55 protein-coding genes (2 of these 55 only partly in view) are annotated in these 55,009 nt (G+C 70.3%); 23 read left to right on the plus strand and 32 right to left on the minus strand.

Annotated elements, in window-relative coordinates:
• Positions 1-737: the 5' portion of a DUF6270 domain-containing protein gene (locus EPO51_RS08840; RefSeq protein WP_293348903.1), read on the minus strand. It extends 73 nt beyond the left edge of the window; 737 of the gene's 810 nt are visible here — the first part of the coding sequence; its start codon is at positions 735-737; its stop codon lies off the left edge, out of view.
• Positions 738-952: 215 nt separating this feature from the next.
• On the opposite strand from EPO51_RS08840, the gene EPO51_RS08845 reads away from it, so the two are divergent.
• The 4 genes from EPO51_RS08845 (at position 953) to EPO51_RS08860 (ending at position 7,852) form a co-directional block, all read left to right on the plus strand.
• On the plus strand, positions 953-2,689 hold the full coding sequence (locus EPO51_RS08845; RefSeq protein ID WP_293348906.1) for a type I secretion system permease/ATPase: 1,737 nt from the start codon (positions 953-955) through the stop codon (positions 2,687-2,689).
• Entirely contained in the window at positions 2,686-4,059 is a 1,374-nt protein-coding gene (locus tag EPO51_RS08850; RefSeq protein ID WP_293348909.1) for an HlyD family type I secretion periplasmic adaptor subunit, read from the plus strand. Before EPO51_RS08845 ends, EPO51_RS08850 begins: the two co-directional genes overlap by 4 nt.
• Positions 4,060-4,270: 211 nt before the next feature.
• A complete protein-coding gene (locus EPO51_RS08855) occupies positions 4,271-6,106 on the plus strand; it encodes a calcium-binding protein (protein ID WP_293348912.1) in 1,836 nt (611 codons plus the stop codon).
• Positions 6,107-6,199: 93 nt separating this feature from the next.
• Positions 6,200-7,852, plus strand: a complete 1,653-nt coding sequence (locus tag EPO51_RS08860) for a glycosyltransferase family 4 protein (RefSeq protein WP_293348915.1) — start codon at positions 6,200-6,202, stop codon at positions 7,850-7,852.
• Positions 7,853-7,996: 144 nt separating this feature from the next.
• On the opposite strand, the gene EPO51_RS08865 is transcribed toward EPO51_RS08860, so the two are convergent.
• From EPO51_RS08865 to EPO51_RS08875, 3 genes are read right to left on the minus strand one after another with little or no spacing between them, the layout of a single operon-like run.
• Positions 7,997-9,061 (minus strand): tetratricopeptide repeat-containing glycosyltransferase family protein, encoded by a 1,065-nt coding sequence (locus tag EPO51_RS08865; protein ID WP_293348918.1) that lies wholly within the window; start codon positions 9,059-9,061, stop codon positions 7,997-7,999.
• Between the two features lie 53 nt (positions 9,062-9,114).
• A complete protein-coding gene (locus EPO51_RS08870; RefSeq protein WP_293348921.1) occupies positions 9,115-10,113 on the minus strand; it encodes a M23 family metallopeptidase in 999 nt (332 codons plus the stop codon).
• 39 nt (positions 10,114-10,152) lie between these two features.
• The gene (locus EPO51_RS08875; protein WP_293348924.1) at positions 10,153-10,896 is read right to left on the minus strand and encodes a sulfotransferase domain-containing protein; all 744 of its coding nucleotides are present in this window, start codon (positions 10,894-10,896) and stop codon (positions 10,153-10,155) included.
• Between the two features lie 104 nt (positions 10,897-11,000).
• Here EPO51_RS08875 and rfbF point away from each other — a divergent pair, with 104 nt between their 5' ends.
• From rfbF to EPO51_RS08905, 6 genes are read left to right on the plus strand one after another with little or no spacing between them, the layout of a single operon-like run.
• Complete coding sequence (gene rfbF, locus EPO51_RS08880; RefSeq protein WP_293348927.1) at positions 11,001-11,768, plus strand: glucose-1-phosphate cytidylyltransferase; 768 nt, start codon at positions 11,001-11,003, stop codon at positions 11,766-11,768.
• Entirely contained in the window at positions 11,756-12,826 is a 1,071-nt protein-coding gene (gene rfbG, locus EPO51_RS08885) for a CDP-glucose 4,6-dehydratase (protein WP_293348930.1), read from the plus strand. The genes rfbF and rfbG overlap by 13 nt, the downstream gene beginning before the upstream one ends.
• Positions 12,823-14,055 (plus strand): class I SAM-dependent methyltransferase, encoded by a 1,233-nt coding sequence (locus EPO51_RS08890; RefSeq protein WP_293348933.1) that lies wholly within the window; start codon positions 12,823-12,825, stop codon positions 14,053-14,055. The genes rfbG and EPO51_RS08890 overlap by 4 nt, the downstream gene beginning before the upstream one ends.
• Positions 14,055-14,582 carry a dTDP-4-dehydrorhamnose 3,5-epimerase gene (rfbC, locus tag EPO51_RS08895; RefSeq protein ID WP_293348936.1) on the plus strand — a complete coding sequence of 176 codons (528 nt, stop codon included), beginning with the start codon at positions 14,055-14,057 and terminating at the stop codon, positions 14,580-14,582. The genes EPO51_RS08890 and rfbC overlap by 1 nt, the downstream gene beginning before the upstream one ends.
• A 4-nt stretch (positions 14,583-14,586) precedes the next feature.
• Positions 14,587-15,537 carry an NAD-dependent epimerase/dehydratase family protein gene (locus tag EPO51_RS08900; protein ID WP_293348939.1) on the plus strand — a complete coding sequence of 317 codons (951 nt, stop codon included), beginning with the start codon at positions 14,587-14,589 and terminating at the stop codon, positions 15,535-15,537.
• A gap of 27 nt (positions 15,538-15,564) precedes the next feature.
• Entirely contained in the window at positions 15,565-16,143 is a 579-nt protein-coding gene (locus tag EPO51_RS08905; RefSeq protein WP_293348942.1) for a CatB-related O-acetyltransferase, read from the plus strand.
• Here the strand turns inward: EPO51_RS08905 and EPO51_RS08910 are convergent.
• Genes EPO51_RS08910 through EPO51_RS08920 form a run of 3 tightly spaced genes read right to left on the minus strand, consistent with a single transcriptional unit; the run spans position 16,140 to position 19,408 of the window.
• Positions 16,140-18,425 carry a tetratricopeptide repeat protein gene (locus EPO51_RS08910; RefSeq protein ID WP_293348945.1) on the minus strand — a complete coding sequence of 762 codons (2,286 nt, stop codon included), beginning with the start codon at positions 18,423-18,425 and terminating at the stop codon, positions 16,140-16,142. The two genes, EPO51_RS08905 and EPO51_RS08910, sit on opposite strands and share 4 nt — an antisense overlap.
• A gap of 33 nt (positions 18,426-18,458) precedes the next feature.
• Positions 18,459-18,758, minus strand: coding sequence for a SemiSWEET family sugar transporter (locus EPO51_RS08915; RefSeq protein ID WP_293348948.1), 300 nt, complete (start codon positions 18,756-18,758; stop codon positions 18,459-18,461).
• A complete protein-coding gene (locus EPO51_RS08920) occupies positions 18,758-19,408 on the minus strand; it encodes a sensor histidine kinase (RefSeq protein ID WP_293348950.1) in 651 nt (216 codons plus the stop codon). Before EPO51_RS08920 ends, EPO51_RS08915 begins: the two co-directional genes overlap by 1 nt.
• Positions 19,409-19,642: 234 nt before the next feature.
• Here EPO51_RS08920 and purD point away from each other — a divergent pair, with 234 nt between their 5' ends.
• The gene (gene purD, locus EPO51_RS08925) at positions 19,643-20,911 is read left to right on the plus strand and encodes a phosphoribosylamine--glycine ligase (protein WP_293348952.1); all 1,269 of its coding nucleotides are present in this window, start codon (positions 19,643-19,645) and stop codon (positions 20,909-20,911) included.
• On the opposite strand, the gene EPO51_RS08930 is transcribed toward purD, so the two are convergent.
• Positions 20,912-21,343, minus strand: a complete 432-nt coding sequence (locus EPO51_RS08930; protein ID WP_293348954.1) for an SRPBCC family protein — start codon at positions 21,341-21,343, stop codon at positions 20,912-20,914.
• A gap of 113 nt (positions 21,344-21,456) precedes the next feature.
• On the opposite strand from EPO51_RS08930, the gene EPO51_RS08935 reads away from it, so the two are divergent.
• A complete protein-coding gene (locus EPO51_RS08935) occupies positions 21,457-22,539 on the plus strand; it encodes a phosphotransferase family protein (RefSeq protein ID WP_293348956.1) in 1,083 nt (360 codons plus the stop codon).
• On the opposite strand, the gene lpxK is transcribed toward EPO51_RS08935, so the two are convergent.
• The 8 genes from lpxK to EPO51_RS08975 form a co-directional block, all read right to left on the minus strand.
• Complete coding sequence (gene lpxK, locus EPO51_RS08940; protein WP_293348958.1) at positions 22,536-23,522, minus strand: tetraacyldisaccharide 4'-kinase; 987 nt, start codon at positions 23,520-23,522, stop codon at positions 22,536-22,538. The genes EPO51_RS08935 and lpxK overlap by 4 nt on opposite strands.
• Positions 23,519-24,763 carry a 3-deoxy-D-manno-octulosonic acid transferase gene (locus EPO51_RS08945; RefSeq protein WP_293348961.1) on the minus strand — a complete coding sequence of 415 codons (1,245 nt, stop codon included), beginning with the start codon at positions 24,761-24,763 and terminating at the stop codon, positions 23,519-23,521. The genes lpxK and EPO51_RS08945 overlap by 4 nt, the downstream gene beginning before the upstream one ends.
• Positions 24,760-25,734 carry a cation diffusion facilitator family transporter gene (locus tag EPO51_RS08950; protein WP_293348964.1) on the minus strand — a complete coding sequence of 325 codons (975 nt, stop codon included), beginning with the start codon at positions 25,732-25,734 and terminating at the stop codon, positions 24,760-24,762. Before EPO51_RS08950 ends, EPO51_RS08945 begins: the two co-directional genes overlap by 4 nt.
• A gap of 198 nt (positions 25,735-25,932) precedes the next feature.
• Positions 25,933-26,664: a lysophospholipid acyltransferase family protein gene (locus EPO51_RS08955; RefSeq protein WP_293348967.1), complete on the minus strand. Its 732-nt coding sequence runs from the start codon at positions 26,662-26,664 to the stop codon at positions 25,933-25,935.
• Positions 26,661-28,436, minus strand: coding sequence for an ABC transporter ATP-binding protein (locus EPO51_RS08960; RefSeq protein WP_293348970.1), 1,776 nt, complete (start codon positions 28,434-28,436; stop codon positions 26,661-26,663). The genes EPO51_RS08955 and EPO51_RS08960 overlap by 4 nt, the downstream gene beginning before the upstream one ends.
• A gap of 231 nt (positions 28,437-28,667) precedes the next feature.
• On the minus strand, positions 28,668-28,916 hold the full coding sequence (locus EPO51_RS08965) for a hypothetical protein (RefSeq protein WP_293348973.1): 249 nt from the start codon (positions 28,914-28,916) through the stop codon (positions 28,668-28,670).
• Between the two features lie 159 nt (positions 28,917-29,075).
• Positions 29,076-29,690, minus strand: a complete 615-nt coding sequence (locus tag EPO51_RS08970) for a hypothetical protein (RefSeq protein WP_293348975.1) — start codon at positions 29,688-29,690, stop codon at positions 29,076-29,078.
• Positions 29,691-29,923: 233 nt separating this feature from the next.
• Positions 29,924-30,553, minus strand: coding sequence for a glutathione S-transferase family protein (locus tag EPO51_RS08975; RefSeq protein WP_293348978.1), 630 nt, complete (start codon positions 30,551-30,553; stop codon positions 29,924-29,926).
• 97 nt (positions 30,554-30,650) lie between these two features.
• On the opposite strand from EPO51_RS08975, the gene EPO51_RS08980 reads away from it, so the two are divergent.
• Entirely contained in the window at positions 30,651-31,334 is a 684-nt protein-coding gene (locus EPO51_RS08980) for a protein tyrosine phosphatase family protein (protein WP_293348981.1), read from the plus strand.
• 56 nt (positions 31,335-31,390) lie between these two features.
• Here EPO51_RS08980 and EPO51_RS08985 read toward each other — a convergent pair whose 3' ends face one another.
• The 5 genes from EPO51_RS08985 to EPO51_RS09005 all read right to left on the minus strand — a co-directional run bounded on the left by EPO51_RS08985 (position 31,391) and on the right by EPO51_RS09005 (position 35,827).
• Positions 31,391-31,633: a DUF4170 domain-containing protein gene (locus tag EPO51_RS08985; protein ID WP_293348984.1), complete on the minus strand. Its 243-nt coding sequence runs from the start codon at positions 31,631-31,633 to the stop codon at positions 31,391-31,393.
• A gap of 23 nt (positions 31,634-31,656) precedes the next feature.
• The gene (locus EPO51_RS08990) at positions 31,657-32,463 is read right to left on the minus strand and encodes a 3'(2'),5'-bisphosphate nucleotidase CysQ (protein WP_293348987.1); all 807 of its coding nucleotides are present in this window, start codon (positions 32,461-32,463) and stop codon (positions 31,657-31,659) included.
• Positions 32,460-33,791, minus strand: a complete 1,332-nt coding sequence (locus EPO51_RS08995; protein WP_293348990.1) for a TldD/PmbA family protein — start codon at positions 33,789-33,791, stop codon at positions 32,460-32,462. The genes EPO51_RS08990 and EPO51_RS08995 overlap by 4 nt, the downstream gene beginning before the upstream one ends.
• 93 nt (positions 33,792-33,884) lie before the next feature.
• Positions 33,885-34,286 (minus strand): MAPEG family protein, encoded by a 402-nt coding sequence (locus EPO51_RS09000; protein WP_293348993.1) that lies wholly within the window; start codon positions 34,284-34,286, stop codon positions 33,885-33,887.
• A gap of 14 nt (positions 34,287-34,300) precedes the next feature.
• Positions 34,301-35,827 carry a UbiD family decarboxylase gene (locus tag EPO51_RS09005; protein WP_293348996.1) on the minus strand — a complete coding sequence of 509 codons (1,527 nt, stop codon included), beginning with the start codon at positions 35,825-35,827 and terminating at the stop codon, positions 34,301-34,303.
• Positions 35,828-35,884: 57 nt separating this feature from the next.
• On the opposite strand from EPO51_RS09005, the gene EPO51_RS09010 reads away from it, so the two are divergent.
• Together EPO51_RS09010 and EPO51_RS09015 are read left to right on the plus strand one after the other, a co-directional pair.
• Positions 35,885-36,106 (plus strand): hypothetical protein, encoded by a 222-nt coding sequence (locus EPO51_RS09010; protein ID WP_293348999.1) that lies wholly within the window; start codon positions 35,885-35,887, stop codon positions 36,104-36,106.
• Positions 36,107-36,109: 3 nt separating this feature from the next.
• Positions 36,110-36,706 carry an acyloxyacyl hydrolase gene (locus tag EPO51_RS09015; protein WP_293349002.1) on the plus strand — a complete coding sequence of 199 codons (597 nt, stop codon included), beginning with the start codon at positions 36,110-36,112 and terminating at the stop codon, positions 36,704-36,706.
• Here EPO51_RS09015 and EPO51_RS09020 read toward each other — a convergent pair.
• Positions 36,703-37,665: a calcium-binding protein gene (locus tag EPO51_RS09020; RefSeq protein WP_293349005.1), complete on the minus strand. Its 963-nt coding sequence runs from the start codon at positions 37,663-37,665 to the stop codon at positions 36,703-36,705. The genes EPO51_RS09015 and EPO51_RS09020 overlap by 4 nt on opposite strands.
• A gap of 226 nt (positions 37,666-37,891) precedes the next feature.
• On the opposite strand from EPO51_RS09020, the gene EPO51_RS09025 reads away from it, so the two are divergent.
• From EPO51_RS09025 to EPO51_RS09035, 3 genes are all read left to right on the plus strand, one after another.
• A complete protein-coding gene (locus tag EPO51_RS09025; RefSeq protein ID WP_293349008.1) occupies positions 37,892-39,526 on the plus strand; it encodes a DUF1800 domain-containing protein in 1,635 nt (544 codons plus the stop codon).
• An 8-nt stretch (positions 39,527-39,534) separates the two neighbouring features.
• Positions 39,535-41,070, plus strand: a complete 1,536-nt coding sequence (locus tag EPO51_RS09030; protein ID WP_293349011.1) for a DUF1501 domain-containing protein — start codon at positions 39,535-39,537, stop codon at positions 41,068-41,070.
• Between the two features lie 88 nt (positions 41,071-41,158).
• Positions 41,159-42,970, plus strand: coding sequence for a class I SAM-dependent methyltransferase (locus EPO51_RS09035; RefSeq protein WP_293349014.1), 1,812 nt, complete (start codon positions 41,159-41,161; stop codon positions 42,968-42,970).
• A gap of 4 nt (positions 42,971-42,974) precedes the next feature.
• Here EPO51_RS09035 and EPO51_RS09040 read toward each other — a convergent pair whose 3' ends face one another.
• The 4 genes from EPO51_RS09040 to EPO51_RS09055 are packed head-to-tail and all read right to left on the minus strand — an operon-like array spanning position 42,975 to position 46,003.
• Positions 42,975-43,319: an MmcQ/YjbR family DNA-binding protein gene (locus EPO51_RS09040; protein WP_293349017.1), complete on the minus strand. Its 345-nt coding sequence runs from the start codon at positions 43,317-43,319 to the stop codon at positions 42,975-42,977.
• The gene (locus tag EPO51_RS09045) at positions 43,316-43,663 is read right to left on the minus strand and encodes an MmcQ/YjbR family DNA-binding protein (RefSeq protein WP_293349020.1); all 348 of its coding nucleotides are present in this window, start codon (positions 43,661-43,663) and stop codon (positions 43,316-43,318) included. The genes EPO51_RS09040 and EPO51_RS09045 overlap by 4 nt, the downstream gene beginning before the upstream one ends.
• Entirely contained in the window at positions 43,660-44,247 is a 588-nt protein-coding gene (locus tag EPO51_RS09050) for a YdeI/OmpD-associated family protein (protein ID WP_293349023.1), read from the minus strand. Before EPO51_RS09050 ends, EPO51_RS09045 begins: the two co-directional genes overlap by 4 nt.
• On the minus strand, positions 44,237-46,003 hold the full coding sequence (locus EPO51_RS09055) for a gamma-glutamyltransferase family protein (RefSeq protein ID WP_293349026.1): 1,767 nt from the start codon (positions 46,001-46,003) through the stop codon (positions 44,237-44,239). Before EPO51_RS09055 ends, EPO51_RS09050 begins: the two co-directional genes overlap by 11 nt.
• Positions 46,004-46,153: 150 nt before the next feature.
• On the opposite strand from EPO51_RS09055, the gene EPO51_RS09060 reads away from it, so the two are divergent.
• Positions 46,154-46,609: a hypothetical protein gene (locus EPO51_RS09060; protein ID WP_293349029.1), complete on the plus strand. Its 456-nt coding sequence runs from the start codon at positions 46,154-46,156 to the stop codon at positions 46,607-46,609.
• 77 nt (positions 46,610-46,686) lie between these two features.
• Positions 46,687-47,424 carry an AcvB/VirJ family lysyl-phosphatidylglycerol hydrolase gene (locus tag EPO51_RS09065; RefSeq protein ID WP_293349032.1) on the plus strand — a complete coding sequence of 246 codons (738 nt, stop codon included), beginning with the start codon at positions 46,687-46,689 and terminating at the stop codon, positions 47,422-47,424.
• 3 nt (positions 47,425-47,427) lie between these two features.
• On the opposite strand, the gene EPO51_RS09070 is transcribed toward EPO51_RS09065, so the two are convergent.
• From EPO51_RS09070 to EPO51_RS09080, 3 genes are all read right to left on the minus strand, one after another.
• Positions 47,428-48,663, minus strand: coding sequence for a S1C family serine protease (locus tag EPO51_RS09070; protein WP_293349035.1), 1,236 nt, complete (start codon positions 48,661-48,663; stop codon positions 47,428-47,430).
• 93 nt (positions 48,664-48,756) lie between these two features.
• Entirely contained in the window at positions 48,757-49,098 is a 342-nt protein-coding gene (locus EPO51_RS09075; protein ID WP_293349038.1) for a VOC family protein, read from the minus strand.
• Positions 49,099-49,134: 36 nt separating this feature from the next.
• Positions 49,135-49,797, minus strand: a complete 663-nt coding sequence (locus EPO51_RS09080; RefSeq protein WP_293349041.1) for a class I SAM-dependent methyltransferase — start codon at positions 49,795-49,797, stop codon at positions 49,135-49,137.
• Between the two features lie 118 nt (positions 49,798-49,915).
• Here EPO51_RS09080 and EPO51_RS09085 point away from each other — a divergent pair, with 118 nt between their 5' ends.
• The gene (locus EPO51_RS09085; protein ID WP_293349044.1) at positions 49,916-51,811 is read left to right on the plus strand and encodes an ATP-binding response regulator; all 1,896 of its coding nucleotides are present in this window, start codon (positions 49,916-49,918) and stop codon (positions 51,809-51,811) included.
• A gap of 33 nt (positions 51,812-51,844) precedes the next feature.
• Positions 51,845-52,204 (plus strand): MmcQ/YjbR family DNA-binding protein, encoded by a 360-nt coding sequence (locus EPO51_RS09090; RefSeq protein ID WP_293349047.1) that lies wholly within the window; start codon positions 51,845-51,847, stop codon positions 52,202-52,204.
• Here the strand turns inward: EPO51_RS09090 and EPO51_RS09095 are convergent.
• On the minus strand, positions 52,194-53,186 hold the full coding sequence (locus EPO51_RS09095) for a fatty acid desaturase family protein (RefSeq protein WP_293349050.1): 993 nt from the start codon (positions 53,184-53,186) through the stop codon (positions 52,194-52,196). The two genes, EPO51_RS09090 and EPO51_RS09095, sit on opposite strands and share 11 nt — an antisense overlap.
• Positions 53,186-53,806, minus strand: coding sequence for a TetR/AcrR family transcriptional regulator C-terminal domain-containing protein (locus EPO51_RS09100; protein WP_293349053.1), 621 nt, complete (start codon positions 53,804-53,806; stop codon positions 53,186-53,188). The genes EPO51_RS09095 and EPO51_RS09100 overlap by 1 nt, the downstream gene beginning before the upstream one ends.
• 185 nt (positions 53,807-53,991) lie before the next feature.
• On the opposite strand from EPO51_RS09100, the gene EPO51_RS09105 reads away from it, so the two are divergent.
• Complete coding sequence (locus tag EPO51_RS09105) at positions 53,992-54,138, plus strand: hypothetical protein (RefSeq protein ID WP_293349056.1); 147 nt, start codon at positions 53,992-53,994, stop codon at positions 54,136-54,138.
• On the opposite strand, the gene ubiA is transcribed toward EPO51_RS09105, so the two are convergent.
• On the minus strand, positions 54,135-55,009 hold the 3' portion of the coding sequence (gene ubiA / locus EPO51_RS09110; protein WP_293349059.1) for a 4-hydroxybenzoate octaprenyltransferase. 43 nt of this gene lie beyond the right edge of the window; 875 of the gene's 918 nt are visible here — the last part of the coding sequence; its start codon lies off the right edge, out of view — the gene reads right to left on this strand; its stop codon occupies positions 54,135-54,137. The genes EPO51_RS09105 and ubiA overlap by 4 nt on opposite strands.

The raw sequence follows: 55,009 nt of genomic DNA on the forward strand, positions 1-55,009 counted from the left end.
CGGCGCACCTCGTCGTAGTATTCCGGAATGTAGTGGAAGGGGCTCAAGCCCCAGCGGTGCTCGGCCTCGGCCAGGCGGAACGGCCCGGCGTCGACCCGCGCCATGGGCGGCATCAGCGCCGCGAACGCCGCCTCCTGGCGATCCAGCAGGGCGTTGTAGTCGGCGATCACCGCCGGCTGCCCGCCGACGATCTCCACGTCGCGGATGGTGGCCAGCCGTCCATCGGGCGAGCGCTGCCGCTCGGCCCAACGGGCGCTGTGCAGGATGAGGCGGGCGCGGTGCAGCGGCGTCGCCCGCACGACGGCCGCGAACTCCGAGGCTGCCTCCAGCCACAGCCGCTCGCAGGCGTCCGACAGGCGCGGAATCGTCCGCGCGAGGCCCAGCGCCGGCTGCGTCCGATAGCCGCTGCGAACCATCCCGTCACTGCTCGACGCCAGCGCGCCGCCGATCGAAAGCAGGTCGAACCGCTCGTCGATGAAGTCGAAGATCACATGGGTCGGCCGATAGGCGATCAACCTGGTGAGGGCGGTCTTCCGGATGTCGGCGACCAGCGCGTTGTGCTCATGCTGGCGCAGGCCTGCCGGCGGATCCTCGTCGGGACGGAAGCCCTGCACCGGGGCCGAAAGCAGGCCTGGGAAACTGGTCCGTGAGATGTACAGCAACGCTTCCGCGCCGCCGCCACGGATTGGCCACAGATCGCGGGTTATGCAGCTGCCGACGATAGCGATCCGCGGCATCGGGGCTCCTGGAGCAGGCGTCCGGTCGATGGCTCTTAGCATGGACAGGGACTTGTGGGGCGCATTGACAAGGCTGGACCGCCTGCGCATCTACGCGCCCTTCCGGCGGGATGCCGCGGCGTTGGGCGCGAACGCGCTATCTTCGACCACGTTCACCCTTTTCGGCGCGGTTTGGTGTATCAGGCCGTAAGGTCTCGCGGCACGGCTCAGGCGACATGAAATTCCTCACGTTCCTTACGGACCTACCTGACAACGCGCTCGGGCGCGGGCTGCGCGCCGGCTACAAGCCCGCCGCCGTGGCCTTCGGCTTCAGCCTCGTCTCGAACCTGCTCTACATGGCCCTGCCGCTCTATACGTACCAGATCTATGGCCGGGTCATGACCAGTCAGAACCAGGCCACGCTCTGGATGCTGACGCTGGTCACGCTCTTCGTCTTTGTGGTCTCCAGCGCCATCGACGACTACCGCGCCCGCATCCTGATCAATTTCGGCGTCGCGCTGGACCAGCGGGTGTCGGGCCGGGTCTTCACCAGCCTGTTCGATGCCGCGGTTCGCGGCGAATGGAGCGCGCGGGCGCAGGCTCTGCGCGACCTCGATTCGTTCCGCCAGACCCTGACCGGCATCGGCGCCGCGGCGTTCATGGACGTGCCCTGGATCCCCGTGTTCCTGGGCGTGCTCTTCATCATCGATCCGCTGGTCGGCACGGTGACGCTGATCGGGGCCATCATCCTGATCGCTCTGGCCGTCGCCCAGACTCGCGCCACCCAGGGCGCCTTGAAGGAGGCCAACGAGGCCGCCCTGAAGAGCTACGGTTTCACCGACGCGGCGCTGCGCAACGGCGAGGTCGTCCGCGCCATGGGGATGCTGCCGACGCTGGGGCAGGCCTGGGCGCAGCACCGAGCCGTGACCATCGAGCGCGGCGCGTCGGCGGCTGAAGCGTCGAACATGTACACCGACATCATCAAGGCGGTGCGCATGGGGATCCAGGTGCTGATCATCGCGATCGGCGCCTGGCTGATCATGAAGGGCAAGATCCACTCCGGCATGCTGTTCGCGAACATGATCCTGGCGAGCCGGGCCCTGCAGCCGATCGAGAAGATCGTGGGCTCATGGGACGCCCTCAACGGCATGTACCGGGCCTACGAGCGGCTGAACAAGCTGCTCGCCAGCGCCGAGCCGTCGATCCGCGCCACCGCCCTTCCGCGGCCGCTGGGCAAGCTGTCGGTCGAGGGCGTGAACTTCGCGCCACCGGCCGTGCAGCGCCTGGTGCTGAACAACATCAACTTCGCGCTCGACCCCAACGAGGTGCTGGGTGTGATCGGCCCGTCCGGCGCTGGCAAGTCGACGCTCGCCCGCCTGCTGGTCGGCATCTGGAAACCGCTGAACGGCGTCGTGCGCCTGGATGGCGCGGACGTGTTCACCTGGGACCGCGCCGACTTCGGCAGGCATATCGGCTACCTGCCGCAGGACACCGAGCTCTTCGGCGGCACCGTGAGGGACAACATCGCCCGCTTCCGCGAGGGCGTGACCGACGAAGAGGTGGTGTCCGCCGCCCAGCTCGCGGGCGTGCACGAACTGATCCTGCGCATGCCCAAGGGCTATGACACCGACGTGGGCGAAAGCGGGGTCGTGCTGTCGGCCGGCCAGCGTCAGCGTGTGGGCCTGGCCCGGACCCTGCTCGGCAAACCGGCCTTCGTGGTCCTGGACGAACCGAACGCCAACCTCGACGCCGAGGGTGAAGAAGCGCTGATGCGTGCGATCGACGCCATGAAGGCCAATGGCGCGACGGTCGTGATCATCTCGCACAAGCCGGCGGTCTTCCGCGCCGCGGACAAGATGCTGGTCCTGCGCGAAGGGCGCGTCGAACTGTTCGGTCCGCGCGACCAGGTGATGTCGCGCCTCGTCAAGCCGGCGCAGCAGCCTGAGGTTCGCGCGGTGGAGGCTGGCCGATGAAGTTGGATCTGACCCCGGTCCGCCGCACCTACGTCGCCCCGACTTTCGGGAACGACGAGAAGGAGACGATGCCCACCGAGCTGCAGCAGCGGCTGCGCCGGCCGATGGTGGTGGGCGCGGGCATTATCGGCGCGCTGGTCCTGGGCTTGGGCCTGTGGGCTTCGGTCAGCCAGCTCGCCACCGGCATCACCGCCCCGGCCGAGGTGCGCGCCGACGCGCAGCGCAAGACCCTGCGGCACAAGGAAGTCGGGATCGTCAAGGCGATCCTGATCAAGGAGGGTCAGCATGTCCGCGCCGGCCAGCCGTTGCTCCTGTTCAACGACGTCGAGGCCCGCGCCGCCGTCACCGTATTCCAGAATCAGTACGACACTCTTCTGAGCCAGAACGCCCGGTTCACGGCCGAAGCGATGGGCAAGGCCACGCTGGAATTGCCGGCCGAGCTGAACGCGCGCATGGCCGACCCGGCGGTGGCCACTCTGGTCCGTGACCAGCAGTTCCTGTTCGCCACCCGCCAGCAGCTCTTCCAGAGCCAGTCGGCCGTCCTGATGCAGCGCATCCAGCAGATCGAGACCCAGGTCGTCGGCCAGCAGGCGCAGGTCGATTCGGTGCTTGAGCAGAAGCGCCTCACCGAAGAGGAGCTCGCCGGCTACCGCAAGCTGAACGAGCAGGGCTTCGCGCCCAAGACCCTGATCCTGCGCTACGAGCGCACGCTCGCCGAGCTGGCTGGTCGCCAAGGCCAGCTCACGGCGGACATCGCGAGGCTGAAGCAGCAGATGGGCGAAACCCGCTTGCAGCTGACCTCCATCCGCAACCAGCGCGAAAGCGAGGCGGCCGAGGGTCTGCGTGACAGCCAGGCGAAGCTGGCGGACATCGTTCCGCGTCTGACGACGGCGCGCCAGACCCTGGAAGGCACGGTGGTCCGGTCGCCAGTCGACGGCTATGTCTTCAACCTCACCCAGTTCACGGTCGGCGGCGTCGTCGGCGCCGGTGAGGTCATGATGGATGTCGTGCCGTCCGGCACGCCGCTCACCATCACCGCCCTGGTCAAGCCCGAGGACGTGGACGAGATCCACGAGGGCATGAAGGCGAAGATCAAGCTGACCGGCCTGAACCAGCGGTTCAACGATTCGCTGGACGCCACGGTCTCCGTCGTTTCGGCCGATCGGATGACGAACGACAAGACCGGGGCCGCATTCTACCGGGTCGATCTGCGCATCCCGCCGGCCGAACTCAAGAAGCTCAAGAAGGGCGTGAAGCTGACGCCCGGGATGCCGGCGATGGCCTTGATCGTGACGGGCGAGCGGTCCGTCATGGGCTTCCTGATTTCGCCAATTACGCAGACCCTCGAAGATGCGTTCCGCGAGGAGTAGAGGCGCCTGTGCAACACCCTTTCGCCTGAAGGTCCTTGGGGCTTTTTGGTGTTGCGTAATTGGCGGGCTTCCGATACCTCTGCCCTTGGGCTCGTCTAACCTACGCCGCAGCCATGCTATGGCGCTTGGGGTAATGGACCGCTGGGACTGCTCCATCGGGGATGGGGGTCAAGCGTTCTAGGGGTCCGTGTGACACAGACTGGAGAGATCTATGGCGACTTATTTCTTTGAGACTATTACGGACGCGCAAGCTGCGGGGTTCGGCACCACTACGAACGACACCCTCGTCTTCCAGACGACTGGCGAGCGCGCGAACCTGACCACCGTTCGCTACAACGCGGCGACGGCGACCAGCTCGGCGACGATCACGCTCGTCTCGGGCCTGACCGGCAAGGCCGTGACCTTCCCGGCCACCTTCGCTGGCGAACCGGACATTATCTTCCCGGACAGCTCCGTGCTGCACGTGGGGATCGCGACCCAGGACATCAAGCTCGGCAGTTCCGGTGGTGACGGCCTCTTCGGCGGCGCCGGCGACGACAGCCTCAACGGCGACGCTGGCAACGACCTGCTGCAAGGCAACTCGGGCGTCGACAGCCTCCTCGGCGGCGCCGGCAACGACACCATCTACGGCGGCCAAGACGGCGACACGATCGACGTCGGTACGGGCGTCAACTTCGCTCAGGGTAACCTCGGCAACGACACCGTCTCGGCGACCGTTTCCTCGACCAGCGCCAACACCCTGCTGGGCGGTCAAGGCGACGACAACATCGCTGGCGGTTCGGGCGCCGACTTCCTGAACGGCAACATCGGTGCTGACGTCATCACCACTGGTGACGGCGCCGACCTGGCCTTTGGCGAAAGCGAAGGCGACAACATCAGCTCGACGGGCGGCAACGACACCATCGACGGCGGCACCGGCAACGACACCCTCTCGGCGGCTGGCTCGGCGACGGGTTCGGTCTCGATCGTTGGCGGCGACGGCGGTGACAACATCTCCACCACCACGATCGGCGGTTTCCTCCAAGGCAACGCCGGCAACGACAGCATCTCGTCCGATGGTAAGGTGACGATCCTCGGCGGCTCCGGCAACGACACCATCACGGTGACGGGCCTGACCGGCGAACTGCTCAACGGCAACATCGGCAACGACGTGCTGACCAGCAACGCTGGTGACGCCACGACCGCGGCGGGTGCGGCCGACACCATTTCCGGTGAAGATGGCAACGACACCATCGTCGCTGGCTTTGGCGCCGACAGCATCTCGGGCGGCATTGGCACCGACAGCATCACCACTGGCGGTGGCAACGACACCACCGCGGGCGGTGACGGCAACGACACCATCACCAACGCGGCCGGCGGCAACGACAGCATCGACGCTGGCGCTGGCGACGACAACGTCACGGGCGGGGCCGGCAACGACCAGCTCACGCTGGGCGATGGCAACGACACCGCGGTGGGTGACGCTGGCAACGACGTCCTGATCGGCGGCGCGGGCGACGACAACCTGACCTCCGGCGATGGTTTGGACTCGGTGAACGGCGGCGAAGGCGCCGACACGATCGACGCTTCCGGCACCGGTGACGACAACGTCGACGCGGGCGGTGGTGACGACATCGTCACCGGCGGCGCGGGTGAGAACTCCCTCCTCGGCGGCGACGGCAACGACACCATCACGGGTGGCGCTGGCGAAGACGTCCTGAAGGGCGGCAACGGTGCGGACGTCTTCGTGTTCACCGCTGGTGACTCGGGCGTGACGGCGGGTTCCCTGGACCAGATCCAGGACTGGGAAGCCACCGACAGCCTCGACTTCGCCATCGCTGGCAGTGCTGTGAACTACCAAGAGGCTGGCACGGCGGCCGACTTCACCACCGCCCTGACCCAAGCCAACACGGTGTTCAACGGCTCGACCACGACCGAATACTACGTGGTTCAAGTCGGCGGCGACGTGGTCGTCTTTGTTGAAGGCGCGGGTAACACCGCCGCCGGTGACGCGGTGGTGCTGGTGGGCCGTACGCTCGCCGACATCAGCTCGTCGAACATCATCTAAGCTGGACTTAGAACTCGATCTGGAAGGGCCGCCCCTCGGGGCGGCCCTTTTTCTTTGCCTCGCGATCGAGCGCCGCGTTAAGACGCGCGATCCATGGCCAACGCTGCGATCTGCTTTCACCCCGACGCGTTCGATGCGTCGCAGACCCGGCTTCTGGGTCGGCATTCCGCGGGTGAGAGTTTCCTCCGTGGGTTCCTCCGTCACGCTGACGTGGAGCGCTTCGACTTCTGGAACCTGTCCGGCAAGCCCACCGCGGAACTCGACGTCTTGGTCGAGCGCATCGAGCCACCGGGCAAGCCTGTCCGCTGGATCCCCCGGCTGGGCCGCAACGCGCTCGGCGACCCCGGGGTCCTGCACCTGCCGGATCCCAAGCTCCCGCACGAAGCCTGGGCGCGCTTGCCGCTGGGCGCCCGGCGCTACGCGATCTGTGGCGTCACCCACACCACCGCGACCGACCGCGTCATGCGCCACCTCGCGGACTTCCTCATCGCGCCCCTCGACGACTACGACGCGCTGATCTGCACCTCGACCGCCGTGCGCGCCGCGGTCGACGCCCAACTCGACATGATGCGCGAACACATGCGGTCCGAGTACGGACGCCGTCGCAGGGCCGAGCCGCAGCGCGTGACCATCCCGCTCGGCGTCAACGTCGCCGATTTCGGTCCCTCTGCCGAGCACCGCCGCGCCTGGCGCGAACGCCTCGGCATTCCCGCCGACGGGGTCGTGGGGCTCTACGTCGGCCGCTTCAACGTGCGGGGCAAGATGAACCCCGCGCTGATGGCCATGGCCCTGGAGCGGGCGGCGAAGCGCACCGGTCGGACCATCTACTGGGTCAATTCAGGCTGGGCGGAGAGCGAGGCGGCGCAAGCCACGTACCACGCAGAGACCGCCAAGCTCTGCCCCTCCGTCGAATACCGGGCGGTCGACGGCCGGGCGCCGGACGCGCGCTTCTCGATCTGGTCGGTGGCCGACTTCTTCATCAGCTTCTCCGACAACATCCAGGAGACCTTCGGGCTGACCCCGGTCGAGGCCATGGCCGCAGGCCTGCCCTCGGTGGTGAGCGACTGGGACGGCTACAAGGACACCTTGCGCCACGGGATCGACGGCTTCCGGATCCCCACCCTGGCGCCGCGCCCCGGCTTCGGCGGCGACATCGCGCACTGGTACGCGAACAGCTGGATCACCTATGACAATTACGTCGGCGCGGTCGGCCAGTACACCGCCGTCGACCTCGGCGAGGCCGAGGCGGCGATCTCGGTCCTTGTCACCGATCCCGACCTCCGCCGCCGCCAGGGCGAGCAGGCCCGACTCCGCGCGCGCGAGGTCTTCGATTGGTCGGTGATCATCCCGCAGTACCAGGCGCTCTGGGCCGAGCAGAACGCCCGCCGCCGCGCCGCGCCCGAAACGCCCTCGCCGGGCACAAATCCCTACGCGCCCGATCCTTTCGCCCTGTTCGCCGCCTATCCGACGCGCCACCTGATGCGCGACGACATCGTCAGCCTCATTCCCGGCGTCACCGAGCAGGACGCTCGCGCACGCCTGGGCGCGCCGCTCGCCGTGTACAGTCCCATGAACCGTCCGACCGCTGCCGAGGTCGCCCAGGTTCTTGCAGCCCTCGCCGAACATGGCCCAGCGACCGTCGCCAGACTGCGCGAGCTGGTCGCGCCGAGCCGGGCGAACTTCCTGGAAAGGGGCCTGCTCTGGCTCGCCCGCCACGACATCGTGGCGATCAGCCGGCCGTCCTGACGCCCCAGAACGCAGACGGCCGGACGGCGGAATCTTGCGATCCGCCGCCCGGCCAAAGCGACACAGCCATGGAGAGCAAGGCTGACGAAAGGAGGCTAGCGCAAAGCTCCGCCGCGGAGAAGGGTCGCGCAGATCACGTCTCGTTCAACTGAAGCTTGATCCGGCCACGGCCGTCGAAGGGTCTTGCTCGGCCCCCGCGGCCGGCAGTTCGGAGGCGAGGGCCCCCAGCACGCCCGCCCAGTCGCCGGGCGTGCGCTGACGGACGATCCGCGCCGACGGGTACCAGGCCGATCGCTCGGTCTTCCAGTTCACGTACCAGTCGACGGCGGGACGCGACATCAGGATCCAGCACGGCTTACCCATCGACCCGGCGAGGTGGGCCACGGAAGTGTCGACCGTCACGACGCCTTCCAGTCCGCCGATGAGGTCGGCCGTATCGGCGAAGTCGCGTGCGCCGCTGCGTTCCGGCGCCAGTTCGGCGAACGGCCGCAGCCCCCGGACAGCCCTGGCGACGGCCGGCCCCGGCACACGCTCGGGGTGAGGATTGCGATCTCCGCCCTGCAGCATCAGCCCCATGCCGACAGGCGGATGGTCGGGCTTGCGGCCGCGCAGCGTCGGAGCCGGCGCATCGTCGGGTCCGGCGCCCAGCCAGCGTGGAACGGAACCGATCGACGCCCAGACGTCGACCTTCTCGTCCTCGAACGCCTGCTTGTTGAACACCTCGACCGGAAGCTGTTGCAGCAGGCGCACCAGCGGGCGGGCGACCGCAACCCGGACTTCGGCGGCCTGGGCCGCCAATAGCGGAATGAAGCGCGACCACAGGATCTGATCGCCTAGCCCCTGCTCACCCAGAACGAGGATGCGCTTTCCCCTCAGCGACTCTCCCTGCCACTCGGGGAACGGCGCGGTGGGTCGGGGCAGCAACTGGTGCCTCGCTTCGTACATGGCCCACCCCTCGGCGTACTGGCCGAGTTGCAGCAATGTCATGCCCAGGGTGTGACGGATATTCAGGCCATTCGGGTCAACGGCGTGCGCCTCCCGCAGCGCCGCCTCGGCCTCATCCAGGCGGCCCGTAATCCGCAGCACGACCCCGAGGTTGCCGAGCGCCCAGTCCCGCCGCCAGCCCACGGCGCGGCGATAGCAGGCCTCGGCCTCGTTGAGCCGCCCGGCCTTCTGGTGCGCCACGCCTTCGTAGAACGTCGACTCCATGCCGTAGTCCTAAGGTCTGGCCCCCTCGGCTGTCACGCCTGGAAGTGCGGGTGCTAGAGCCGGATCTCCACCCGCCGGCTCACGGCGACCTTGCCGGCGCGCCAGACCTTGTAGTCGGCGATATAGAGCCCGCGGGGCCAGCCCGTGGCCGGCCGGCGCTTGCCGACGTAGAGCAGGTCCTGCGCCCGCCAGCGCTGCAGCGGCTGGGCCCGGCTGCGCGCCAGGCTGACGCCGTCCGGCCCCTTCAGGTCCAGCTCGACCTCGTCGCCGGGCAGCAGCGCGATGGCGCGCCCGTAGGCGATCAGGAGCGGCGAAGCGGCGGTGAACGGGCGGAGCCCGCCCGCCTCAACATCGTCCATGGTGATCTGGGCGTCGGTGAAGCCTGCGTTGAGCACGGCGCCGGCCCGATAGGACATCCGCGCCAGGGCCTGCGGCGTCCAAAGTCCCGGCTGGGCCGCGCAGGCCTGCGGGTTGCTCATGTCGGGCGCGAAGGGATCGACCACCTGGCCTGCGTGGCGGACGGTCAGGTGCAGGTGCGGGAACTCCGTATTGCCGGACAGCCCCACCCGGGCGAGCGGGGCGCCGGCCGCGACGTTGTCGCCCTGCTTCACCAGGATGCTGCCGCGGGCCAGATGACAGTACTGGGTCTCCCAGCCGTTCCCGTGGTCGACCACGACGCCGTTGCCGCACTCCTGGTTGGCGACGGGCGGCGCGCCCGGCGCGCGAATCGAGATGTCCTGCACACCGTCGCGGAGCCGAGTCACCCGGCCTGCCGCCGCGGCCAGCACGTTCACGCCCCGGCGCTGGGCGGCCATGTCGGGCAGGCGGATATCGATCCCGGTGTGCTTGTCATAGGTCTTCAGGCCGCAGCGATAGTCGCGGGTCCCCGATCCGGGGTCGCGGTCGACGTAGTGCTGGATCTCGCAGGTCCGGCCCGGATCGCAGGCCAGGGGGAAGGACAGCGCCGGCCGCTCGGGCGCGCTCACGGCCGAGGGCGCCGAGACGGCGGCGACGGCGACCAGGCAGAGGGCGGGGAGGGTGAGGACCTTCATGCGTGGACCGTGTCCGTGCAGCGGGACGAAACTGTGGCTCTAGCCGAAACGGATCCCGGTCAGGGCCGCCAGCCGCTCGGCGTCGGCGGCGTAGACCTGGCGCAGGTGGTCGACGTCGTCGGCGGTGAGCTCCGACGGATAGGCCATCTCCCGGCCGACATGGACCTCGCGGGGAGCCGGCGCCGGCGCGGGCGGGAGATCGAGGAAGGCGCGCACCTGGGCGAGCGCAGCGCCGGGATCGGCGCGCAGGGCGTTGGACGTCAGGATCAGCACCTGGCGGCGCGGGAACAGGCCGTACAGCCGCTCCATCTGTTCGCCGTAGAAGCCCCGCTCGACGTAGGAGAAGGCGTGATGATGGCCCCAGGTCTGGCCCTCGAACAGACGCTGGCGGCCTTCGCGGATGCACCAGGCGAACGGGTGGGGCTCGACGCCCCGCGCGTATTCCATGCGCCAGTGCGACCAGGCGCGCTGGACCGGATCGCGCAGCACCAGCACCAGCTTCATGGCTGGGTTGTAGGCCGCGATCCGTTCCAGGCTGTTCGGCCAGTAGCTATAGATCGGCGTGGCCTCGCCGCAGGGCCGGCCGGGGCGGGCGGCGAACCGGGCGTGGTAGGCGCCGTAATCCGGGCGGCTCCAATCCCGATCCTCGTCGTCGAAGAAATGCAGCTCCTTGGCGTCCGGCAGGGCGATGTCGGGATAATCGGCCAGATAGTCGAACAGCGCCGTCGTGCCGCCCTTCTGGACGCCGGCGATGAGGAAGGTGACGAGAGGCGGTTCGGCCATGGCCTCCCTTCCCGCGCCCGGGCGCGGCGCGCAAGACTTCTGGATCGCCGACTTACCCGTTAAGACGGCCTCCGACGCGCGGGCATCGCGCCAGAAGGCAAGGCATGAAGACGGTAATCCTGGCGGGCGGGCTCGGCACGCGCATCTCGGAAGAGAGCCACCTGAAGCCCAAGCCGATGATCGAGATCGGCGGCCGGCCGATCCTCTGGCACATCATGAAGCTGTATTCGCACTATGGCTTCAACGAGTTCATCGTCTGCCTGGGGTACAAGGGCTATGTGGTGAAGGAGTACTTCGCCAACTACGTGCTTCACAACGCGGACCTGACCGTGGACCTGGCGAAGGGGGCGGTCGAATATCACGCGACCAACCACGAGCCCTGGCGCGTCACCCTGGTCGACACCGGCGAGGCGACGATGACGGGCGGGCGGCTGAAGCGCGTCGCGCCCTACCTCACCCCCGGCGAACCTTTCTTCCTGACCTACGGCGACGGCGTCTCGGACGTCGACCTGCGGGCGCTGGCCGACTTCCACAAGAGCCACGGCAAGGACGCCACGATCACGGCGGTGGCGCCGCCTGGCCGCTATGGCGCGCTGGAGATCAACGAGGGCCAGGTGCAGCGCTTCATCGAGAAGCCTCCGGGCGACAACGGCCTGATCAACGGCGGCTTCTTCGTGGTGAACCCGCAGGCCATCGACCGTGTCGAGGGCGACGCCACGGTGTGGGAGCAGCAGCCGCTGGAGGGCCTCGCCGCCGACGGACAGCTGATGGCCTATCGCCACGACGGCTTCTGGGCGGCGATGGACACCCTGCGCGACAAGAACCAGCTCGAGGCGCTGTGGGCGTCCGGCGAGGCGCCGTGGCGGCGGTGAATCCCGGCCCGGTGACCCAGGCCTTTTGGGCCGGCAAGCGGGTCCTGCTGACCGGCCACACGGGGTTCAAGGGATCCTGGGCCGCGATCTGGCTGAGCCGGATGGGCGCCGAGGTGACGGGCCTGGGCCTGCCGCCGGACCAGACGCCGGCGCTGTTCACGCTCGCCGGGGTCGAGCGCCGCGTGGTCTCACGCCTGGTCGACCTGCGCAGCCCGGAGGCGGTGTCCGCGACGGTGGGCGCGCGCGATTTCGACCTGGTCCTGCACATGGCCGCCCAGCCCATCGTGCGGACCTCGGTCGAGGATCCGATCGGGACGTTCGAGACCAACGTCATGGGCACGGCGCATCTGCTCCAGGCGCTGCGCGGCCAGACCGCGCTGCAGGCCGTGCTCGCGATCACCTCGGACAAGGTCTACGCCAACAACGAAACGGGCCGCGCCTTCGTCGAAGGCGACAACCTTGGGGGCAAGGATCCCTATTCGGCGTCGAAGGCGGCCGCCGAGATCGTCATCCAGAGCTTCGCGAAGAGCTTCTTCCCCTCCGTGCCGGTCGCCACGGCGCGGGGCGGCAACGTGATCGGGGGCGGCGATTTCTCCCGCGACCGCCTGGTGGCCGACATCGTGCGCGCGGCGCGGGGCGGCGAGCCGGTCGTGCTGCGCCATCCGGAGGCGACGCGGCCCTGGCAGCATGTGCTGGATTGCCTAGCTGGCTACTTCCGACACATCGAGGCGTTGGCGACCGATCCGGCCACCCCGCGGGCGCTGAACTTCGGCCCGAAGCCCGGCGGCGCCGAGGTCAGCGTGGGCGAACTCGCGACTCTCGGCGTCGAGGCCCTGGGCGGCCAACCCTGGCGCCACGAGCCCGATCCCCAGTCCCTGGAGGCCAAGAGCCTGGCGATCGACGCCAGCCTGGCCCGCCGGGTGCTGGGCTTCGAGAGCCGGCTGGAAGCGCCGGAGGCCGTGGCGCTGACCATGGACTGGTATCGCCGGCAGGCCGCGGGCGAGGACGCACTGTCCTTGTGCCTGGAGCAGATCGAAGGCTACGAGAGCCGGCCATGAGTCTTTGCCGTTTCTGCCGCTCGCCGCTCACCCGCACCTTCCTCGACCTCGGCCTCCAGCCGTTGGCCAACAGCTACCTGACGCCCGAGCAACTGGCGGCCGGGAACGAGCCCGTGTTTCCCCTGCACACGAAGGTCTGCGACGCCTGCTTCCTGGTGCAGGCCGACCATGAGGTGCCGGCCGAGGCGATCTTCGACGAGGGCTACGCCTATTTCTCGTCCTTCTCGCCGGGCTGGGTGGAGCATGCCCGCCGCTATGCCGAGGCGATGATCGCGCGGTTCGGCCTGGGGCCGGAGTCGCTGGTGGTCGAGATCGCCAGCAACGACGGCTACCTGCTGAAGCATTTCCTCGCCAGGGACGTGCCGGTGCTGGGGATCGAGCCCACCGCCAACACCGCCGAGGCCGCCCGCGCCATCGGGGTGCGCACCGACGTGGTCTTCTTCAACGCCGAGACCGGCCAGACGCTGGCGGCACGGGGAGACCGGGCCGACCTCATGGCGGCCAACAACGTCCTGGCCCATGTGCCGGACCTGAACGCCTTCGTCGGCGGCTTCCCCCATGTGCTGAAGCCGCAGGGCGTGCTGACCTTCGAGTTCCCGCACCTGCTGAACCTGATCGAGAAGGTGCAGTTCGATACGATCTACCATGAGCACTATTCCTACCTGTCGCTGCTGGCGGTCGAGCAGGTGCTGGCCGCCCATGGCCTGCGGGTGTTCGATGTCGAACAGCTTTCGACCCACGGCGGCTCGCTGCGGCTGTTCTGCTGCCACCAGGCCGCTGGCCACGCGGAGACCGAGGGCCTGCGCGCCGTCCGCGCCGCGGAGGCCGCGGCAGGCCTGGACCGGCCTGAGACCTATGACGGCTTCACGGCGCGGGTGGAGGCTGTCCGCGACAGCTTCCAGGCCTTCCTGCGCACGGCGAAGGATGACGGCAAGGCGATCGCGGCGTATGGCGCCGCGGCCAAGGGCAACACCTTCCTGAACTACTGCGGCACGACCGCGGACGACATCATCGAGGCCTACGACGCCAATCCGGCCAAGCAGGACCGCTACCTGCCGGGCAGCCATGTGCCGATCCGCGCGCCCGCCGCCGTGGCCAGTTCCCGGCCGGACTATGTGCTGATCCTGCCCTGGAACCTGAAGGACGAGATCACCCGCCAGCTGGCGTTCATCGCCGACTGGGGCGGCCGCTTCGTGATCGCCTCGCCCCGCACCGAGATCCTCGACTGATGCGCTTCACGCCCACGGAGATCGCCGGTGTCGTCCGTGTCGAGGCCGAGCCGCACCGCGACGACCGGGGCCTGTTCGCGCGGCTGCATTGCCCCGAGGAGTTCGCCGCCGCCGGCATCCCGTTCGAACCCGCCCAGACCAGCATCTCACGCAATCCGCACCGCCATACGCTGCGCGGCCTGCACTTCCAGCCGGCGCCGTACGCCGAGACCAAGCTGGTGCGCGTGACGCAGGGGCGGGTGTTCGATGTCGCCGTCGACCTGCGTCCCGAAAGCCCCACCTACCGGCGCTGGACCGCCGCGGAGCTGTCGGCCGAGAACCTCATGGCGCTGTTCATCCCCGAGGGGATCGCGCACGGGTTCCTGACCCTCGAGCCCGACACCGACGTCGTCTACCAGATCGCGCCCGCCTTCCGGCCGGGGCGCGAGGCCGGCGTGCGATGGGACGATCCCGCCTTCGGCATACAGTGGCCGGCCGCGCCCGCGCTGATCTCGCCACGCGATGCGGCCTATGCGGACCACGGCTAAGCCCATGGCGACGCGGATCCTGCTCACGGGCGGAAGCTCGTTCACGGGGGTCTGGATCGCCGAGGGTTTGGCGGCCGCGGGGTTCGAGGTGATCGCGCCGCTTCTGCGCGAACGCTCCGCCTATGAAGGCGTGCGGCTGGACCGTGTCCAGCGTCTGGAACGCTGCGCCCGGGTGACCTTCAATCGCCCCTTCGGCTCGGAAGCCCTGCTAGCCGATATCCGCGCCAGCGGCGGCCTCGACGTGCTGGCGCACCACGCCGCGCACATCACCGGCTACCGCGATCCCGGCTTCGATCCGGTGGACGCCCTGGCGCGCAACACCGCCGGCGCAGGCGCGGTGCTGGAGGCCGTGCGAGAAGCGGGCGCGCGACTGGTGGTCCTGACCGGCAGCGTGTTCGAAGCCGGCGAGGGGGGCGGCGACGAGCCCGGCGCGGTGACGCCCTATGGCCTGTCCAAGACCCTCACCAGCGCGGCCTTCGACTATTGGACGCGGGCCGCCGGCCTGCGCTTCGGCCGGTTCGTCATCCCCAGCCCCTATGGCGCGCTCGAGGAGCGGCGCTTCGGCTGGCACCTGTTCCGCAGCTGGTTCGCGGGTGAGACGCCCTTGGTTCGAACCCCGCTCTATGTTCGCGACCATCTGGCGGCGGCGCGGCTGGCCAAGGCCTATGCCGAGTACGTTGTCCAGGCGCTCGGCTCCGAGGCGCAAACCTCCGTGGCCCGGCCCTCCGGCTGGATCGCGCCTCAAGGCGAGTTCGCGCAACGGGTCGCCGCCCAGGCCGCACGGCGCCTTGGGCTGGACTGCCGGGTCGAACTCGCCGCGCAAGCCGTGTTCGAGGAACCGCTGGTGCGTGTGAACGATCAGTCGGGATGGGGCGCCAACTGGGACGAAGACGCTTTCTGGGACGACTATGTTGCATGGTACGCGGGCCTGCATCAGAGCGGCGCTCTGGACTGAGTCGCGCGTCGGAACCGGGTCAGAGACATGCCGCCCCCCGTCTTCACCAAGGACGCCGTAGCCCAGCACGTCGAGGCCGGTCGGCTCGTGGTCGGACCGCATACCTACGGCTCGCTGGCCCTAAGGTATTGGGGCGCGCCAGGAATCTATGTCTGCCGGATCGGCGACTACTGTTCGATCGCCGACAACGTCCAGGTGTTCCTGGGGGGCTACCATCGCCCGGAGTGGGTCTCGATGTATCCATTCTCGGCCTTCCCGGAGTGGCCCGAGGCCCGCGGCGCGAAACACACGGTCGGCCGTGGCGATGTAACGATCGGCAGCGACGTCTGGCTGGGCAGCCACGGTGTCATCATGTCCGGGATCACGGTCGGCCATGGCGCCGTCGTCGCCGCCCACGCGGTGGTGAGCCGCGACGTCCCGCCCTACGCGATCGTCGCCGGCAACCCGGCGCGCGTGGTGAAATATCGGTTCGATGAGGAAACCATCGCGGCGCTCCTCGCGATCGCCTGGTGGGATTGGCCGCCGGGGCGCGTCCGCGAAAACCTGCCCCTGCTGCTCAGCGGCGACATCCAGGCCTTCATCGAGCGCAATCGCGATCCTTCCTAGCCTTCGCGGACCGCCCGCTCCACGGCGTCGTAAAAGCCGGCCGCCCAGGCCGTGCTCTGGCCCAGCGGGCTTGCCCGCATGCGGTCGCGCATCGTCGCCCGCAGGTCCGAGATCCGCGCCGGATCGTTGCCGAGGGCGACGGCGGTCTCGACGTAGCCCTCCAGAGTGTCGGCGCACAGGTCGACCAGGCCCACGTTGCTCAGCACCGAATAGCTCAGCCGCTCGTAGGGCGCCGGCCCCTTGAGGCTGATGCAGGGGGCGCCCATCCACATCGACTCGCAGGTCGTGGTCCCGCCGGTCTGCGGGAAGGTGTCGAGGCTGATGTCCATGCGATTGTAGTGCGGCAGGTGTGCGCCGCGCACGGACTCGAACTCGATCCGGTCGCCCTCGATGCCCTCGGCCGCGAAGGCGCGGCGCAGGTTCGCCTGGAACGACGGCGAATTTCCTTCCGGCCGGACGAACAGGAAGTGCGAGCCGGGGCAGCGCGCCATGATCCGCGCCCAGGTCCGCAGACCCTCCGGGGTGTACTTGTAGGGCTGGTTGGCCGTGCCGAAGGTCACGTAGCCGTTGCGGGCGATGGGCGGCTCGACGTCGGCCGCGGGCTGTTCGCGGAACGCCGAGGCGCTGAGCGGGTACCAGGCGTGGGGCAGCATCAGCGGCTTCTCGATCAGCAGGCGCGGATCGGGCGGCGCGATGTAGGGGTCGCAGACGAAGTAGTCGATGGTCTCCAGCCCGGCGGAGTGGGGGTAGCCCAGCCAGCTGGCCTGCCGCGGCGCGGGCCGATAGGCCATCACCTCCAGCTTGTTCATGTGGGTCGAGCCGCCCAGTTCGATCAGCATGTCGAGCTGGTCGTCGGCGATCTTCTGGGCGGCCTCCGTCACGGTGAAGTGGGGCCACCAGCGGTAGGCGCTCACCTTGGACGTGATGAACTGCTGCGCGGCGTCGGCTTCGGGACCGGTGTAGTAGGAGTATACGAAGACCTCGAACCGCTCATTGTCGATGTGTTCGAACAGCGGGCGGGCGAAGTAGCCCACGGGGTGCAACCGCAGGTCCGAGGACATGAAGCCCAGGCGGATCTTGCCGCCCGGCGGGCGCGGCGGCGGGCGGTTGATCGGGCGCCGGGCCGCGCCTTCCTCGGTCAGGCGGCCCCACGTCCGGTGCTGCTCGACCAATTCCAGGCGATCCTCGTCGGAGCGCACCTGGGGCATCTGCTTCATCAGTGCGGTGTGGCGGCCGCTCGAGGCCCACGCCCGGCCGAGTGTCCGGAAGTCGCCAACTTCGGCCTGGGCCTCGAAATCGCACAGCCGTCCCAGGGTCTCCCAGACGATCTTCTTCGCCGAGTCGGTGAAGTCGAGCTTGCGGGACAGCAGCGACTTCGCGAGCTGGTAGGCCTTCTCGACGTTGGCGGCTTCGTCCCCCTTGCGGTTGCGCTCATAGCCTTCGATCAGCGCGATGGCGGACTCCAGGCGCTGCGGGTCAAGAGCGATAGCCTTCTCCAGATGTTGGTTGGCGCGGTCGCGGTCCTGGTCGGCGTAGTGGACGCCCAGCGCGTGGTGCAGCCAGGCGGCGTCGGGATTGGAGGGCAGCAAGCCCAGCAGGTAGGTCTCCGCCCGGACGGGATCGCCCGCGCGGCGCAGGATCGTGGCCTTGGCCTCGAGCAGACGCTGGGCGCCGGGATTGGCGGCGAGCGCCTTATCGACGGCCTCCTCGGCCTCGGCGCTGCGGAACTCGTCGTTGAGCGTGCCTATGATGTCCAGCCAAGCGTCGACGTTGTTGCGCTGCAGGCTGAGGGCCTGGCGGACACGCATGAGGCCCTGATCGATCCGCCCTTGCTTGATGATCGACCGGCCCAGCTGGCGCTGGTACTCGGCGTTGCGGGGCTCCAGCCGCACCAGCTTGCTGAACACGGCCTCGGCCCGTGCGGCGCTGTTCAGGTCCAGCAGGACATTGCCCAGGTTCTGCTGCGCCGCGAGCTTCTTGGGTTCCAGCTTCGCCGCCTGTTCGAGGACTGGAACGGCCTCGGGCTGGCGCTTGAGCTTGCGAAGCAGCACGCCGCGGGTGTTGAGCAGGTCGTAGTCGCGGGGATGGCGCTCGAGGCCGCGGGCGGCGAACGTCTCGCCTTCCGCATAGCGACCGGCGCCGTAAAGCTGGGCGGTCAAGATCCGGTACACCGAGGCCGGGCGGGCGGGGTCTTCGTTCACGGCCGCGACCAGGTGTTCGATCGCCTCGCCGTTGCGTCCTGCGCTCAACGCCGCCTGCGCCGCCGCCAACCGATCCGTCATTCCGCTACCTTAAGGCCCTTGCCGGCGAAGCACTTACGGCTCCGGCTGGCCGCTGGCTAGCCCAGGGCCCCCCGAGTAGCGCCATTTCAGGAGCAGGATCGTGGCCGAGAGGGCCAGGCAGACGACGTTCGAAGCCGCCACGGGCCAGCTGCCGATCATCAGGCCGTAGGCGATCCAGAGCGAGAAGCCGGTCACCGTCACCGCGTACATCTTGAGTGAGACCGAGGAGGCGTCGCGGTCGCGTCGCAGCTTGGCGATCTGCGGGATGAAGCTGGTCATGGAGCACAGGGCTGCGCCCGTGCCGATGATGTCGGCGATAAGGGACTGGGCCATCAGGCCGAGGGGGTTGCAGTGTCCATGGGCACGCTAACGGAGAGCCGCAGCCCAGGTTGCGCGGCGGCGGTCTCGAGGCGGCCGCGAAGCTGCTGGGTCATCAACTGGACGACGGTCAGGCCGAAGCCGGTCTTGGAGGCGTCCGCCTCCATGCCGACCCCGTCGTCGCACACCGTCAGGTCGAAGCCCGACTCCGTGCGTCGCACCGCCACCTGGATGCGGCCCTTGCGGCCGTCCGGGTAGGCGTGGCGGAGCGCGTTGCCTACCGCCTCGCTCACCAGCAGCGCCACCGGCGCGCCTTGCCGGCCGGGGATCGTCACCGCGTCCAGATCCAGGTCGATGTCCACGCCCTCGCGGCCGGCCGAGCCCGCCAGGTCGCCGACGATCTCGCGGACCAGGGCGGCGACCTCCACCGTTTCGGAGTCGTCGTTCCAGCCCACGTGGCGATGCGCGACGCTGACCGCGGCCACGCGCTGCTGAACGGCCTTCAGCGCCTGGCGCGCGCCCTCGTCGGCGGCGCGGCGGCCCTGGAGCAGCACGATGGAGGAGATGAGCTGCAGGGTGTTCTTCACCCGATGCTCCACCTCGCGCGCTCGCTCGGCGTGATGTTCGAGCGCCTGTTCGGCGCTTTCGATGATAGGATCGGCCATCCCGTCTCCCCGTCGTCTGGCCTTCAGTCACGCCATCCTATATCGGACGCCGACGTTCCTGAGGTTGCGACGTGGCGTCGCCGTTCGCGTAACATGGTATGGTAGAGCTGCAAGGACGCAAAGATGCTTGGGCTCGATCACATCGTCATGCCCGTTCGGCTGACGCTTGCCGCGGTGAGGCGCTGGGCCAAGGCGGCTTGACCTGAAGGGGCGGCCACGCCAAAGCCGCCCTTCATGAACATCCTGCTTGTGGGCTCCGGCGGGCGCGAGCACGCCCTGGCGTGGAAGATCGCGGCCTCGCCGCTGGTGACGCGCTTCGTGGCCGCCCCGGGCAATCCCGGCATGGCCGCGCAATGCGAGCTGCGCGACGTCGCGGCGACGGACGTCGAGGGCCTGGTGGCCCTGGCCCGCGAGATCGCCGCCGACCTCGTGGTGATCGGGCCGGAGTCGGCGGTGGACGCCGGCCTGGCCGACGCCCTGCAGGCAGCCGCCATCCCCTGCTTCGGGCCCAGCGCGCAGGCGGGCCAGCTCGAAAGCTCCAAGGCCTTCACCAAGGCGTTCTGCGACCGCTACGGCCTGCCGACCTCGGCCTATGCGGTATGCGAGAGCGCGTCCGAAGCCAAGGCGGCGCTGGACCGTTTCGAGCCGCCCTACGTGATCAAGGCCGACGGCCTGGCGGCGGGCAAGGGCGTGGTGATCGCCTCGGAACGGAGCGAGGCGGAGGCGGCCATCGACGACGCCTTCGGCGGCCGGTTCGGCGCGGCGGGCGCCCGGGTGGTGATCGAGGAGTTCCTGGAAGGCGAGATCGGATCGCTGTTCGCGCTCTGCGACGGCAAGACTTCGATGGTGTTCGGCTGGGCCCAGGACCACAAGCGCGCCTTCGACGGCGAGCAGGGGCCGAACACGGGCGGCATGGGGACCTATTCGCCGGCGCCGGTCTTCACGCGCGAACTGGTGGAGCAGGTGCGAGAGCGGCTGGTGGAGCCCGCCTTCGCGGGCATCGCCGCCGACGGGGCGCCCTATCGCGGCGTGCTGTTCGTCGAGCTGATGGCGACGAAGCACGGGCCGAAACTGGTGGAGTTCAACGTCCGCTTCGGGGATCCTGAGTGCCAGGTGCTGATGCTGCGCCTGGAAAGCGATCTCGTGCCCTATCTGGTGGCCTGCGCGAACGGGACGCTGGCCGACATGCCGGCGCCCACATGGCGCGACGAGTCCGCCGTCTGCGTGGTGCTGGCGGCCAAGGGCTATCCGGGCACACCGGCGGCCGGCGGCGAGATCCGCGGGACCGAGGCCGATCTCGGCGCGGACGCCGTGGTCTTCCACGCCGGGACGAGGCGCGACGTGGGGGGAACCCTGCGTGCGGCCGGCGGCCGGGTGCTGAACGTCTGCGCCCGGGGCCCCACCCTGCGAGAGGCGCGGGACCGGGCCTATGCGGCGGTGGACGCCATCGACTTCCCCGACGGCTTCTGCCGCCGCGACATCGGCTGGCGGGCGCTGGGCTAGTTAGCCCTCCACCACCGCCCGCAACCTCGGCAGGGCCACGGTGTGCCAAGCGTACCCGAGGCCGCCGCGCACCTCGTCCGTCTCGCGCTCCTCGAACTGGTCCCAGCCCGAGTGGACGAGCCGCACATGGGTGCCGCCGGCGATGTTGCGCAGGCGGATGTCGACGAAGGTGTCGGGGACGTCGGGAAAACCCCACGAGAAGCTCAGGCGTCGCGGCGGGTCCAGCACCTCGATCCGGCAGGCGATGGCGTCGGTGACGTCGTCGGCAGTCCGGCGGGCGCGATCAGGCTGCAGATAGAAGATGTGCCCCGCCTCCGGCCGGAAACGCAGGCAGCCCATCCACAGGGTCACCAGCGCGGGCTCGGTGAGCGCGCGCCATACGCGCTCCCGCGGCGCGGCGATCTCGATGATCGACTGTACGTCCTCGACCATGCCCCGCCTTGCGGCCCGCCGGCCTTCGCGTCAAGCGCGGGCGCTCGCGCCTTGCTCCCGTAGGGGACGCCTCGCTAAAAGGGTTCAAACAATTGTACGAAGCGAGGAACGCCATGTCCGTCACCGCCGACATCGCCGCGGAGCAGGCCCGCGAACAGGCCAACACGGGCACCAAGGACGTGGCGGAGAGCCATCGCTTCGACGAAGCCGCCCTCGAAAGCTGGATGAAGGCGAACGTGGAGGGCTACGCCGGTCCGCTGGAGGTGCGCCAGTTCAAGGGCGGCCAGTCCAACCCGACCTACCAGCTGATCACGCCGAACAAGAAGTACGTCCTGCGCCGCAAGCCGCCGGGCAAGCTGCTGCCGTCGGCTCACGCGGTGGATCGCGAATACAAGGTGATCTCGGCGCTCCATCCGACCGGCTTCCCGGTGGCCCGGCCCTACGGCCTTTGCACTGACGACGGCGTCATCGGCACCTGGTTCTACGTCATGGACATGGTCGAGGGCCGGATCCTCTGGGACCAGAGCCTGCCGGCCTATGAGCCCGCCGAGCGCAACGCCATCTTCAAGGCCAAGATCAAGACCCTCGCCGACCTGCACAACACCGATTACGAGAAGATCGGCCTCGGCGACTACGGCAAGCCCGGCAACTACATGGGCCGCCAGGTCGACCGCTGGACCAAACAGTACAAGGCCTCCGAGACGGTCTACATCCCCGAGGTCGAGAAGCTGATCGAATGGCTGCCGAGAAGCCTGCCGGCCCAGGAGCGGACCTCGATCGTCCACGGCGACTACCGCCTCGACAACATGATCTTCCATGCCACCGAGCCGCGGGTCGTGGCGGTGCTGGACTGGGAGCTCGGCACGCTGGGCGAACCGCTGGCCGACTTCACCTATGTGTTGATGAACTGGATCAACGGCACGATCTCGACGATCCCGGACCTCAAGGCCCACGGCATCCCGACCCTCGACGAGGCCGTGGAGTACTACTGCAGCCTGACCGGCCGCTCGGGCCTCCATGACCTGAATTGGTTCTTCGCCTACAACGCCTTCCGGCTGGTCGGCATCCTGCAGGGCATCCTGGGCCGGGTGCGAGATGGCACGGCCAACCATCCGGACGCCGCCAACATGGCGCCGCGCGTCACCAGCCTGGCCCAGATGAGCTGGGCCTACGCGCAGAAGGCCGGCGCCAGCTAGGCGCGGGCCAGGACCGCGTCCAGCGCCGCCTCGTCCTCGAACACCGCGCGGACGGGCCAGGGCCTGATGCGGTCGCGCCAGGCGGCGGGCAGGCGGGCCCAGTCCTTCTCGGTGGTGACCAGGCCGGCGCCGAACTGCGCGGCGCGCGCGGCCAGGCGTTGCAGCGTCGCCTCGTCGTAGGCGTGGTGGTCGGGGAAGGGCCAGAAGTCGCTGAGCTCGCAACCGGCGGCTTGTAGCGCGCGCTCCACCTTCCAGGGCTTGCCGACGCCGGCGAAACCCACCTGCGGGCCCGAGGGCGGCGGCGCGGCCGGAGCCAGGCGGGCGATGAGCACGGGCACGGCCGACAGGGCGCGGACCAGCTCGGGGTCGGGCGCGGCCAGGTCGGCGGGCAGCAGCAGCACGGCGGCGTCGGCGCGGGCGAGGCCGGCCTTCAGCGGCTCGCGCATCGGGCCGGCGGGGAAGACCCGGCCATCGCCGAACGGCCATTCGTCGTCGCGGGTCTCGCCGTCGACGACGACCAGCGACAGGGTCTTGCGCACCGAGGGGTTCTGGTGGCCGTCGTCCATGACGATGACCTTGGCGCCGGACTGGGCGGCGGCCCGGGCGCCGGCGGCGCGGTCGCGCGACACCCAGACCGGAAGGTCGGCGGCCAACATCAGCGGCTCGTCGCCGACCTCGGCGGCCGTATGGCGGGCCAGGTCGACCTGGACGGGGCCTGGCAGCGAGCCACCGTAGCCGCGGGACAGCACCGCGCCGCCCAGCCGGCGGGCGATCTCGCGCACCACCGGCGTCTTGCCCGTGCCGCCCAGGGTCAGGTTGCCCACGCAGATCACCGGTACGCCCGGGTCGACGGGATGGCCGCCCGCGATCCGCCGGGCGGTGGCCGCCGCCCAGATCCAGGAGGCCGGCGTCAGGAGGAGACGGGCGATCGCGCCGGTCTTGCCGTCGCGGCCGTACCACCAGCGGGGCGTCGAGAGCTTCATGCGGGCAGCAGGGGTTCGAGCAAGGCCATGGCCTCGTCGAGGGCCGCGCCCTGGCGATGGGCGAAGCCGAGCGCCGCCTCGCCCATCCGCCGCGCGATCAGCGGGTAGTCCCTGAGTCCGCGGAGGTGCCGCGCCAGCGTCTCGGCGTCGGCCGCCTCAAGTGCGGCGACCTCGGCGAACATGGCGGCGTAGACGTCGGCGGCGTTGAAGGCGTGCGGGCCGGTGATGATCGGCCGGCCGATCCGCGCCGGTTCCATCGGATTGTGGCCGCCGACGCCCGGAAGGAAGCCGCCGCCCATCACGACCACATCGGCGAGGCGGAAGAACAGGCCGAGCTCACCCAGGGTGTCGGCGACATGGATCGGCCCGTCCATGGTCTCGCCCGCCGCCCGTCGGGTGGCGCCGAGCTCGCGGGCGATCGCCGGTCCTCGCTCGGGATGACGCGGGGCGACGATCAGCAGGCCGTCGCCGCCGGCGGCGTGGAAGGCCTGGGCGACGATCGCCTCCTCGCCCGGATGGGTGCTGGCGGCCAGCACGACCCTGCGTCCAGCGACCGCGGCGCGGAGGCGCGCGAGCTCGGCCTCGTCGGCGGCCAGCGGCTCGCCCACGGTCTTCAGGTTCAGCAGGGGGCCAGGCGTCGCGCCCAGCCGCCGCAGCCGCGCCGCGGTGGCCTGGTCCTGCGGGAGGATGAGGTCGAAGGCCCCGACCAGCGTCCGCGCCGACGCCGGCCATCCGGCCCAGCGGTTGGCGCTGGCCTCGGTCATCCGCGCCGACAGCAGGGCCAGGCGCACGCCGCGGGCTCTGGCGGCGAGGATCAGGTTGGGCCAGAGCTCGCTCTCGACGAACACCGCCAACGAGGGGCGCCAGTGGTCCAGGAACCGTCGCACCGCGCCCGGGGCGTCGATGGGGGCGAACTGGTGGATCACGCCGTTCGGGAGGCGCTTCTGCAGCAGTTCCGCGGCGGTGACGGTGCCGGATGTCACCAGCAGGCCCAGGTCCGGCCGCCGCGCCCGCAGCGCCGTGACCAGCGGCAGCAGCGACATGGTCTCGCCGACGCTGACGCCGTGCAGCCAGACGAGTGGGCCATCGGGCCGCGGCGCGCCGGGGCGGCCCAGCCGTTCGCCGATCCGCGCGGGGTCTTCCTTCCCGCGACCGGCCCGGCCGCGCAGGATCGCCGGGGCGAAGGGCTCCAGCAGGCCCGTCGCCGCGCCGTACAGAGCCAGCGGGAGGGTGGAGCTCACACCACCTCGGCGGGGGCGAGGCGGCAGGCGTGGGCGGCGTCGGTCTCGACCTGGAGCGTGGCGTGGCCGATCCGGAACCGCGTCTCGAGGCCTTCGCAGGCGATATGCAGGAAGCTGTCGGAGTCGGCGTTGCGCGGCCGCAGGACATGGGCGGTCATGGCGGTCTCGGTGGTCGAGAGCGCCCAGATGTGCAGGTCGTGGACGCCCTCCACGCCGGGCAGGCCGGCGAGGTACCTGCGCACCGCCTCGACGTCGATGCCGCGCGGGGCGGCGTCCATGGCCAGGTCGGCCGAGTCCCGCAGCAAGCTCCACGTGCCCAGCACGATGACGCCGGCGATGACGAGGCTGAGGACCGGGTCGATCCAGAGGAGGCCGGTCCGGGCCATCATGAAGGCGCCGGCCACCACGGCCAGCGAGACGCCCGCGTCGGCGGCCATGTGCAGGAAGGCGCCGCGGACGTTGAGGTCGTCGTGGCTGCCGCGCATGAACAGCAGGGCCGTCGCGCCGTTGATCAGCACGCCAAGACCGGCGGTCAGCATGACGATGTCGGAGTCGATCGAGGCGGGCTCGGCGAAGCGGCGCACCGCCTCCGAGGCGATGGCGCCCACCGCCACCAGCAGCAGGATGGCGTTGGCCAGCGAGGCCAGGATCGTGGCCTTGCGCAGGCCGTAGGTGCGCCGGCCGGCGGGCGCGCGCCTGGCCAGGATGGTCGCGCCCCAGGCCAGCAGCAGCGACAGCACGTCCGAGAGGTTGTGGCCGGCGTCGGCCAGCAGGGCCAGCGATCCGGTCCAGAGCCCCGCCGCGACCTCGGCGGCCACGAAGGCCGTGTTGAGGATCACCCCGATGGCGAAGGCGCGGCCCATGTTGGCCGGGGCGTGGTGATGGTGGCCGCCGGCATGGCTGTGGCCGTGATCATGGCCGTGATCATGACTGGTGTGGTCGTCGTGATCGTGCGCGTCGTCGTGGGCCATGGCGCCTATGTCTCACCGACCGGCGGGGGGATCAATTCTCTCCTCTCTCCCGACGCGAAGCGCGAAGGGGAGAGGGTAGGGTGAGGGGCGGCGCAGGCCGCGGCGTGACCGCTCCCGGTCCAGCCATGGCCCAGCGTCGCTGCCGCTGATCCTCGTGGAACCATCGGGAGAGACGGATACGCCCAGCCGCCCCTCACCCTACCCTCTCCCCTCTCGCTGCGCGGGCGGAGAGGAGGTCACCAGCGCCTCCGCCCGGCGGGTGGCGGCGGAGAGGCGGGCCGACCAGTCTTCGATCAGTCCGGCGATGGCCGCGTCGTCGGCGTCGGCCGGGACCCGCAGCGGCCCTTCCCAGACGACGGCGCCCCGGCCGAAGGGGGCGGCGAACATCACCCGGTCCCAGGTGTTCGCGAGCTGCCAGGCGGGGCTGGCGGCGATGCCCATCAGGTACACGGGCTGGCCCGACCGCCGGGCGATCTGCAGGGAGCCGGCGGCGATGACCTCGTTCGGCCCACGCGGGCCGTCGGGGGTGACCACCAGGGCGCCGCCGTCCTTGACCCAGGCGGTGGCCTCGCGGATCGCGGCCACGGCCTGGCGCGCCTTGGCGGCGTCGCCCTTCTTGGCGGAGGAGACGCGGATGGCCGGGAAGCCCGACATGTCGAGGGCGCGGGCGATGAACTCGCCGTCCGCCGAGGGCGAGACCAGGCAGCGCGTCCGCTTGCGCCACCATTGCGGCGCGGTGGCCAGGCAGAGCGGGATGCGGCCGTGCCAGAAGAGGGCGATGGCGCCGGTGGTGTCGTCGGCCAGCACCGGCTCGACGCAGGCCAGGTTCTCGTGCCGCCAGCGGACGGTCCGCAGGACGAGCTTGAGGTAGGTCCCCAGCACCCAGCCGAGGAAGGCCTGGACGCCGTCGCTTCGCAGGAAGGCTTTCAAGCGGCGGGCTCCGCCTCCAGGTCCTGGCTTTGCGCCAGGCGAGCGTAGAGGCCGCGCTGCGCCATCAGGCCGGCATGGTCACCGGTCTCCACGATCCGGCCCTTGTCGACGACGTAGATCCGGTCCGCGCCGCGCACGGTCGACAGGCGGTGCGCGATCAGCAGCGTCGTGCGTCCGGCCATCAGCCGCTTCAGGGCCGCCTGGACCTGGGCCTCGCTCTCGGTGTCGAGCGCGCTGGTGGCCTCATCCAGCAGCAGGATGGGCGCGTCCTTCAGGAAGGCGCGGGCGATGGCGATCCGCTGGCGCTGGCCGCCCGAGAGCCGGGCTCCGGCCTCGCCGACCAGGCTGTCGTAGCCGCCGGGCAGGGCGGTGATGAACTCGTGCGCCGCGGCCGCCGTGGCGGCCGCCTCGACCTCGGCGGCGGTGGCGGTCGGGCGGGCGTAGGCGATGTTGGCGCGGATCGTGTCGTCGAACAGGAACGGCTCCTGGGTCACCAGGGCGATCTGGTCGCGCAGCGAGGCCAGGGCTACGTCGCGCAGGTCGCGGCCGTCCAGGGTCACCCGCCCGCCGCTGACGTCGTAGAAGCGCGGGATCAGGTTGAGGATGGTGCTCTTGCCGCCGCCGGAGGGGCCGACCAGGGCCACGGTCTCGCCGCGCGACGCCTCCAGGCTGACCCCCGCCAGGGCCGGCGGACCGTCGCCGCCGTAGGAGAAACTGACGTCCTCGAAGCGGATGGAGCCCTGGGCCCGCGACAGGCTGGGCGCGCCCGGCCGCTCGCGCACTTCCGGCTCGACGTCGAGGGCGGCGAACAGGCGCCGCGCCGCCGACATTCCCTCGGCGAACACGGTCTGCAGGTTGGCGAGTTGGCGCAGCGCCTGGCTGGCCATGGTCAGGGCGGCGACGAAGGAGAAGAAGGCCCCGGCGTTCATCTCGCCCTGGGTCGAGCGCCAGCCGGCGTAGGCGAACACGATGGCCACGATCAGGGTCATCAGAAGCTCGGTGGCCGGCGCGGCGCGGGCGCGGGCGTTGGCGCCCTTGGTGAGGTGCTTCTGTCGCCGCTTCACCACCTCGGCGACGCGGCCCTCCTCATAGGCCTCGCGGTTCTCGATCTTCACGACGCGGACGCCGTCCAGGCTCTCCATGATCGCCGAGGAGAGGGCGGAGGTCTCCTCCATGGCGCCCTTGGCGGCCTTGGTGGTGCGCCTGGAGAACCGGCGCATGATCCAGCCGGCGACCGGCACGGCGCCCAGCAGCACCAGCGACAGCATCCAGTCGTTGGCCACCATCACCAGGATCGCACCGACGAAGATCAGCAGGTTCTGGGTGTAGTTCACCACCCCCGCCGTCGCCGCCTCGCGGATCAGGCCGGCGTCGTAGAGCACCGAGGAGACATAGGCGCCGGAGTGCTGGCTGCGCAGGTGCGCCAGGTCGGCCCGCACCAGCTTGCCGAACAGCTGCACCTGGACGTCGCCGACCACGGCGTTACCGATGCGGTTGACGAGGGTGGCCTGGATCACCTGGGCGACCGTACGCGCCAGGGCCAGGGCGGCGATGGTCAGCGGCAGCCACAAGAGGGCGCCAGGCTTGTGGAACACCAAGAGGTCGTTGGTGGCCGGCTCGATGATCTGCACCAGCCGGGCGCTGCAATAGGCCACCACCACCGCGGCCAGCATGGCCACGGTCCAGCCCTTCCAGCGCGGGGCCATGTAGATCCGCGCCACCCGCGCGATCAGGGCGCGGGCGGACAGCTCCGGCTGGGGAGGCTCGCTCATGGGGTTGGGATCGGACGTTGCACGGGCGGCGTCAAGCGAAGCTGCCGAGGTGGCGCCTGTCGAGGCGCCGCCGTGACGCGTCAGCGCCGATGAGATTTCGTCCACGAACCACACGAACCACACGAACAAGCCGAGAGGCCAAAGCGCTTGATCCGGGCTGGACCCGTTCGTGTGGTTCGTGGACAAATTCGACAGCGCCTGCGGCGCGCAGAGCCGGATAGGAACGTAGTCCTAGCGGGGGGCCAGGGCCTGCTCGATCTCGGCGATCGCCTCGACGACGTCGTTGGCGTCGTCGGCGAAGATGCCGTCCCAGACCATCTTGAAGAACGGCCCCGGCTGGAGGGCGCGATCCGCGTCGTGCTGAGTCTTCCAAGCCTGGAGCTGGTCCAGGAGCGCGCGCAAGGCGGCGGGATCGGCGTCGGGAGAGCCGCGGGTCTCGCGCCACCAGGCCAGATCGCCGGAGAGACCTTTCACCCGCATCGCTGTCTCCATCGGGAAGGGCTTGGAGTTTGGCGGGCTGCGCGGGGAAGAGGAACCGCAGAAAACGCAGAAGACGCGGAAGCGCGCCGGGGAAGCGGGGCCGCCTCGGATCGTTCTGCGTCTTCTGCGTTTTCTGCGGTTCGGGCGCTACGCGCCGGGTCAGGCGGAGCTTCGCCAGGCGAGGGCTGGCGGGCGCGGCGGGGCCATCGCGGCGCCGCCCATGAGCAGGGATCGTCGGCCGCTGGGGCCAGGCAGGGTCGGCGGACCGACGGCGCGCACAGGGGCCGTCGCGGTCGCCGAGCCAGGAACGCCGGCGTCGACCAGGGGCCGGTCGGCGTCGAGGTCGTGGCGGATGCGGGCGATGCAGGTCTCGACCGCTTCGTGGACGTCGTCGAGGTCGACGTCGTCGCCTTCGAGCAACGCGTCGAGTTCGTCCAGGGCCTCGTTGGAGTCGTCGGATTCGTACTCGTTCCAGCCGGTCCGCTCGGTCGGCGAACGGGGCCCTGGGGCCCGGGGCGGGGGTGTCGGACGCGGGGAAGCGGCGGCCTCGCGCTCTTCGCGGCGCGCCGCCTGAGCCAGCCGGAACTCCAGCGCCATGGTCTGGCGCACGGCGCGCGACACCCGGTGGAAGGCCAGGCCCAGTTGCGCCTGGGTCTGGACATCCTTCGTCTGCAGCATGGCGTCGCTGAGGCGGCGCACCATGGCCATCCCGGCCTCGGCCAGCTCCGCCAGGACGCGGCCGTGCCGCTCGCGCATGTCGCCTTCGATGGACATGAACAAATAGAGAACATGAAGCGGACGCCGTGTCAAGCTTTACGGGCGTTTGGGTGTCCGTTTCGCGCTCCGAGCTGACGGCGCGCTTTCGATCCCGTCGAGGACGTTTGAAAGCGCGCGCCTCCTCTCCCCTCGGGCTGCGCCTCGGGGGAGAGGAGGCCGCCGCTTTCCACGCCTCTCCGCCGTTGGCGACGTCTCCTTATGTCTCCCGCCGCTTCGCCGGGAGGTAAGATTCAGGACGCGCCCACGCCCTCGTGCGATCGCTCAAAGGCTCGCCTGTAGGCGTCGCGGCCGGTGGTGCGGGCGAGGTAGGCCTGTTCGGCGTCGCTCAGGGTCACGCCGGCGTGGTTGCTTCCCAATTGCAGGGCGTAGGTCACCGAGATGTCGGCGGCCGTGAACCCCTCGCCGGCCAGGTAGGGCGACTGGGCGAGGCGCCGCCTCACCAGGTCCAACCGGCGCTCGGCGCACCCCAGGGCCCAGCGCGCGCCCCAGTTCTCCCGCTCGGCCTCGGGCGCGATGAAGCCGCTGACCAGGGGGACCATCAGCAGGGTCGCGAGGCCCGCTTCGCCCATGTGCAGGAACTGCTGATAGGCGGGGAAGGCCGGATCGTGCGGCGCGGGCTGAAGCGGCGTCGGCCCGTAGCGGCCCATCAGGTACTCCATGATGGCGATGGACTCGACCATGGTGACGTCGCCGTCCTGGATCGCGGGGAGGAAGTTGCCCGGATTGACCGCCAGCCACTCGGTGTCCGGGACCCCCGACAGCATGTCCACCTGCCGCACGCGGTAGGGGAGGCCCATCTCCTCCAGCACCCAGACGACCCGGATCGATCGGGAGGTCTGTCCGCCCCAAACGGTGATCATGCGCGCGGTCCTTTGCTGGCGTGGCTTTGGCCGATCATGCCACGGCGTCGGCGCGGCGCCACTTTCGCAAGTCGGCGGCGGGCTTTACCTAGACCCCATGACCACGAGCCCCGCGCAGGACCGGTTCGATCTGGCGACCCCCGTGGGCCGGGCGAAGACCTATCTGGACTACCTCTGGAACGACCACGCCTACCTGCGGCTGGGCTTCTCCAATGCGCATTGGATCAGCGACGAGCTGGTGCGGGCGAACCAGCCGTGGCCGCACCAGATCGCGGAATGGAAGGCGCGGGGGATCCGGACGATCATCAACCTGCGCGGCGGGTTCGACGCCAGTTTCCATGCGCTGGAGAAGGACGCCTGCCAGCGGCTGGGGATGAACCTGGTCGACTTCACCATCACCTCGCGCGAGGTCCCGTCCCGTGAGCGGGTGCTGGGGGCCAAGCGGCTGTTCGAGACGCTGGAATACCCGGCGCTGATGCACTGCAAGTCCGGGGCGGACCGGGCGGGCATCATGAGCGTGTTCTACATGCACTTCCGGCAGGGCAAGACGATCCGCGAGGCGCTGGAGCAGCTCTCGTTCAAGTACCTGCACATCCGGCACGGGAAGACGGGGGTGCTGGACTACACCTTCGCCCGCTACCTGACCGAGGGCGAACCGGCGGGCATGAGCTTCCTGGAATGGGTCGAGAGCCCGATGTACGATCCGGCCGGCATCAAGGCCGATTTCCGCACCAACATGTGGGGGAACTTGCTGACCGAGAGCGTGCTGCGGCGGGAGTAGGGGCGGCGCCTCACCTCCCGCCGTCGCTGCCGCGACGGGGGAGGTCGGATCATGCGCTAGTGCGTGTGGTCGTCGTCGCCGTGGGGGTCGAGGAGCTTGTGCGCGTGGATGATGAAGTAGCGCATGTGGGCGTTGTCGACGGTCTGCTGGGCCTTGGCCAGCCAGGCTCTACGGGCGTCCTGATAGGTCGGGAAGGCGCCCACCAGGTCGACCTTGGCGAGGTCCTTGAACTCGGGCGCGCCTTCGAGGGACTTCAGTTCGCCGCCGATGACGAGGTGGAGGAGCTGTTTGTCGGGCATGAGTGCGTTCGTTTCAGCTGAAATCAATTGCCCGCGCCCATATGCCGGACGCGCGCCAGGATCAATGGGGCCAGCGCCGGCGTGGCGCAGATCAGGCTGGCCTGCGACGGTCTGGCGCGATTGTAGCGGAAACCCTCGCCGGTGTGATCGCCGACGAAACACCCCGCCTCGCGGGCGATGAGGTCGCCGGCGGCCACGTCCCAGTCGGATTTCCGCAGCGGCGCGACAGCGGCGTCGAACTCTCCCGAGGCCACCAGGCACATCCGGTAGGCCGTGGAGCTGCGCTGCTCGACGCGCATCGGCGGCCAGGGTTCGGGCCAGGACCAGTGGGAGAAGACCACGGGATCGCCCACCATCCGGCAGTCTTCGATCGCGGTGGCCGAGCTGGGCCCGATGGCCACGCCGTTGCAGGTCGCCCCCAGGCCGGCGGCGGCGGCGTAGGTCTCTTCCACCTCGGGCGCATAGATGGCCGCGGCGACCGGCAGGCCGTCCTCGACCACCGCGATGGCCACGGACCACCAGGGGCGGCCGTTCAGGAAGGCCCGGGTGCCGTCGATGGGGTCGACCACGAAGATGCGGCGGCAGTCCAGGCGGTCGCGCGCGTCGGCGGTCTCCTCCGACAGCCAGCCATAGTCGGGGCGCGCGGCGCGCAGGCGGGTGGTCAGCAGTTCGTCGGCGGCGAGGTCGGCGTTGGTGACAGGCGAATTGTCGTCGGCCTTGTACTCGATCTCCAGCCCCTTCAGGCGGATCGCCCGGGCCAGGTCGCCGGCCTCCTGGGCCGCGTCGAGGATCAGCTTGAGGTCGTCTTCCAGGACGATGGAGGGTCTCATCGACCCGCTATGGCGAGGGCGTCGACCAGCAGCGAGGGCGCGTTGGCGGAGCCGCGGATCTCCAGGTCGGAGCCCGGGACGACGCGGCCGAAGATGTCGAGCAGGTTGCCCGCCACCGTGATCTCGTTGACCGGGTAGGCGATCTCGCCGTCCTCGAACCAGAAGCCGGAGCAGCCCACCGACCAGTCGCCGGTGTTGCCGTTCAGCGAGGGACCGAACATCGAGGTGATGAGGAGGCCCTTGCCCGCATCCTTCATCAGGGTCGCCTGGTCGCGGTCGCCGGGCTGGAAGGTCAGGTTCGAGGTGGAGACGCCGGGCGGTCCGGCGAGGCCGCGCGAGGCGTGGCCGGTGGTGACGAGGCCGAGCTGGCGGGCCGACGAGGTGTTGAGCAGCCAGGTGGTCAGGACGCCGTCGTCGATCAGGTGGCGCTTTTCGTTGGCCACGCCCTCGTCGTCGAAGGGCGAGGAGCCCAGGCCGCGCGGCTTGTGCGGGTCGTCGGTGAGGAAGATCCCCTTGGCGAAGATCTGCTGGCCCAGCCGGTCCTTCAGGAACGAGGTGCCCCGCGCGATGGACGGGCCGGAGATGGCGCCGATCAGAGGGCTCATCAGCGAGCCGGCCAGGCGGTTCTCGAAGATCACCGGGGCGGTGGTGGAGGCGATCTTCCGCGCCCCCAGCCGCGAGGCGGCCCGGCGGCCGGCCTCGGCGCCCAGGCTCTCCGGGGTCGGCAGGTCGGACTGCCAGCGGGTGGAGCGGCCGTCGTAGCCGGTCTCCATCCCCTCGTCGTCGCCGGCGATGGCCGAGGCGCCGATCGAGAAGCCCGAGGCGCGGTGGACGCCGGTGAAGCCGCCGCTGGTGACCATGGTCCATTGCGAGGCCGACCACGAGCCGCTGCCGCCGTCGGAGTTGGTGACCTTGGGCACGGCGCGGGCGGCGGCCTCGGCGACGCGGGCGCGATCCTCCAGGCTCTCGGGCGAGGGTTCGGCGGGATCGAACAGGTCGAGCTCCGGCAGCGGGCCGCGGGCCAGGCGGTCGGGATCGGCGAGGCCGGCGTAGGGATCCTCGGGCGCGAGCCGCGCCATGGCGACGGCGCGCTCGACCAGCTTGGTCCGGGCCTCGGCCGAGATGTCGGAGCCGGAGACCGTCGCCTGCCGCCGGCCGACGAAGACCCGCAGGCCCAGGTCGCGGGATTCCTCGCGCTCGACCTCTTCCAGCTCGCCCATGCGCACGGAGATCGAGAGGCTGCGGCGGTCCGCGCCGACGGCTTCGGCCGCGTCGGCGCCCGCCTTCAGGGCGGCGGCCACGACGTCGTTCAACAGGTTTTCGTCCATCGGGGGGATATGGCCGAGCGAGGGCGGCGCCACAAGCCTCGCGTCCCAGCGACACTTTGCGCCGCAGGCTCTTAGTGGACGCTCCGCGCCGGTTTACGGGATAGCGTAGAAGAGGAGGGCCGCAGCCGTGGCGACGTAGCTGATCCAGGTGGCGAGCACGCCGGCGGCCCGCGGCCAGGACGTGCCGGTGGAGCGCGACAGGCCGAAGGCGTGCAGCACGCGGCCCACGAACAGCGTCAGGCCGATCGGATGGATGAGCAGCGGCGGCGCCCCCACCAGCGCCAGCAGGCCCAGGCCGGCCAGGGCGGCGGGGATGTATTCGGTGGCGTTGCCGAAGGCGCGGATGGCCTGGTTCAGCGCCGGCACGCCGCCGTCGCCGATCTCCACCCGATGCTTGCGGCGCTGGCGCGTCACCAGCACCGACAGCACCAGGAGGAGGATGAGGCTGAGGCCTGCCCAGAGGGCGGCGGCGTGGGCGGAAGCGGCAGGATCCATACGCGCCTCTTAGCCTATTCGACCGGCCGGCCATCGCCGGGGAGGCCCAGCCTGGCCCACTTCTCCGTGACCGCATCGATCGTGGCCCGGTCCATGCCCAGCTTCTCGCCCCACTCGCGATGGGTCTCGGGCGGCCACTTGTTGGTGGCGTCCAGGCCGATCTTCGAGCCCAGCCCGCTCTCCGGCGAGGCGAAGTCGAGGTAGTCGATGGGGGTGTTCTCGATGACGGTGATGTCGCGGGCCGGGTCCATGCGGGTGGAGATCGCCCACATGACGTCCTTCCAGTCGCGGGCGTTGATGTCGTCGTCCACGACGATCACCCACTTGGTGTACATGAATTGCCGAAGGTAGCTCCAGACGCCCATCATCACGCGCTTGGCGTGGCCGGCGTAGGCCTTCTTCATCGAGACCACGGCGATGCGGTAGCTGCAGCCCTCGGGCGGCAGCCAGAAGTCGACGACTTCCGGGAACTGCTGCTGGAGCAGCGGGATGAAGACCTCGTTCAGCGCCTCGCCCAGCACGCTGGGCTCGTCCGGCGGCCGGCCGGTGAAGGTGCTGAGGTAGATCGGGTCCTTGCGCATGGTGATTGCGGTCACCTGGAAGACCGGGAACTTCTCGACCGAGTTGTAGTAGCCGGTGTGGTCCCCGTACGGCCCCTCGTCGGCGTAGTCGTCGAGGTGGACGTAGCCCTCCAGCACGATCTCGGCGTGGGCCGGGACCATCAGGGGGACGGTCTTGGCGGGGACCAGGTCCAGCTTGGCGCCGCGCAGCAGGCCTGCGAACTGATATTCGGAGAGGGTGTCGGGGACCGGCGTCACGGCGGCCAGGATCGTGCCGGGGTCGGCGCCGATCACCGCGCAGGCGGGCAGGGGCTCGCGCTTGCCCTCAGCCTTCCAGCGGCGGTGGTGCTGGGCGCCGCCGCGGTGGGCCAGCCAGCGCATGATGGTGCGGTCCTTGCCCAGCACCTGCATGCGGTAGATGCCGAGGTTGTAGTCGTCCTCGCGGCTCTCGGAGGGGCCCTTGGTCACCACCAGCGGCCAGGTGATCAGCGGCGCGGGCTCGCCCGGCCAGCAGGTCTGGATGGGCAGCCTGGTGAGGTCGATCTGGTCGCCCTTGAGCACCACCTCCTGCACCGGGCCGGTCTTCCGCACCTGGGGCCGCATGCCCATGACGGTCCTGGCCAGGGGCAGCATGTCCCAGGCGTCCTTGAGGCCGCGCGGCGGCTCGGGCTGGCGCAGGAAGGCCAGCAGTTCGCCGACGCTGCGCAGCTCGGCGGCGGTGGTGCGCTCGACACCCTCCAGGGTGACGCCCATGGCCACCCGCTTCACCGTGCCGAACAGGTTGACCAGACAGGGCATGGTCGAAGGCTGGCCATCGGCCCGGATGACGTTCTCGAACAGGACGGCCGGCCCGCCCGTGGCCAGCAGGCGCCGCTGGATCTCGGTCATTTCAAGAACGGAGGAGACGGGCTCGGTTACGCGGACCAGCTCTCCGGCCGCCTCGAGCTTGGTCAGGAATTCGCGCAGCGACCGGTAAGCCATCGTTTCTCCTTGGGCGGCGGTTTACCCGCGCCCCGCGATGCGGTCTAGGATCGCCCCATGGCCCGCCTCGACCTCGACGACCTGCCGCCGAAGATCGCCGCCCTGCTGACCGGGCTGGCGGACGGCGAGGAGCTGTTGCTCGTGCAGCATGGCGCGGTGGCGGGCCGCCTGGTGGCGAGCGCGCCGCCGGCGGCGGAGCCGGAGCCCGAACCGGAGCCGGAGCAGCGCATGGCCGAGGTGTTCGAGAACTTCCGCGCCGCGATCGAGGACGAGTTCTAGGCCATGGGGCGCATCCTGCTGACGAGCTTCGCCGCCGCGGGCGTCCTGGCGGCCGGCGCCGCCCGGGCGGGCGAGGTGTTCCTGGGGGGCTACGCCCACGACGTCGACGACGGGATCTCCTACGGCAAGTTCGAGGGCGGGGCCCAGATCGTGGGCGGCGTCCGGACGACGGCGCTGGACGAGCTCAAGTTCCTGGGCAAGCCGCGGGTCCATCTGCTGGCGGGGGTGAACACCTCGGGCGGGACCAATTATGCGGCCACCGGGCTGGCATGGCGCTTTCACCTCAGCGAGCGGCTCTATGTCCAGCCGGGGATCGGCGTGGCGATCCACGACGGGCGGGTGAACCTGCCGTCGCCGGACGCGCCGGGGATCACGCCGGAGGAGCGGCTGAGGCGGCTGCGCGACTTCCAGACCAAGCTGGACCTGGGCTCCCGGGTGCTCTTCGAGCCCGAGCTGTCGCTGGGCTGGAAGGCCACGCCCCGCCTGTCGGTGGAGCTGTCGTGGATCCACATGAGCCACGCCAAGCTGGCGGGCGACTACAATCCCGGCGTCGGCGACGTGGGCGTGCGCTTCCTCTACCGCTACGGCCTGGACCGCTAGGCGATGAAGATGCTGTCGGCCGTGAGGCTCGACATCGAGACGCCCACCAGGACGACCTGGCCGGCGCTCATGGCGATCACCGTGTCGTCGCCCGACTGGCTGACCGAATAGGTGGTTCCGGGGTCCAGCTGGACGCGGTCGCCCTGGGCCAGGCTGAAGTCCAGCACCCGGTCCAGGCCTGCGTCGCTGGACGAGTGGAAGCGATCGGCGCCCAGACCGCCGGTCATGACGTCGTCGCCGCGATCGCCGGAGACGAAGTCGTCGCCGGGCCCGCCGGACAGGGTGTCGTTCCCCTGCCCGCCGCGCACGATGTCGGCGCCCGCCCCGCCCTCGCAGGTGTCGGCGCCCAGGTTGCCGTAGACCAGGTCCCCGCCGTCGTCGCCGAAGATCAGGTCGTCGTCCTTGCCGCCCACGACCCAGTCGTCGCCCAGGCCGCCCCGGATGGTGTCGGCGCCCACGTTGCCGTTGATGTCGTCGAAATCGACGCCGCCCTGCAGGCTGTCGGCGCCCCCGTCGCCGCGCAGGTAGTTCGCGCCGCCGGTGTCCGTCACCGTGTCGTTCCCTTCGCCGGCGTTGATGGTGTCGCCGCCCGCGAAGCCGCCCAGGCGGTCGGCCTGGAAGGAGCCGGTGATCTGGTCGGCGCCGCCGAAGATCCCCGCCTTGGTCCCGGCGTTGTCTCCCGCCAGCACCCAGCTCCGGAAACTTGCGGCCGGCAGGGCGAGGACGGCGATGTCGTAGGCCGGCGCGCCGCCGTCGGTGACGACGATCCGGGTGATGGTTCCCGCCGTGGGCGGGCCGGCGCCGGCGAACTGGAAGCCGGTCCCGGTGAGCTGGGCGGTGACCCCGCCGACCGTCAGCAGGACCGAGGTCGAGCTCGCGCCCGACGCCGATGCGGCGCCCAGGGGCCCCAGGTCGAGTGTGTCGAAATCGACGCCGACGGCGGCTGTGAAGATGGCCATGGCCGCACCCCTGATCCTGGAACCCTAGCTTGCACGCTCCACAGCGCAATCTCCGGCGCCGACGGAGTGAATGTGTCGCAGCGTGCAAGGGTCATAAACCCAGGTCATCTATGGGATGGGTTGGCGTCCGCCGCGTCGTCGGCGTTCAGGGGCAGGGGCTTTGGGGGCGATCGGTCGAACTCGACGGAACGTTGCGAGCTGGGTCGGAGTCCTGGCCGCCTTCGCCATGGTCGCCTGCAGCGGCGTGCGTGGTTCCGGCGGACAGGCGAGCGCGCCGTCGGCGGCGGAGGCCGGGCGTTTCCTGACCCAGGCCAGCTATGGGCCCACCGAGGCCGCGATCGGCCAGGTGCGGGCCAGCGGCTATTCCGCCTGGATCGACCAGCAGATGGTCATGCCGGCGCCGACCAGCCACCAGGCCGACCTCGAGGCGCGCCTGATCCAGCTGCGGGCCACCAATCCGACGGCGAGCCTCAGCGCCAACGACTTCTACTATTCGTACTGGAAGCAGGCCATCACCGGGCCGGACCAGCTCCGCCAGCGGATGAAGCTGGCCTATTCCGAGATCTTCGTGGTCTCGCTGACCGACAACAACGTCGATGCCCGGGGCGCGGCGTCCTACTACGACATGCTGGGCGCCAACGCCTTCGGCAACTTCCGCACCCTGCTGGAGCAGGTGTCGCTGCACCCGATGATGGGGATCTACCTGACCTGGCTGGGCAACCAGAAGGAGGATCCGGCCACGGGGCGGAAGCCGGACGAGAACTACGCCCGCGAGGTCATGCAGCTCATGACCATCGGCCTCTACCAGCTCAACAACGACGGGTCGGTGAGGACCGACGGCGCGGGACGGCCGATCCCCACCTACAGCGCCGACGACATCAGCGGCCTGGCCAGGGTGCTGACCGGTTACAGCTACTATTCGCCCACGCCCAGCAACACGACGTTCCGGGGCGGCAGCCGCAACGCCGACGCCACCGTGCGCTCGATGATCGCCTATCCGGCCTTCCACTCGACCAGCGCCAAGAGCTTCCTGGGCGCCACGATCCCGGCCTCGGCGACCGCCGACCCGCAGGGCGACCTGCGGATCGCCCTGGACACCCTGTTCAACCATCCGAACGTCGGGCCGTTCATCGGCAAGCAGCTCATCCAGCGGCTGGTGACCAGCAACCCGAGCCCGGCCTACGTCGGCCGGGTCACCGCGGTCTTCAACAACAACGGAGCGGGAGTCCGCGGCGACATGAGCGCCGTAGTGCGCGCCATCCTGCTGGATCCGGAGGCGCGGAGCGCCCCGGCGGGCGACGTCAACGCCGGCAAGCTGCGCGAGCCGGTGGTGCGGATGGCGCATTGGGCGCGTGCGTTCGGGGCGGCGTCGCAGAGCGGCCAGTGGCTGATCCCCTCGACCAGCGCCAACACCTCGCTGGGCCAGAGCGCGCTCACCGCGCCGTCGGTGTTCAACTTCTTCCGTCCGGGATATGCGCCGCCCAACACCCGCGTGGGGGCCGCCGGCCTGGTGGCGCCCGAGTTCCAGATCGTCGACGAGGTCACGGTCGCGGGCTACCTCAACACCCTGCAGACCACCGTCGACGCCGGCATCGGGACGGCGACCGGCGGCGTGCGGGACGTCCGCAGCGCCTACAGCTCCGAGACGGCGCTGGCGAGCGACGTGAACGCCCTGGTCGACCGGGTGAACATGCTGCTGCTGAACGGCGCCATGTCGCCCGGCCTCCGCAGCCGGATCGTCGAGGCGGTGGGCGCGATCAGCCTGCCGGCCACGGGCAGCCAGAGCACGGCGCTGCTCAACCGCGCCAAGCTGGCGATCTTCATGACCATGGCGTCTCCCGAATATCTGGTGCAGCGATGAGCGGCGGGATGGATCGCAGGCGGCTGTTGGGCCTGGGCGGGGCGTTCTCGGCCCTGGGGGTCGGCGCGCCGTTCGCGCTGCAGCTCGCCGCCGCGGGCTCGGCCGCCAGCCAGTCCGCGCCCGACTACAAGGCGCTGGTCTGCCTCTTCCTCTATGGCGGCAACGACTCGCACAACACCGTGCTGGCCACCGACACCGACTCCTGGGGCCGCTACTTCGCGGCCCGCAACACCGGGGCCGACCCCATCGCCCTGATGCCGCCGGGCACGGCGCCGACGCCGGTCGGGCAGACCAGCCCGGTCACCGGCCGCACGGCGGAGGCCGACTCGCCCGAAGCCTGGGGCGGCGTCCTGCCGATCACGCCGAAGACCGCCCAGCCGATTCCGGCTGGCACGAACGCCACCACGCGCACCTTTGCCCTGCACCCGTTCCTGGGGCCGTTGCAGACCCTGTTCGGCCAGGGCCGCCTCGCCGTCCTCGCCAACGTCGGCACGCTGGTCCAGCCGATCACCAAGGCCCAGTACCAGGCCAAGTCCGTCGCGGTTCCCACCAGCCTGTTCTCGCACAACGACCAGCAGTCCACCTGGCAGGCGCTCGCCACCGAGGGCGCGCGCAGCGGCTGGGGCGGGCGGTTCGGCGACCTGCTGGCCAGCATGAACGGGCAGAACACCCTGTTCACGGCGGTCTCGGCGGCCGGCAACGCGGTGTTCCTCGCCGGCCAGTCGGTGGTGCAGTACCAGCTCTCCACCGGCGCCCAGCCGGCGGTGACGATCACCAGCGCCCAGGGCTCCACCCTCTTCGGCTCCAGCCTCGCCCCGTCGCGGGTCCGCGACCTGATCACCGATACCAACGTCACCAGCTCGTTCGCCGCCGATTACGCCACGGTCGCCGGCCGTTCGATCGCGGCCGCGGCGACCGTGAACAGCGCCTTCGGCCAAGGCGTCGTCACCGCCCTGCCGACCGCGCCGGCCTATACCAATCCGCTGACCGGCCGGGTGGAGACCAACACCCTGGCGCTGCAGCTCCAGACGGTCGCGCGGATGATCGCGGCCAGCTCCAGCCTGGGCGTGCGGCGGCAGGTGTTCTTCGTCAGCCTCGGCGGCTGGGACACCCACGACTTCCAGAACTCGACCCAGCCGAACCTGCTGGCCAAGGTGGCCCAGGCGATGTCCTATTTCGACGGGGCGCTGGCGAACGTGGGCGGCATCGACCGGCGCGCGCAGGTGACGACGTTCACCGCCTCGGACTTCTCGCGCGGCTTCACCACCAACGGCGATGGCACCGACCACGCTTGGGGCGGCTGCCAGTTCATCATGGGCGGCGCCGTGAACGGCGGCGACATCTACGGCCAGTACCCGACCCTGGGCGCCGACGTCGGCGGCTTCAACAATCCCGACAACATCGGCGGCGCCCAGATCCCCACCACCTCGGTGGACCAGTACGGCGCGACGCTGGGCCGCTGGTTCGGCGTGTCGGACGCCGACATCGACGTGATCTTCCCGCGCCTGAGGAACTTCGGCAGCCGCTACCTGGGCTTCGTCTAGCAACGAGGCGGCTGGCCGTTGGAGTTTTCGAGGACGTCCGTCGTGGGGTAGAGGACGACTCCCGATTCCCCCGAGTCCGACGAAACCGATGACCGACGCCAGACAACTCATTCGCGAAGGCCGGAAGACGGAGGCGCTGGTCGCCGCGCAGGCGGCCCACCAGCGCGCGCCGAACGACCCGGATGCGCAGCTGGTGCTCGGCATCGCCTACGCCATCCTGGGCCAGGCCGAGGCGGCGGAGCCGTTGCTGGCCGCGGGCCTGACGGCGCTGGGGCCGGCCGGCGAGGGGCGGCACTGGCGGCTGCTCGGGCAGATCCGCAACGGCCTGAACGACGCACCGGGCGAGGCCGAGGCGCTGCGGGCGGCGACGGACAGGGAACCGGGCGAGGCGGTCAACTGGCTGCGGCTCGCCAGCGTGCTGATCGACCTGGGGCGGCGGGACGAGGCGCTGGCGGCGGCGACGACGGCGATCAGCCTGGATGAGACGCCGGAAGCAAGGCGGCTGTACGTGGAGGCGCTCAAGGGTGCGTCGGTGGTGGACGTTTCCGCGGCGCCCTTGGTCAAGCGCGCACTGGAGGAGTCCTGGGGTCACACAGAGACGCTCCAGGGCGCGGCGATCTACCTGTACCGCGCAGGCTCGACCGAGGTGCTGCCGGCGCTTCTGACCAGCGGACCGATCCGGGAGGCCAGGCTGGAGCAGGAGTTCACGGCGCTTCGCCGGGACGCGCTGAACGGCGCCGACGCCGACCTGGAGCTGCTCGCCGGCTTGGCCGTGCAGGCCTTTATCACCGAGTACGCCTGGATCGAGACGCCGGAGGAGCGCGCCAAGGTCGAAGGCTTGCCGCCGGCGGCGACGGCCGAAGCCCTCATGAAGCTGGCGTCCTACCGCGCGCTTGGCGACCTGCCGAACGCGGACGCCTGGCTAGCTGCCGATCTTCCGGAAGCGGCGCGGCGGGTCGTGCAGCAACAGATCGTCGAGCCGAGGCGCGACCGCGCCGCAGCGGCGGCGATCTCGACCCTCACGCCGATCCGCGCCGGGGTCTCCGCGGCGGTGCGGGCGCAGTACGAGGAGAATCCGTATCCGCGTTGGGTAAGCGCGCCCGTGCGCCAGCCGCAACCTCTGGACCGCACCCTGGCGGTCCTGTTCCCCCGGGTCCGGATCGGCCCGATTCCCGGCGCCGCCGCGCCCGAGATCCTGGTAGCTGGATGCGGGTCGGGCCAGCACGCGGTCCAGGTGGCCGCGCGCTATGCCGGCGCCCGCGTCCTGGCGATCGATCTCAGTCGCGCCAGCCTGGGGTACGCCAAGCGCAAGAGCGATGAGTTGGGCCTCACGAACCTCACCTATGCACAGGCCGACCTTCTGGAGCTGCATGACCGCAGTTTCGACGTCATCGAGTGCGCTGGCGTGCTGCATCACCTCGAGGATCCGGCCGAAGGGATGGGCGTGCTCACGCGCCTGCTGCGGCCAGGGGGCCTCCTGACCCTCGGCCTTTACAGCCGTCTCGGCCGACGCCGGCTCGAGCCGGCGCGGGCGCTGGCGAAGACCTATCCGCGTACGCCCGACGGTATTCGCGCGCTGCGCCAGGCGATCCTGGCCGCACCGAACGGCGACCCGGTGCGCGGCGCACTCACCGCGGGGGACTTCTTCTCGCTCAGCACCTGCCGCGACCTGCTGATGCACGTCCAGGAGCATCAATTCGACATGGCGGAGCTGCGGGCGTTGATCCAGGGGTACCGCTTCCTGGGCTTCGTCCAGCCGCCCGAGGTGCTGATCGCCTACCGCGAGATGTTCCCCGACGATCCGGCCGCCGTCGACCTTCGGAACTGGGGCGCGTTCGAGGAGAAGAATCCCGAGACCTTCCGCGCGATGTATCAGTTCTGGCTCCAGAAGCCGGCCTGACGGCTCAGGCTGTCCGGGCGGCGTTCCACGCGTTCACGACGGCGCGCGGGGCGATTTCGCGGAAGCGGCGTTCCAGCAGGGACCGCACCGTGTCCGGGCGGGCGTGGGCCAGGCGGACGGCCACGTAGCGGGCGTCGCGCAGGTGCCGGGTGGCGTGGAAGGCCTGCGGCTCGGCCTCGACCAGGTGGTCGATCTCGTCGGGGCCGACGCCGGTCAACTGGGCCTCGGCCTCGCCGACCAGGCGGGCCAGCACCTTGCCGTTCGCCTTGAACACGGCGGAGCCCAGGTTGAAGCCCTCCTCCACGCCGGGGAGGGCCAGGCACAGGGCGCGGAACTCCGCCTCGGTCACGAGGCCTGCTCCGCGTCCCAGGCCTTCACGGCCGCTCTCCTCGCGATCTTGCGGAAGCGGCGCTCCAGGAAATTGCGCAGGGAGCCGGGGTGCAGGTTCCCGATCCGCGCCAGCACGCAGGGATAGTCCTTGTAGTGGGGCGTCAGGTGGAAGGTGTCGGGCTCGGCCTCCATCAGCATCTCGCGCTCGTCGAAGCCGACGTCCATCAGCACCAGGCTGTCGTCCTCGCCGCGCAGGCGGGTGAAGAACTTGCCGTTCAGCTTGAAGGAGGGACGCCCGTAGCTGACGCCTTCCTCGGCGCCGGGGAAGGACATCACGATCGCCTTCATCTCGTCGGGGGTCATGGCTCATCCACCTGGGTCGGCGACTTCAGTCTAAGCCCTCTCGCCGACGCGTCGATCAGGATGTCGAGGCGCCTGGCGCGGGTCTCGGCGGCCTTGGCCGAGGCGACCTGATGGATGGCCACCTTGCGATAGCTCGGCGGGAAGGCCTGGAAGCCTTCCCACGCCCCGGCCCTGGCCTGGAAGCGCACCTTCTCCTCCGGCGTGAAGTCGCCGACGTCGCGCTCGTGGGAATAGACGCGGGTCCGGTCTTTGCCGATGTCGTAGGCGGCCTGGCCGGCGGGGGTCATGCGGCCCTCGGCCTTCAGTTCTGCGAAGCGCCTGATGTTCACCTGGCTCCAGATCCCGCCGGCTTTGCGGGGCGTGAAGCGGATGCGGTAGGCCTCGTCGTCGACCCGGTGGCGCACCCCGTCGATCCAGCCAAAGCAGAGCGCCTCGTCGACGCTCTGCGGCCAGGTGATCGAGGGCTTGCCGCTGTCCCGCTTCCAGAACCCGACCGAGAGTTCGGCGGCCGTGGCATGGTGCGCTTCCAGCCAGGCGCGCCACTCGGCCGGGGTGGCGAAGAAGGTGGGGCCGTCAGTAGGCAAGCGCCACGCCGTCCTTGCGCATCTCGGTGGCGGCGGCATAGCGGCCGGGGTGGCGCTGGATGGCCTGGTAGCCGCCGTAGCCGCCGGGGGCCGGCTTCATCACCCAACCCAGCTTGGCCAGCGCCGCCTTCGTGGCGTCCGGCACGCCGGTCTCCAGGTTCAGCACGCCCGGCTGGCCCAGATCCTCGCCGGTCGGCTCCATGCCCCCGTCGTGGTGCCAGCGCGGCGCGTCGCCGGCCTCCTGCAGGCCCAGGCCGAAGTCCACGATGTTGCAGACCACCTGGGTCTGGCCCTGGGGCTGCATGTCGCCGCCCATGACGCCGAAGCTCAGCATCGGCTCGCCGCCCCTGGTGGCGAAGCCCGGGATGATGGTCTGGAAGGGCCGCTTGCCGGGGGCGTAGACGTTGGGATGGCCGTCGGTCAGGGCGAACAGCTCGCCGCGATCCTGGAACATGAAACCCAGGCCGTCGGGCATCAGGCCCGAGCCCATGCCGCGGTAGTTGGACTGGATGATCGAGACCATCATCCCGTCCTTGTCCGCGGTGGTGAAATAGGTGGTGTCGCCGTGGCTGGGCGCCTTGCCCGGATAGTACGTCGGCGCGATGGCGTCCGGCCGGATCAGCCTGGCCCGCTCGCGCGCATAGTCCTTCGAGAGCAGCCACTCGACGGGCTGCCTGTAGAAGGCGGGGTCGGCGTAGAAGCGGGCGCGGTCCTCGAACGCCAGGCGCTTGGCCTCCACCGCATGATGGATGGCGGCGGCCGACTGGAAGCCCATGGCCTTCACGTCGAATTCGTCCAGGATGTTCAGCATCTGGAGCGTCACCAGCCCCTGGCTGTTCGGCGGCAGGGCCCAGACGTCGACGCCGCGGTAGCTGATGCTGCGCGGCTCCACCCATTCCGACTTGTGGGCGGCGAGGTCGGCCTTGGTCATCCAGCCGCCGATCCGCTTGAAGTAGCGCTCAATGGTCTCGGCGATCTCGCCCTCGTAGAAGGCGCGGCCGCCGCCCTGGGCGATCTGGCGATAGGTGCGGCCCAGTTCCGGGTTCCTGAACACCTCGCCCTCGCGCGGCGTCTTGCCGTCGCGGGTCCAGACCTTCTTGAAGTTCTCCACCTCCTCGATGCCCGACCCGGGCCGGGTGAAGATCCGGTTCGAGGCTTCCAGATAGAAGGCGGTGTTCTGGATGATCGGCGCGCCGTCCTCGCAGTGGGCGATGGCCGGGGCGAACAGGTCCTTCCAGGCCAGCTTGCCGTAGCGCTGGTGCAGGCTCCACCAGGCGTCGACGGCGCCCGGCACGCTGACCGCGATGGCGCCGTGCGACGGGATCATCCCCTTGGGCGTGGCGCGCTTGCGGACGGTCTCCAGGCTCAGGCCCCGGGGGCTGCGGCCCGACCCGTTCAGGCCCACGACCTTCCTGGCCTTCGGGTCCCACAGCATGACGAAGCAGTCGCCGCCGATGCCGCAGGAGATCGGCTCGCCGTAGCCCAGCACCGCGTTGGCGGCGATGGCGGCGTCCACCGCCGAGCCGCCGGCCCGCAGCATGTCGATGGCGGCCTGGGTGGCCAGCGGATGGGCGGTGGCGGCTGCGCCATGGATGCCCCAGGCGGCGCTGCGGCTGGCGAAGGTGGCGCCGTCGATGCGGTCGCCCGGGCGCACGTCGGGCCGGTCGCGGTTCGGGTTTTCCTGGCGGCTGGTGGCGAAGGCCGGCGCGGCGAGGGCGGCGGCGGGCAGGGCGGCGAGGAAGCTGCGGCGGCGCATGGGGGACTCCGACTGTGACGCGGGCGCAGGAGGTGTAGCAGATGCGCGCGTGGGGGCGAGTGGGGCAGGCGGATGAGGCGCGTCCCTGGAGCGCACTTCTCGCACCGGTCGCCCCCCGTTAGGATCGGCGACTCGGGTGGAGGGCAGGCTGTGCGCGGATCGATCGTTACTGGACTGGCGGCGGCGCTGGTCGCCGGCGCGGCGGCCGCGCAGGCGGCGCCGGACGGCGACGCCCTGACCCTGCTTTGCCAGGGAACCGAGGTGGCGGTGCTGGCGCCCATGGGCTGGAATCGCGGCTACGGCCTGGGCGGCGGCTACCGCGAAGGCCGCCAGCCGGCGCAACTGGTCATCGTGCTGGAGGGCGGCAAGGTCCGCGTCCGGCCGCCGGAGCTCACGGTGCCGGTCTACGCCAAGCGCGCCGCGGACGGCTGGTATGCGTTGACGGACACGTCCGTGGACAAGTTCACGATCCTGGGCCGCGCCAACTTCTCGCGGATCGACCGCTACAAGCTGAACGTCGACCGCCGCACGGGCGCCGTCACCTTCGGAACCTTCAGCGGGATCTGCAACCGCGTCGCCAGCACGCCCGAGGCCACGCGCTTCTAGACCGCCGCGGCGGCGCCTTACAGGCTTTTGAGGTTGGCGAGAGGTTCCGTACGGCTTGTCGCGCCTAGGGTTGCGGGATGAGCGTCGTCACCCTTCGCGCACCCCCCGGCCGCCGGACCCCCTTGCGCCTGTTGCTGGCGCTCGTGGCGGCGCTCGCGCTCGCCGCCGCGGCGTCCGGGGGTTGGCTGTGGCGCCAGGACGACCGCCTGCCCGCGGCCGTGACGCCAGCGGCGGGCGGCGGCGACACCCTGGCGGTGATCTATTCCGGCGACGGCGGCTGGGCGGCGATCGACCGGGGCCTGACCGACGGCCTCGTGCGGGCCGGCACGCCGGTGGTCGGTTACAGCTCGCTGCGCTACTTCCGGACGGCCCGCACGCCCCAGGACGCGGCGGCCGACCTCGCGGCGTCGCTGCGCCGCTACATGGCGGCGTGGGGCAAGCGGCGGGTGATCCTGGTCGGCTATTCCTTCGGCGCGGACGCCCTGCCGAAGATCGTCCCGTTCCTGCCGGCGGACCTGCGCGCGCGGGTCCGGCTGGTGGCGCTGGTGGGCCTGGAGCCGCGGGGCGAGCTGCAGGTGCATCCGGGAAGCTGGCTGAACATGGCCGGGCGGGACGCCTACGCCGTCGCGCCCGCGGTGGCGGCTCTTCGGGGGGCGCCCATGGTCTGCATCTACGGCAGCCGCGAGACCCGCTCGATCTGCCCCGGCCTCCCGCCGGCCCTGATCCGGCGGGTGGAACTGCGCGGCGGCCACCACTTCGACCGCGACTACGCGGCCATCAGCCGGGCGATCCTGCAGGCCCTGCCGAGGGCGTAGGCGCTAGGACGCGGGCGTGAGCGCCAGCGCCTTCAGCGCGTCGGCGATGGGGATGAACAGGTTGATGCCGACGGGGGCGCCGCTGATGTCCATGCCGGAGACGGTCATCCCGAGGACGCTGCCCGCCTCGTCGATCAGGGGCCCGCCGCTGTTGCCGCCATTGATCGTCACGTCACTCTGGATATACGGCAGGCCTTCGTAGGTCCGGGTCGCGGAGACGACGCCCTTTGTGACAGAACCCTGGAACTTGGCGTCCAGGGGGGTTCCGATCGCGAACACGGCCTCGCCCAGTCCGGCCGGCGTCTCGCTGAGGGCCAGCGGCGTACGGTGACCGGGATCCGCCTTGATGATCGCCACATCGCGGCGCGCGTCAGAGCGCAGCACCTCACCGACGGTTTCGGCTCCGTCGCTCCAGCGCACCTTCACGTACTTCGCCCGCCCGACGACGTGGTGGTTGGTCAGAAGGTAGCCGTCGCTCGAGATCAGGAACCCACTGCCCAGACCATCGCCGGTGAAGACCGACGCGACCGCTTCGGCCGCGCTGGCGATCGGCCGCTTCGCGACAGCAGCCGGGCGGAACGGGAGCGGCGATAGGGCGGTGACCGTTGGCGCCGTGCCAGGCGCGCTGGTGATCAGTGCCCGGAACTCCTCCGAAGCCAGGAGAGCTTTCACGTTTTCGCGGAAGGCGGCAAAGAAGACGCGTTCGATGCCGTCCTCCAGCACCTTGCGTTCTTCGCCCCCCGCCTCGGTCGGAACGCGCTTCACGACCTGCCGAGCGAGGGTGTCGAACACCTGCCACTCCACGGACATTCGCATGCGGCCGTTATACGGAACCGGCCGATACTCATATGAGCCGCAAAACCGGCCATCCATGGCCGTGATGAGCGCAGCAACCTGATATCGGTCACCGCTGGGCCCGCTGTCGAAGAGGTTCACGGTTGAACCGCGGAGGAAGCCTGCGCGAGTAGCTTCCTCTCGAAACACCGATGCCATACGAGCGCTCTCAAGCTCCCAGTCGGCGGCTTTCCATTTCACAGGACGTGGCAGCAAAATCGCGCTGGGCGCGAGCGAGCAAGTTAGTGTGCTCGTGCCTTCATAGGCCCATGTCGCGCCTTCGCTGATCTGGAAGGCGCCGCGCACGAATGACACCGATTGGGCCGGCGAATTCGCGGGTAGCGGCGCAACCTGCACCGGCGGCGGCAAAACGAATGCAGGGGCCGCGAACGCGCCTTCTGCCATACAAAGGCCCACGGCAATGGCCGCAACCGTCCACCCAGCAACCCTCATCGTTTCCCCTTAGCCCGAATCCGATGCAGCCAGTCTAGGTTGCAATCAACCCTCGCTCCACACCGCCATCTCGTTCCCCGCCGGGTCGGCGAAGTGGAACCTGCGGCCGCCGGGGAAGCTGAAGATCGGCTTGGTGATGGTTCCGCCGGCGGCGCGGACCTTGGCCTCCATCGCCTCCAGGTGGTTGGCATAGAGGATCACCAGCGGCTTCTGGACCGCGTCGTCCTGGCCGGTGTGGAATCCGCCGTCGAGGCCTTCGTTGAACGCTGCGTACTCGGGGCCGTAGTCGGTGAACGACCAGCCGAAGGCCGCGCCATAGAAGGCCTTCACCGCACCCAGGTCGCCGCCGGGCAGTTCCACATAGTCGACCTTGCCGTCTTCGCGCATCAGAAAGTTCCTTGTTTGTTCCACGCTAGACCGACGTCACGGCAGAGTCCAGACGCAGGTCTTCTTGACCTCCATGTCCTCCAGCTCCCGGGTCGTCTGGACCTGATACTCGGCCAGCTTGGTCAGGCCCGAGCGGGGGAAATAGCTGCGGCCGGGATCGCCGATCAGCACCGTGGCGCCGGCGGCGCGCGCGGCGGCCAGCCAGGTCATCACCCGCTCGGCGAGCGGCTTCTCGTAGCAGATGTCGCCGGCCAGGATGACCTGGGCCCAGGCGGGCGGCGGGGCGTCCAGCAGATTCTCGCCGGTGAAGTCGACGTCGACGGCGTTGGCGGCGGCGTTCAGCTCCAGGGCCGCGCCGCAGAAGACGTCGATGTCGGCGGCCAGCACGCGCGCCGCGCCGGCCCGCCTCGCCGCGATCGCCACCAGGCCCGAGCCGGAGGCGAAATCGACCACGGCCTTGCCGGCCACGACCTGAGGGTTGTCCAGCAGGTAGCGGGCCAGCGCCTGGCCGCCCGCCCAGGCGAAGGCCCAGAACGGCGGCGGCAGGCCGATCTCGGAGAGCGCCTCTTCGGTCATCCGCCAGATGGGCGTGATCTCGTCGGCCAGGTGGAGCTGGAGCTCAGGCGTGTGCGGCGGGCGCTGCAGGCGCGTGTGTTCGAGGATGAAGCCGCGGCGGGCCTCCGGCGTTTGGGGGATCATCCGCGACTCCTCGCCGCACCCGCGATCCGGAGCAACAGAGATTCCCACAATTTGCCGGCGATTAAGGTTTGCCTGAGAACGGTGAAGCTCGACGGGGGCTGCCCGAGGGGCTGGCGGTATGGGCTTGTTCAACCGCGCAGAAGCGCGAACGGCGGGAGCGGTGGGCGGCGGCCTGGAGGCCCGTGTCGTCGCGATCGCCCTGATGTCGACCGTCGTGGCCCTGATGGCCGCGTTCTCGGTCTACCAGTACAAGAACTGGGACGCCGACCGCGCCGAGTTGGCGAAGGACTCGACGCAGCTGGCCCAGGCGATCGGCGCGGCGGCCCACAAGGGCCTGACCTCCGGCGACGCCGAGGCTTCGATGATGGCGTCGCGCCTGCTGGACTCCAGCGGGAACGCCGTGGCCGCGGCCTATTCGGATCTCTCCGGCCGCCGCGTGCAGTTCGGCAAGGCCGCCGGCCTGGCGGCCCGGCTGAACTTCAAGGGCGTGAAATCCGTGCAGACCCACTTCCGGGCCGGCGGCCTGGAGGTGCGCGCGCCGCACTACGTGGCCGGGCGTCGGGTGGGCGAGGTGGTGCTCTGGGTCGACGACCGCGAAGTGCTGATGGAGAGGCTGTCCAACATCTCGATCGCGCTGGGGCTGTCGCTGCTGGCGACCCTGGGGGCGGGGCTGGTGGCGCGCCGGCTGGCCCGCACGGCCCTGGCGCCGCTGCGGGCGCTGGACGAGGCGATGGAAACGGTGGCGGCCTCGCGCGACTTCAGCGCCCGCCTGCCCGTCGCCCGGGACGACGAGGTGGGCCGGCTCACCCGCAGCTTCAACCGCCTGCTGGGCGGCCTGCAGGACTACGACTGCGACCTGCGCGGCGCGATCCAGGAGGCGTCCGACGCCTGCGACGAGGCCGAACGGGCCAACCGGATGAAGTCGCAGTTCCTGGCCAACATGGGCCATGAGCTGCGCACGCCCCTCAACGGTGTGCTGGGGATGACCCAGGCGCTGCTGCTCGACGACCTGTCCGCCGGCCAACGCGAGCGGGTGGAGGTGATCCTGAGCTCGGGCACGGCGCTGCTGACCGTGCTGAACGACGTGCTGGACCTGGCCGACATGGACGCCGGCACGGTGAGCATCGAGGCGGCGCCGTTCGAGCTGGAGGCGGTGATCCGCCAGGCCTGCGAGACGGCGGTGACCCTCGCCGAGTCGAAGGGGCTGGAGCTGGAGGTCGAGATCGACGCGACCGCCGCCGGCGCGTGGATCGGCGACGCCACCCGCCTGCGGCAGGTGCTGTACAACCTGGTGGCCAACGCGCTGAAGTTCACCGCCGCGGGCCAAGTGCAGGTGCGCGCCGAGGGCGAGGGCGGCCTGGTCATCTCGGTGACCGACAGCGGGATCGGCATCGCGCCCGACGTGCTGCCGCGGCTCTTCGAGACGTTCACCCAGGGCGAGGGCGAGGCCACCCGCCGTTTCGGCGGCGCGGGCCTGGGCCTGTCGATCTGCCGCCGCCTGGCCGGGCTGATGGGCGGAACCCTGGAGGCGCAGAGCGAGGTGGGCCACGGCAGCGTCTTCACGATCTGGCTGCCGCTGGAACGCGGGGCGCCGGGCGCCGAGGCGTCCGCCGCGGGAACCCATGTCGCCGACCTGCGGGTGCTGGTGGCCGAGGACAACGAGACGAACCAGCGGGTCGTGCGCACCGTGCTGAACGCCCTGGGCGTCGATCCGACCGTGGTGCCCGACGGGCGCGCCGCCGTGGAGGCCTGGGGCCGCGGCGACTGGGACCTGGTGCTCATGGACATCCAGATGCCGGTGCGCGACGGCGTCACCGCCACCCGCGACATCCGCCGCATCGAGGCCGAACAAGGCCTCAGCCCCACCCGCATCGTGGCCCTGACCGCCAACGCCCTGCCGGCCCAGGTCAGCGAGTACGAGGCGGCCGGCATGGACGGGGTGGTGCCCAAGCCGATCATGATCGACCAGCTGCACGCGGCCCTGGTGGAGGCCTTCGAAGGGAAAGCCGCCTAGGCTTCGAAGGGAAGATCGGCGAAGCTCGACGCCATGCTCGCCGCCGACCCCGACGCCGTCGAAACCCGCCTACGCACCGCCTGCCTGGCGCTGCCCGAGACGGGCGAGAAGATCAGCCACGGCATCCCGGCCTTTTCGGTGGCCGGCAAGATGTTCGCCTACTTCCGGCACGACCACCACGGCGACGGCATGACCGTGGTCTGCGTGAAGACGACGGGCCGCGACGAGCAGGAGTTGCTGCTGGAGGTCGATCCGGAGACCTACAGCCGGCCAGCCTATCTCTATCCGTCGGGTTGGATCGCGGTCAGCCTGTCCGAGCCGGACTGGGGCCTCGTCGAGGCCCGGCTGCTGACCAGCTGGCGACTGGCCGCGCCGAAGCGGCTTACTGAATGACCGCCTTCACCACGCCGCGTTCCTCCGGCGTGGCGCCGCCGCCCCGGTCCTGCCTGGCGGGCTTGCTCGACGCCTGCCGCAGCACGTCCAGGTAGCTGGGCGCGGTGAGCATGCCGGGCATCACCCCCTTGGCCTTCAGCAGGCGATGGGTGCGGGGCAGGTTGTAGCAGGGCACATGCATGAACATGTGATGCTCGCAGTGGTAGTTCACGTAGTAGGGCGCGAGGAAAATCCGCTCCAGGAGGTTGGCCCGGGTCGTGCGGGCGTGGCGCAGCGGGTCGGGCTCGTCCTTGGCCACGCAGGCGTGCTCGGCGATGTTGCGCAGGCGGGTGATCATCGGCAGCCAGGTCGCCTGGGGCAGGAGCCACAGGACGGGCCAGGCCCACCAGAAGCCGAAGGGCGCGGTGACGGCGACAGTCACGACCATGCCGGTCAGGAACCGCTTCCGCGACACCACGGCGTCCTTCAGGATCGGCAGCAGGGGCTCGCCGGGCTTGCGTTCGCGCAGTCGCTTCACCAGCCCCGCCCAGCGCTGCTTGTAATAGGTCTGGCCGGTCAGATCGCGGACGATCTTGCGGCGCAGCGACAGGCGGGTGATCGGGAACGGGGCCGACAGGCCCAGGTCGGGATCCTCGGCCTGCTGGGCGAACCTGTGATGGCCCAGGTGATAGGTGCGATAGGCGACCAGGCCGCCCGGCGTGAGGTTGTCGCCCAGGAAGTCGTTGACCTTGAGGTTCGGGTGCAGGGCGCCGTGGGCAGCGTCGTGCATCAGGATCGCCAGGCCCAGTTGGCGCGCGCCGATGATCATCACCGCGACGGGCACGGTGATCGGGAACGCCATGGCCATGGCCGCGGCCAGGCCGATGACGATCCAGCCGTGGGCGACCAGGGCGGGGCCCTTCCACGCGGACTTCTTCGCCAGCGGCGCCCACTCCTGCGGCGTGAAATAGTCCTTCGGAGCGACACGGGCGGCGGCGGGCATCAGGCGGCTCCGGCTTTGCGGGCGGGTTGGTGGCGCAGCAGGGCGATCATCTCTTCGACGGCCTCGGCGACGGTGGCCTCGGTGGCGCCCTCGCGCAGGGCGACGCCCAGGGCCAGGGTCCAGAACCGCCGGGCGGTGGTGGCGGCGTCCTCGCCGCCGGCCCAGCCGCGGCTCTTACGGGTCTCGGCATAGGCCCGATCGCCCTCGGCGTGCAGCCGCTCGAAGGTGCGTTCGACCAGGGGCGCGAGATCCTGGCGGCGGCGGGTCAGCGACAGGGCTTCCACGAACAGCGCCAGGCCCGGAGAGCCGATCACAGTCTCGACCAGGCGGCGGTTGTAGTCCGAGCCGCTCCGGGCGCCGGCCGCCGCGACCTCGGCCTGGCGCGCCACATAGAGCACCTCGCGGCAGGCGGCCTCGACGAACAGGGCCTCCTTGGTGCGGAAGTAGTAGGTGACCTGGCTGGGGTAGGCTCCCGCGGCGGCGGCGATTTCGGCCACCGCGACGCCGGCCGAGCCCTTGGCCTTGAACAGCCCTACCGCCGCATCGAGCAGCCGCGAGCGCATCCGCTTGCCCGGTTCGCGCAGGGTGCGCGCTGCAGCCAGGGATCGCACGTCCGCCATGGGATATTTGTATGGCATACAATAATCGGGGTCAAGGCGTCGCGCCGAAGGAGCCAACTTCCGCGCGACCCGGATGCAACCTGCGCGCTTTTGCCGCCCCCGAAACCACGTCGGCCGCGCCCCGCGATAACCAGGTCGCCACAGTCGCGGAGCAACCTGGGCCCATACGAGAGAGTGGTGGGACCATGACTGTGATCGAAGCCCTGCTGGGCAAGAAGGACGGCCCGGTCGGCGGGCTGGCGGCGCTGTTCGGGCCACGCAAGCGCAAGCGCCACGCCCTGCCCAAGTGGGCGGCGCAGACCAAGCCGCCGAAGCCGGACCAGGGCTCCTAGAGGACGCCCGCGGCCACGGCGGCGGCCAGGATCAGGCCGGCGACCGCGTTGGACTTGAAGAGCTTCAGCGCGAGCCCTGGGTCGTCCACCCGCACGCGCCGCGCCTGCAGGCCCAGGTGGACCGCGAAGGCCAGCAGCAGGATCGAGAAGCCGGGACCCAGGCGGCCCAGCACACCCGCGGCGAAGGCCAGGGCGATGGTCGCCAGGTAGAAGGCCGCGACCGCGCGCGGGGCCTTGTCGCCGAGCCGCCGCGCCGAGGACTTCACCCCCGCCAGCGCATCGTCCTCCAGGTCCTGGATCGCGTAGATGGTGTCGTAGCCCAGGGTCCAGGCGACGCCGGAGGCGTAGAGCAGCAGAGCCGGCGCCGAGATCTCGTTGGTCACCGCCGCATAGCCCAGCAGGGCGCCCCAGTTGAACGTCAGGCCCAGCCACGCCTGCGGCCACCAGGTGATCCGCTTCATGAACGGATAGGCGGCGACCAGGCCCAGCGACGCCACGCCCAGGCCGATGGCCAGCGGCGGCAGGGTGATCAGGATCAGGAACGAGACCAGGCTGCAGCCGACCAGGAACGCCCAGGCCTGCCGGACAGTGATCTGGCCGGCGGGGATCGGGCGGCCGGCGGTGCGGGCCACCTTGGCGTCGATGTCCCGGTCGACGATGTCGTTGTAGGCGCAGCCCGCCGCCCGCATCAGCGCCGCGCCGACGAAGACCAGCAGCATCAGCCACGGGTCGGGCCACTGTCCCCTGACGGCGCCCGCCAGCGCGATCCCCTGCCACCCCGGCAGCATCAGCAGCCAGATCCCCGCCGGCCGGTCGAACCGCCCCAGCTTCAGCCAGGGCCGCAGACCGGCGGGCGCATAGCGATCCACCC

The sequence above is a fragment of the Phenylobacterium sp. genome (genome assembly GCF_004297125.1).
Classification (GTDB): Bacteria; Pseudomonadota; Alphaproteobacteria; order Caulobacterales; family Caulobacteraceae; genus Phenylobacterium.

Coding starts and splice junctions, on each gene's coding strand:
- EPO51_RS08995 (WP_293348990.1), bottom strand. CDS start 33,791: ATGGACGAAAACCTGTTGAACGACGTCGTGGCCGCCGCCCTGAAGGCG.
- EPO51_RS08855 (WP_293348912.1), top strand. CDS start 4,271: ATGGCGACTTATTTCTTTGAGACTATTACGGACGCGCAAGCTGCGGGG.
- purD (WP_293348952.1), top strand. CDS start 19,643: ATGAACATCCTGCTTGTGGGCTCCGGCGGGCGCGAGCACGCCCTGGCG.
- EPO51_RS09045 (WP_293349020.1), bottom strand. CDS start 43,663: ATGACCCCCGACGAGATGAAGGCGATCGTGATGTCCTTCCCCGGCGCC.
- EPO51_RS09030 (WP_293349011.1), top strand. CDS start 39,535: ATGGATCGCAGGCGGCTGTTGGGCCTGGGCGGGGCGTTCTCGGCCCTG.
- EPO51_RS08990 (WP_293348987.1), bottom strand. CDS start 32,463: ATGAGACCCTCCATCGTCCTGGAAGACGACCTCAAGCTGATCCTCGAC.
- EPO51_RS08920 (WP_293348950.1), bottom strand. CDS start 19,408: ATGGCCGATCCTATCATCGAAAGCGCCGAACAGGCGCTCGAACATCAC.
- EPO51_RS08935 (WP_293348956.1), top strand. CDS start 21,457: ATGTCCGTCACCGCCGACATCGCCGCGGAGCAGGCCCGCGAACAGGCC.
- EPO51_RS09020 (WP_293349005.1), bottom strand. CDS start 37,665: ATGGCCATCTTCACAGCCGCCGTCGGCGTCGATTTCGACACACTCGAC.
- EPO51_RS09055 (WP_293349026.1), bottom strand. CDS start 46,003: ATGCGCCGCCGCAGCTTCCTCGCCGCCCTGCCCGCCGCCGCCCTCGCC.
- EPO51_RS08980 (WP_293348981.1), top strand. CDS start 30,651: ATGACCACGAGCCCCGCGCAGGACCGGTTCGATCTGGCGACCCCCGTG.
- EPO51_RS08900 (WP_293348939.1), top strand. CDS start 14,587: ATGGCGACGCGGATCCTGCTCACGGGCGGAAGCTCGTTCACGGGGGTC.
- EPO51_RS08960 (WP_293348970.1), bottom strand. CDS start 28,436: ATGAGCGAGCCTCCCCAGCCGGAGCTGTCCGCCCGCGCCCTGATCGCG.
- EPO51_RS08910 (WP_293348945.1), bottom strand. CDS start 18,425: ATGACGGATCGGTTGGCGGCGGCGCAGGCGGCGTTGAGCGCAGGACGC.
- EPO51_RS08905 (WP_293348942.1), top strand. CDS start 15,565: ATGCCGCCCCCCGTCTTCACCAAGGACGCCGTAGCCCAGCACGTCGAG.
- EPO51_RS08965 (WP_293348973.1), bottom strand. CDS start 28,916: ATGCGGGTGAAAGGTCTCTCCGGCGATCTGGCCTGGTGGCGCGAGACC.
- EPO51_RS08865 (WP_293348918.1), bottom strand. CDS start 9,061: ATGGAGTCGACGTTCTACGAAGGCGTGGCGCACCAGAAGGCCGGGCGG.
- EPO51_RS09025 (WP_293349008.1), top strand. CDS start 37,892: ATGGTCGCCTGCAGCGGCGTGCGTGGTTCCGGCGGACAGGCGAGCGCG.
- EPO51_RS08850 (WP_293348909.1), top strand. CDS start 2,686: ATGAAGTTGGATCTGACCCCGGTCCGCCGCACCTACGTCGCCCCGACT.
- EPO51_RS09090 (WP_293349047.1), top strand. CDS start 51,845: ATGCTCGCCGCCGACCCCGACGCCGTCGAAACCCGCCTACGCACCGCC.
- EPO51_RS09075 (WP_293349038.1), bottom strand. CDS start 49,098: ATGCGCGAAGACGGCAAGGTCGACTATGTGGAACTGCCCGGCGGCGAC.
- EPO51_RS09000 (WP_293348993.1), bottom strand. CDS start 34,286: ATGGATCCTGCCGCTTCCGCCCACGCCGCCGCCCTCTGGGCAGGCCTC.
- EPO51_RS09100 (WP_293349053.1), bottom strand. CDS start 53,806: ATGGCGGACGTGCGATCCCTGGCTGCAGCGCGCACCCTGCGCGAACCG.
- EPO51_RS08930 (WP_293348954.1), bottom strand. CDS start 21,343: ATGGTCGAGGACGTACAGTCGATCATCGAGATCGCCGCGCCGCGGGAG.
- EPO51_RS09070 (WP_293349035.1), bottom strand. CDS start 48,663: ATGGCAGAAGGCGCGTTCGCGGCCCCTGCATTCGTTTTGCCGCCGCCG.
- EPO51_RS08975 (WP_293348978.1), bottom strand. CDS start 30,553: ATGATCACCGTTTGGGGCGGACAGACCTCCCGATCGATCCGGGTCGTC.
- EPO51_RS08915 (WP_293348948.1), bottom strand. CDS start 18,758: ATGGCCCAGTCCCTTATCGCCGACATCATCGGCACGGGCGCAGCCCTG.
- rfbF (WP_293348927.1), top strand. CDS start 11,001: ATGAAGACGGTAATCCTGGCGGGCGGGCTCGGCACGCGCATCTCGGAA.
- EPO51_RS09105 (WP_293349056.1), top strand. CDS start 53,992: ATGACTGTGATCGAAGCCCTGCTGGGCAAGAAGGACGGCCCGGTCGGC.
- EPO51_RS08860 (WP_293348915.1), top strand. CDS start 6,200: ATGGCCAACGCTGCGATCTGCTTTCACCCCGACGCGTTCGATGCGTCG.
- EPO51_RS09015 (WP_293349002.1), top strand. CDS start 36,110: ATGGGGCGCATCCTGCTGACGAGCTTCGCCGCCGCGGGCGTCCTGGCG.
- EPO51_RS08870 (WP_293348921.1), bottom strand. CDS start 10,113: ATGAAGGTCCTCACCCTCCCCGCCCTCTGCCTGGTCGCCGTCGCCGCC.
- lpxK (WP_293348958.1), bottom strand. CDS start 23,522: ATGAAGCTCTCGACGCCCCGCTGGTGGTACGGCCGCGACGGCAAGACC.
- EPO51_RS09065 (WP_293349032.1), top strand. CDS start 46,687: ATGAGCGTCGTCACCCTTCGCGCACCCCCCGGCCGCCGGACCCCCTTG.
- EPO51_RS09085 (WP_293349044.1), top strand. CDS start 49,916: ATGGGCTTGTTCAACCGCGCAGAAGCGCGAACGGCGGGAGCGGTGGGC.
- rfbC (WP_293348936.1), top strand. CDS start 14,055: ATGCGCTTCACGCCCACGGAGATCGCCGGTGTCGTCCGTGTCGAGGCC.
- EPO51_RS09005 (WP_293348996.1), bottom strand. CDS start 35,827: ATGGCTTACCGGTCGCTGCGCGAATTCCTGACCAAGCTCGAGGCGGCC.
- EPO51_RS09035 (WP_293349014.1), top strand. CDS start 41,159: ATGACCGACGCCAGACAACTCATTCGCGAAGGCCGGAAGACGGAGGCG.
- EPO51_RS09095 (WP_293349050.1), bottom strand. CDS start 53,186: ATGCCCGCCGCCGCCCGTGTCGCTCCGAAGGACTATTTCACGCCGCAG.
- EPO51_RS08970 (WP_293348975.1), bottom strand. CDS start 29,690: ATGTCCATCGAAGGCGACATGCGCGAGCGGCACGGCCGCGTCCTGGCG.
- EPO51_RS08950 (WP_293348964.1), bottom strand. CDS start 25,734: ATGGCCCACGACGACGCGCACGATCACGACGACCACACCAGTCATGAT.
- EPO51_RS08845 (WP_293348906.1), top strand. CDS start 953: ATGAAATTCCTCACGTTCCTTACGGACCTACCTGACAACGCGCTCGGG.
- EPO51_RS09010 (WP_293348999.1), top strand. CDS start 35,885: ATGGCCCGCCTCGACCTCGACGACCTGCCGCCGAAGATCGCCGCCCTG.
- EPO51_RS08890 (WP_293348933.1), top strand. CDS start 12,823: ATGAGTCTTTGCCGTTTCTGCCGCTCGCCGCTCACCCGCACCTTCCTC.
- EPO51_RS09080 (WP_293349041.1), bottom strand. CDS start 49,797: ATGATCCCCCAAACGCCGGAGGCCCGCCGCGGCTTCATCCTCGAACAC.
- EPO51_RS08985 (WP_293348984.1), bottom strand. CDS start 31,633: ATGCCCGACAAACAGCTCCTCCACCTCGTCATCGGCGGCGAACTGAAG.
- EPO51_RS08875 (WP_293348924.1), bottom strand. CDS start 10,896: ATGGCCGAACCGCCTCTCGTCACCTTCCTCATCGCCGGCGTCCAGAAG.